Annotated in this window: 36 protein-coding genes and 3 pseudogenes (1 of these 39 cut by a window edge); 19 read left to right on the forward strand and 20 right to left on the reverse strand. The window is 70.8% G+C overall.

Features of this window, described 5'->3' with window-relative positions:
• Positions 1 to 1,174: the 3' portion of an ABC transporter ATP-binding protein gene (locus C8250_RS40825; RefSeq protein WP_138351951.1), read on the forward strand. The gene continues 695 nt to the left of window position 1, outside the view; 1,174 of the gene's 1,869 nt are visible here — the last part of the coding sequence; the start codon falls outside the window, past its left edge; the stop codon is at positions 1,172 to 1,174.
• A 41-nt stretch (positions 1,175 to 1,215) separates the two neighbouring features.
• Positions 1,216 to 24,063, forward strand: a complete 22,848-nt coding sequence (locus C8250_RS40830; protein WP_187145189.1) for a non-ribosomal peptide synthetase — start codon at positions 1,216 to 1,218, stop codon at positions 24,061 to 24,063.
• Positions 24,064 to 24,129: 66 nt separating this feature from the next.
• Here C8250_RS40830 and C8250_RS40835 read toward each other — a convergent pair whose 3' ends face one another.
• Complete coding sequence (locus tag C8250_RS40835) at positions 24,130 to 24,999, reverse strand: ABC transporter substrate-binding protein (protein ID WP_244809715.1); 870 nt, start codon at positions 24,997 to 24,999, stop codon at positions 24,130 to 24,132.
• Here C8250_RS40835 and C8250_RS44205 point away from each other — a divergent pair.
• From C8250_RS44205 to C8250_RS40845, 3 genes are all read left to right on the forward strand, one after another.
• A complete protein-coding gene (locus C8250_RS44205) occupies positions 24,992 to 25,189 on the forward strand; it encodes a hypothetical protein (RefSeq protein WP_232486086.1) in 198 nt (65 codons plus the stop codon). The two genes, C8250_RS40835 and C8250_RS44205, sit on opposite strands and share 8 nt — an antisense overlap.
• Before the next feature lie 126 nt (positions 25,190 to 25,315).
• Positions 25,316 to 25,738, forward strand: coding sequence for an aspartate 1-decarboxylase (gene panD, locus C8250_RS40840; protein ID WP_138351948.1), 423 nt, complete (start codon positions 25,316 to 25,318; stop codon positions 25,736 to 25,738).
• A gap of 32 nt (positions 25,739 to 25,770) precedes the next feature.
• Positions 25,771 to 26,559 carry a (2Fe-2S)-binding protein gene (locus C8250_RS40845; protein WP_138351947.1) on the forward strand — a complete coding sequence of 263 codons (789 nt, stop codon included), beginning with the start codon at positions 25,771 to 25,773 and terminating at the stop codon, positions 26,557 to 26,559.
• Positions 26,560 to 26,667: 108 nt separating this feature from the next.
• Here the strand turns inward: C8250_RS40845 and C8250_RS40850 are convergent, their stop codons facing one another.
• Complete coding sequence (locus tag C8250_RS40850) at positions 26,668 to 27,615, reverse strand: methionyl-tRNA formyltransferase (protein WP_138351946.1); 948 nt, start codon at positions 27,613 to 27,615, stop codon at positions 26,668 to 26,670.
• 246 nt (positions 27,616 to 27,861) lie between these two features.
• On the opposite strand from C8250_RS40850, the gene C8250_RS40855 reads away from it, so the two are divergent.
• Together C8250_RS40855 and C8250_RS40860 are read left to right on the forward strand one after the other, a co-directional pair.
• On the forward strand, positions 27,862 to 29,214 hold the full coding sequence (locus C8250_RS40855; protein ID WP_138351945.1) for a lysine N(6)-hydroxylase/L-ornithine N(5)-oxygenase family protein: 1,353 nt from the start codon (positions 27,862 to 27,864) through the stop codon (positions 29,212 to 29,214).
• Positions 29,215 to 29,492: 278 nt separating this feature from the next.
• The gene (locus tag C8250_RS40860; protein WP_138351944.1) at positions 29,493 to 29,951 is read left to right on the forward strand and encodes a GNAT family N-acetyltransferase; all 459 of its coding nucleotides are present in this window, start codon (positions 29,493 to 29,495) and stop codon (positions 29,949 to 29,951) included.
• A 204-nt stretch (positions 29,952 to 30,155) separates the two neighbouring features.
• Here the strand turns inward: C8250_RS40860 and C8250_RS40865 are convergent, their stop codons facing one another.
• From C8250_RS40865 to C8250_RS40890, 6 genes and pseudogenes are all read right to left on the reverse strand, one after another.
• The gene (locus tag C8250_RS40865) at positions 30,156 to 30,362 is read right to left on the reverse strand and encodes a hypothetical protein (RefSeq protein WP_187145190.1); all 207 of its coding nucleotides are present in this window, start codon (positions 30,360 to 30,362) and stop codon (positions 30,156 to 30,158) included.
• On the reverse strand, positions 30,359 to 31,270 hold the full coding sequence (argB, locus tag C8250_RS40870; protein ID WP_138351943.1) for an acetylglutamate kinase: 912 nt from the start codon (positions 31,268 to 31,270) through the stop codon (positions 30,359 to 30,361). The genes C8250_RS40865 and argB overlap by 4 nt, the downstream gene beginning before the upstream one ends.
• Before the next feature lie 17 nt (positions 31,271 to 31,287).
• The gene (gene argJ / locus C8250_RS40875) at positions 31,288 to 32,439 is read right to left on the reverse strand and encodes a bifunctional glutamate N-acetyltransferase/amino-acid acetyltransferase ArgJ (protein WP_138351942.1); all 1,152 of its coding nucleotides are present in this window, start codon (positions 32,437 to 32,439) and stop codon (positions 31,288 to 31,290) included.
• Positions 32,436 to 33,476, reverse strand: coding sequence for an N-acetyl-gamma-glutamyl-phosphate reductase (gene argC / locus C8250_RS40880; RefSeq protein WP_138351941.1), 1,041 nt, complete (start codon positions 33,474 to 33,476; stop codon positions 32,436 to 32,438). The genes argJ and argC overlap by 4 nt, the downstream gene beginning before the upstream one ends.
• Before the next feature lie 42 nt (positions 33,477 to 33,518).
• A pseudogene (locus C8250_RS40885) lies at positions 33,519 to 33,802 on the reverse strand (isochorismatase family protein); the annotation flags it as partial.
• 128 nt (positions 33,803 to 33,930) lie between these two features.
• Positions 33,931 to 34,053: pseudogene (locus C8250_RS40890) on the reverse strand (tRNA (adenosine(37)-N6)-threonylcarbamoyltransferase complex transferase subunit TsaD); the annotation flags it as partial.
• Between the two features lie 181 nt (positions 34,054 to 34,234).
• On the opposite strand from C8250_RS40890, the gene C8250_RS40895 reads away from it, so the two are divergent.
• Positions 34,235 to 34,585 (forward strand): hypothetical protein, encoded by a 351-nt coding sequence (locus C8250_RS40895; RefSeq protein ID WP_138351940.1) that lies wholly within the window; start codon positions 34,235 to 34,237, stop codon positions 34,583 to 34,585.
• 134 nt (positions 34,586 to 34,719) lie between these two features.
• Here the strand turns inward: C8250_RS40895 and C8250_RS40900 are convergent, their stop codons facing one another.
• The 3 genes and pseudogenes from C8250_RS40900 to C8250_RS40905 form a co-directional block, all read right to left on the reverse strand.
• Positions 34,720 to 35,409: a M24 family metallopeptidase gene (locus C8250_RS40900; RefSeq protein WP_138351939.1), complete on the reverse strand. Its 690-nt coding sequence runs from the start codon at positions 35,407 to 35,409 to the stop codon at positions 34,720 to 34,722.
• Between the two features lie 162 nt (positions 35,410 to 35,571).
• A pseudogene (locus C8250_RS44990) lies at positions 35,572 to 35,736 on the reverse strand (3-(3-hydroxyphenyl)propionate hydroxylase); the annotation flags it as partial.
• Between the two features lie 438 nt (positions 35,737 to 36,174).
• Positions 36,175 to 36,546, reverse strand: a complete 372-nt coding sequence (locus C8250_RS40905) for a helix-turn-helix domain-containing protein (protein ID WP_138351938.1) — start codon at positions 36,544 to 36,546, stop codon at positions 36,175 to 36,177.
• 92 nt (positions 36,547 to 36,638) lie between these two features.
• Between C8250_RS40905 and C8250_RS40910 the strand changes: the two genes are divergently transcribed.
• The 5 genes from C8250_RS40910 (at position 36,639) to C8250_RS40930 (ending at position 44,269) form a co-directional block, all read left to right on the forward strand.
• The gene (locus C8250_RS40910) at positions 36,639 to 37,478 is read left to right on the forward strand and encodes an NAD(P)H-binding protein (RefSeq protein WP_138351937.1); all 840 of its coding nucleotides are present in this window, start codon (positions 36,639 to 36,641) and stop codon (positions 37,476 to 37,478) included.
• 678 nt (positions 37,479 to 38,156) lie between these two features.
• Positions 38,157 to 40,097: a family 20 glycosylhydrolase gene (locus tag C8250_RS40915; RefSeq protein WP_138351936.1), complete on the forward strand. Its 1,941-nt coding sequence runs from the start codon at positions 38,157 to 38,159 to the stop codon at positions 40,095 to 40,097.
• A gap of 271 nt (positions 40,098 to 40,368) precedes the next feature.
• Complete coding sequence (locus C8250_RS40920) at positions 40,369 to 42,231, forward strand: serine/threonine-protein kinase (protein WP_138351935.1); 1,863 nt, start codon at positions 40,369 to 40,371, stop codon at positions 42,229 to 42,231.
• A 324-nt stretch (positions 42,232 to 42,555) separates the two neighbouring features.
• On the forward strand, positions 42,556 to 43,131 hold the full coding sequence (locus C8250_RS40925; RefSeq protein ID WP_138351934.1) for an XRE family transcriptional regulator: 576 nt from the start codon (positions 42,556 to 42,558) through the stop codon (positions 43,129 to 43,131).
• A gap of 76 nt (positions 43,132 to 43,207) precedes the next feature.
• On the forward strand, positions 43,208 to 44,269 hold the full coding sequence (locus tag C8250_RS40930) for a low specificity L-threonine aldolase (protein WP_138351933.1): 1,062 nt from the start codon (positions 43,208 to 43,210) through the stop codon (positions 44,267 to 44,269).
• 44 nt (positions 44,270 to 44,313) lie between these two features.
• Here the strand turns inward: C8250_RS40930 and C8250_RS44210 are convergent, their stop codons facing one another.
• Entirely contained in the window at positions 44,314 to 44,550 is a 237-nt protein-coding gene (locus tag C8250_RS44210; protein ID WP_232486077.1) for a hypothetical protein, read from the reverse strand.
• On the opposite strand from C8250_RS44210, the gene C8250_RS40940 reads away from it, so the two are divergent.
• Positions 44,540 to 45,034 (forward strand): TetR/AcrR family transcriptional regulator, encoded by a 495-nt coding sequence (locus tag C8250_RS40940; protein WP_232486078.1) that lies wholly within the window; start codon positions 44,540 to 44,542, stop codon positions 45,032 to 45,034. The two genes, C8250_RS44210 and C8250_RS40940, sit on opposite strands and share 11 nt — an antisense overlap.
• A 233-nt stretch (positions 45,035 to 45,267) precedes the next feature.
• On the opposite strand, the gene C8250_RS40945 is transcribed toward C8250_RS40940, so the two are convergent.
• Positions 45,268 to 45,972 (reverse strand): GntR family transcriptional regulator, encoded by a 705-nt coding sequence (locus C8250_RS40945; RefSeq protein WP_138351932.1) that lies wholly within the window; start codon positions 45,970 to 45,972, stop codon positions 45,268 to 45,270.
• 165 nt (positions 45,973 to 46,137) lie between these two features.
• Between C8250_RS40945 and C8250_RS40950 the strand changes: the two genes are divergently transcribed.
• The 4 genes from C8250_RS40950 (at position 46,138) to C8250_RS40965 (ending at position 49,240) form a co-directional block, all read left to right on the forward strand.
• Positions 46,138 to 46,674 (forward strand): YbhB/YbcL family Raf kinase inhibitor-like protein, encoded by a 537-nt coding sequence (locus C8250_RS40950; protein WP_138351931.1) that lies wholly within the window; start codon positions 46,138 to 46,140, stop codon positions 46,672 to 46,674.
• A gap of 8 nt (positions 46,675 to 46,682) precedes the next feature.
• Positions 46,683 to 47,375 carry a metal-dependent transcriptional regulator gene (locus C8250_RS40955; protein ID WP_138351930.1) on the forward strand — a complete coding sequence of 231 codons (693 nt, stop codon included), beginning with the start codon at positions 46,683 to 46,685 and terminating at the stop codon, positions 47,373 to 47,375.
• Between the two features lie 306 nt (positions 47,376 to 47,681).
• Positions 47,682 to 48,503 (forward strand): hypothetical protein, encoded by an 822-nt coding sequence (locus C8250_RS40960; protein ID WP_138351929.1) that lies wholly within the window; start codon positions 47,682 to 47,684, stop codon positions 48,501 to 48,503.
• Entirely contained in the window at positions 48,500 to 49,240 is a 741-nt protein-coding gene (locus C8250_RS40965; protein WP_244809716.1) for a class F sortase, read from the forward strand. The genes C8250_RS40960 and C8250_RS40965 overlap by 4 nt, the downstream gene beginning before the upstream one ends.
• Positions 49,241 to 49,445: 205 nt before the next feature.
• Here C8250_RS40965 and C8250_RS40970 read toward each other — a convergent pair whose 3' ends face one another.
• The 4 genes from C8250_RS40970 to C8250_RS40985 all read right to left on the reverse strand — a co-directional run bounded on the left by C8250_RS40970 (position 49,446) and on the right by C8250_RS40985 (position 52,762).
• Positions 49,446 to 49,604 (reverse strand): hypothetical protein, encoded by a 159-nt coding sequence (locus C8250_RS40970; protein ID WP_187145192.1) that lies wholly within the window; start codon positions 49,602 to 49,604, stop codon positions 49,446 to 49,448.
• The gene (locus tag C8250_RS40975; protein ID WP_203218454.1) at positions 49,601 to 51,178 is read right to left on the reverse strand and encodes an ISL3 family transposase; all 1,578 of its coding nucleotides are present in this window, start codon (positions 51,176 to 51,178) and stop codon (positions 49,601 to 49,603) included. Before C8250_RS40975 ends, C8250_RS40970 begins: the two co-directional genes overlap by 4 nt.
• Before the next feature lie 61 nt (positions 51,179 to 51,239).
• Positions 51,240 to 51,584: a hypothetical protein gene (locus C8250_RS40980; RefSeq protein WP_138351928.1), complete on the reverse strand. Its 345-nt coding sequence runs from the start codon at positions 51,582 to 51,584 to the stop codon at positions 51,240 to 51,242.
• 125 nt (positions 51,585 to 51,709) lie between these two features.
• Entirely contained in the window at positions 51,710 to 52,762 is a 1,053-nt protein-coding gene (locus tag C8250_RS40985; RefSeq protein WP_232486314.1) for a winged helix-turn-helix domain-containing protein, read from the reverse strand.
• A 355-nt stretch (positions 52,763 to 53,117) separates the two neighbouring features.
• On the opposite strand from C8250_RS40985, the gene C8250_RS40990 reads away from it, so the two are divergent.
• Positions 53,118 to 54,230 carry an ABC transporter substrate-binding protein gene (locus C8250_RS40990; protein ID WP_138351927.1) on the forward strand — a complete coding sequence of 371 codons (1,113 nt, stop codon included), beginning with the start codon at positions 53,118 to 53,120 and terminating at the stop codon, positions 54,228 to 54,230.
• Positions 54,231 to 54,369: 139 nt separating this feature from the next.
• Here the strand turns inward: C8250_RS40990 and C8250_RS40995 are convergent, their stop codons facing one another.
• The 3 genes from C8250_RS40995 to C8250_RS41005 all read right to left on the reverse strand — a co-directional run bounded on the left by C8250_RS40995 (position 54,370) and on the right by C8250_RS41005 (position 57,541).
• A complete protein-coding gene (locus C8250_RS40995) occupies positions 54,370 to 55,770 on the reverse strand; it encodes a glucose-6-phosphate dehydrogenase (protein ID WP_198359571.1) in 1,401 nt (466 codons plus the stop codon).
• 266 nt (positions 55,771 to 56,036) lie between these two features.
• A complete protein-coding gene (locus C8250_RS41000) occupies positions 56,037 to 56,843 on the reverse strand; it encodes a hypothetical protein (RefSeq protein ID WP_138351925.1) in 807 nt (268 codons plus the stop codon).
• Complete coding sequence (locus C8250_RS41005; RefSeq protein ID WP_244809717.1) at positions 56,840 to 57,541, reverse strand: GntR family transcriptional regulator; 702 nt, start codon at positions 57,539 to 57,541, stop codon at positions 56,840 to 56,842. The genes C8250_RS41000 and C8250_RS41005 overlap by 4 nt, the downstream gene beginning before the upstream one ends.
• Between the last annotated feature and the right edge of the window lie 130 nt (positions 57,542 to 57,671).

Consider the following 57,671-nt stretch of genomic DNA (forward strand, 5'->3'; position numbering starts at 1 on the left):
GCGTACGGTGCACGCCTATGGGTTGCAGGATCGCCATCTGGAGAACATCGACATGGCGTCCCGGAGTTCACGGGATGTGTCGGTCTGGGTGTTCGACCTGTTCACCCGCTTCGTGGGCCGGGTCAACCGCGCCGAGTTCGGTGGTCTGTCCGTCATTCTCGTCACCGGGTTCCTGCTGGTCCGCGAGGGCACCGTGACGGTCGGTCAGGCCGCGGCCGCAGCGGTGCTGTTCCACCGGCTGTTCGAACCGATCGGCATGCTGCTCTTCGTCTTCGACGAGGTACTGGCCGCGGGGGCGAGCCTCGCCCGGCTGGTGGGTGTGGTCAAGATGCCCCCGGAGCAGGAGCGGGAGCAGGAACAGGAACAGGGACCGGGGCAAGTGTCCGGGGCCCCCGGACAGGTTCCCGCGGACGCCTCGCTCGACCTGACCGATGTGCACTTCGCCTACGCCGGCGGGGCCGATGTACTGCGGGGGATCAGCATGCGGGTACCCGCAGGGTCCCGGGTGGCGTTGGTCGGCTCGACCGGCGCGGGCAAGTCCACGCTGGCCGCCATCGTCGCCGGATCGCTGCGTCCGCGGCGCGGCACCGTGCAGTTGGGCGGAGTGTCGCCCGCCGCGCTCGGAACCGACGGGTTCCGCGGCCGGGTCGCCCTGATCACCCAGGAGATCCATGTCTTCGCCGGACCGCTCATCGAGGACCTGAGGCTGGCCAGCCCCGGCGCCACAGTTCAGCGGGCCACGGAGGCGCTGACCACGGTGGGCGCTCTGGAGTGGGCCGAGGCGCTGCCCGAGGGACTGGACACCGTGGTCGGCGAGGGCGGGCACGAGCTGACCGCCGCCCAGGCCCAGCAACTCGCACTGGCCCGGCTCGTACTGGCCGACCCGGCGGTGGCGGTGCTCGACGAGGCCACGGCCGAGGCGGGCAGCCTCGGCGCCCGGTTGCTCGAGGAGTCCGCCGCCGCGGCGACGCGCGGGCGGACCACGCTGATAGTGGCGCACCGTCTGACCCAGGCGGCGTCGGCCGGCCGGGTCGTCGTGCTCGAACACGGCCGCATCGTCGAAGAGGGGTCGCACGAGACGCTGGTCGGGGCCGGAGGCCGTTATACCCAGTTGTGGTCGGCATGGGAGTCCCGGACCCCGACTTCCCCTGATAATAAGGTTAGGCTAGCCTAAGTATTCGGCTGACCCTCACCTGATAGGCGGAACAAGAGAACATGACGGCGCCCACCACCATCACCACCGTCGCGGACCTGTTCATCGCCCAGGTGAGCCGCACACCGGAAGCCGTCGCCCTGGTGGCCGGGGACGTGCGCCTGACCTACCGGGAGCTCGGAGACCGCGTCCACCAGCTCGCGCACCGGCTGGGGGAGTTGGGCCTGCGGTCCGAGGAGGTCGTGGCGATCTCGACGCCGCGTTCGCCGGAGATGGTGGTCGGTGTGCTGGCGGTGATGGTCGCGGGCGGCGCCTTCGTCCCGGTCGATCCGGCCTGGCCGCAGGAGCGCCGCCGTCAGGTCCGCGCCGACGCGCAGGCCCGGTTGGTCATCGCCGCCCCCGGCGGGGAGTTGGACATCGAGGCGAACGCCCTGGTCGAGGTGGACCTCGGGGACTGGAGCCACGGCCACCACAGCACCGACGCGCCGCATCCGCCGATCCAGGGCCCCCAGCTCGCATACGTGATCTTCACCTCCGGTTCCACCGGGAAGCCGAAGGGCGCGATGATCCGCCATGAGGCGATCTGCGAACGGCTGTTGTGGCAGGTGGAGCACATCCTGGGCTTCGGCCCCGGTGACGCCTCTCTCTTCAAGGCGCCGCTGTCGTTCGACATCTCCGTCAACGAGATCCTGCTGCCGCTGGTCTGCGGCGGCTACGTCGTCGTGGCCGAGCCCGGCGGCGAACGCGACCCGCAGTACCTGCTCGACCTGATCGCCCGCGAGGGGGTCACCTTCGTCTACCTCGTCTCGTCCATGCTCGACGTTCTGCTGGAGATGGCACGCGGCACCTCGCTGCTCTCCGGCCTCAAGCACGTGTGGTGCGGTGGCGAGGTCCTCACTCCGGAACTGTTCGAACGGTTCCGCAGCCGGCTGGGCACTACGCTGTACCACGGGTACGGTCCGGCCGAGGCGACCATCGGTGTCTCGCACGTGATCTACCGGGACACCGCCGAGCGGATCGCCACCTCGATCGGCAGGCCCAACCCGCACACCCGCCTGTATGTCCTGGACGAGCAGTTGGAACAGCTGCCCGCCGGGGAGACCGGCGAACTGTACGCGGCCGGGTTCCTGCTCGGCCGCGGCTATGTGAACGCGCCGTCGCTGACCGGGTCGCGGTTCGTCGCAGACCCGTTCGAGGGCGACGGCAGCCGGATGTACCGCACCGGCGACCTGGCCCGCTGGAACACCGACGGCACCCTGGAGTTCGTCGGCCGGGCCGACAACCAGGTGAAGATCCGCGGCATGCGTCTGGAACTGGAGGAGGTCGAGGCCGCCCTCGCCGCGCACCCGTCCGTCCGGCAGGCCGCCGTCGTCGTCTTCACCAACGCCGCCGGGGCCAAGCAACTGGCGGGCTACGTCACCGTCGACGAACCCCTTGAGGCCGACGGCGGCAGCGCTGACGACAGGCTGCGCGTGTGGTGCGCCGGGCGGCTCCCCGAGTACATGGTGCCCGGCGTCCTGACCGTACTGGACAGGCTCCCGGTGACGGCCAACGGCAAGGTGGACCGGCAGGCTCTCCCAGCGCCCGCGGTGACCACCGCGCCCCGGACCAGGCCCGCGCGCACCCCCCTGGAAAGCACGCTCTGCTCCATCTTCGCCTCGGTTCTCGGCCTCGACCGGGTCGACGCGGAAGACGACTTCTTCGCCCTCGGCGGTGACAGCATCATCGCCATCTCCGCGGTGCGCCAGGCCCAGCGCGCCGGGCTCGTGCTGCGTGCCCGCGACCTCTTCACCGGGCGTACCCCGGCAGCGCTCGCCATGGTGGTGCGCCCCCTGGACACCGCCGCCGCGCCCACGGTGGCCGCCACCGGTCCAGTGCCGTCCACCCCGATCATCTGCTGGCTGCAGGAGGCCGGTCCGAGCCTGGACGGTTTCTTCCAGTCCATGACCGTGCGCACACCCGCCGCGCTCACCACCGGGCGGCTCGACGAGATCGTCACCGCGGTGCTGGACGTGCACGACGTGCTGCGCGCCCGCACCGAGGGCACCTCGCCTTGGACGCTGACCATCGCCCCAGCCGGGGCGCGGCCGGCCGCCGACGTGATCACCAGGGTGGACGCGGCCGGCCTGGACCAGGCGGCGTTGGCCTCGGCCGTCGAAGACGCCACCACCGCGGCCGCCGCCCGGCTCGACACCGCGGCCGGCCGGATGATCGAGCTGGTCTGGCTGGACGCGGGCCCGGACCGCCAGGGCCGTCTCGTCCTGGTGATCCACCATGTGGTCGTCGACGGCGTATCGCTGCGGGTGCTCCTCGAGGACCTGGCAGCGGCCTGGGACGCCGCGGTAGCGGGCCACGACGTGGCACTCCCGCCCGCCCCCACCTCGCTGCGGAAGTGGGCGACCCAGCTGACCGAGGCGACCCGGACGGGCGTCTTCGCCGCCGACGAGGACTACTGGCACCGTGTCGCCGCTGCGGCCGATCCGCTGCTGGGCGTACGCCCCCTCGACCCGCAGTGCGACGTGGTCGCGAACGAGGAGTCGCTGACCGTCGAGCTGTCCGCCGCAGTGACGGCCAGGCTGCTCGGCCCGGTCCCCGCCGCGATCCATGGCGGCGTCAACGACGCCCTGGTCGCCGCGGCGGCGCTCGCGCTGGGTCACTGGCGGGCGGCGGACTCCGCCGTACTCCTGGAGCTGGAGGGCCACGGCCGCGAGGAGGATGCCCCTGGGGACGCCGACCTGTCGCGCACCTTCGGCTGGTTCACCACGCTCTTCCCCGCCGTCCTCGACCCCGGATCCGCCCCCTGGGAACGGCTGCTGGCCGGCGGCGCGGAGCTCGGCGCGGCGGTGAAGGCCGTCAAGGAACAACTCCGCGAGGTGCCCCGGCGAGGGCTCAGCTACGGCGCGCTGCGCTACCTGGGCACCGCGCCCCGACCTGATCTGGCCGTGTCGCCCCAGGTGCTCTTCCACTACCTGGGCCGGTTCGAGGCCGACACCGACCGGCCGTGGACGGCCGTCGGCGGCAAGGAGGTCGTCGTCGAACGGCGCGACCCGAAGATGCCCCTGCCGCGGGCGCTCGAGATCAACGCGGTGGCGGTGGAGACGGCAGGCGGACCGGTACTGCAGACCCGGTTCAGCTGGCCGAACGGGATCCTGGACGCCGCCGAGGTGGGGCGGCTGGCCCGGCTGTGGACCGAACTGCTCGATGCCGTGGCGGGCAGCGACGCCGTCACCGGGCATACCCCGTCGGACTTTCCGCTGCTGGCCCTGGACGCCGCCGACGTCACCGCGCTCGAGGCCGCGGCGGGACCGGACGGCCTGCGCGAGGTGCTGCCGCTCAGCCCGCTGCAGACCGGCCTTTACTTCCACGCCACGTTCGCCCGCGACTCCGATCCGTACGTCGTCCAGCAGATCATCGAACTGGACGGGCCGCTCGACGCCGACCGGCTCAGGCTGGCCGCCGAACGCGTCCTCGACCGGCACCCGCACCTGGGTTCGGCGTTCCGGACGATCGGCGACGGCGAGGTGGTCGCCGTGACCGCCGGACGCACCAGGGTGCCGTGGCGCTTCGACGACCTCGGCTCCGACAACGTCGAGGAACGTCTCGACGAACTGGCCCGCGCGCAGCGTGAGGTGCCGTTCGACCTGACGGAACCGCCCGCGATGCGCTACGCGCTGGTGCGGCTCGGCCCGGACCGGCACATACTGATCCACACCGTGCACCACATCCTCGCCGACGGCTGGTCGGTGCCGCTGATGCTGCGCGAACTCCTCGGGCTGCACGCCGGAACCGAACTTCCCGCACCGGTCCCCTACGCGGACTTCCTGCGGACGCTCGCCGGAACCGGTACGGAGGACGCGGTCGAGGCCTGGGCCCGCTCCCTCGACGGTGTCACCGCGCCGACCCGGCTGGCAGGGACGCTCGCCGCGCCGTCGCGGCCGGGCACGGGCTTCGGCCGGGTCGGCGGCGAACTGCCCGCGGAGCTGAGCCGACGGCTGCGCGAGTACGCCGCCGGCCACGGGCTCACGCTCAGCGCGGTGCTCACCGGGGCGTGGGGCATCCTGCTCGGACGGCTCACCGGCTCCGCCGATGTCACCTTCGGACTGACCGTCTCGGGGCGCGGCGGCGACCTGCCGGGCCTGGACCGGATCATCGGCCTGCTGATCAACACGGTGCCGGTCCGGGTGCGTTGCGCCCCCACCGAACGTGTCACGGACGTGCTGCGGCAGTTCGCCGACGTCCAGTCGGGGCTGCTGGAGTACGAGCAGGTGCCGCTGGCCGAGCTGCAACGGCGTATCGGCGTGCCCGAACTCTTCGACACCCTCGTGGTCATCGAGAACTACCCGGCGCCCGACACCTCGGTGGGCGGGCTCACCGTGACCGCGCTGCGCACCGTGGAGGCCCCGCACTACCCGGTGACGCTGATGGCCAAGCCCGGCGAGCGGACCGAGGTCGTACTGACCCACGACCGGACGCTGATCGGCGCGCAGGCCGCAGCGGACCTGCTGGCCAGGTACGAGACCGTGCTCGCCGCGATCACCGAAGCCCCCGACCGGGCCTGTGGCGCACTCGAAACGGTCACCGGCGGGCAGCGGGAACTGGTCCTCGCGGCGGGCACCGGCGCGGTCCGGACGACCGTCGCGAGCGTGCCGGCGATGTTCGCCGACCGTGTCGCCGAGCACCCCACCCGTACGGCGGTGAGCTGCGGCGACTCCTTCCTGACCTACGGCGAGCTGGACGCCCGCGTGGACCGGGTGGCCCGCGCGCTGGTGGCCACCGGGGTACGGCGCGGCGACATCGTCGCGGTGTCGACCACACGCTCCACGGACCTGGCGGTGGCCCTGCTCGCGGTCATCCGCAGCGGCGCGGCCTATCTGCCGGTCGATCCCGGTTATCCGGCGTCCCGCGTCGAGTTCATGCTGGCCGACGCGCGGCCGGTCGCCGTCCTCACCGACGACGCCACCGCCCGTTCGCTGCCCCCGCACAGCCTGCCGACGCTCACCGTCCGGGCCGCCGCCGCAACCATCGCCACCACTGTTGAACTGCCCGTTCCTGACGGTTCCGAAGCGGTGTCCGTCGTCTACACCTCCGGCTCCACCGGGCGGCCCAAAGCCGTCGTCGGTACCCACGACGGGCTGGCCGGCCGGCTGGCCTGGGCACGGGAGCAGTGGTCGAACACCGGCCGTGACGTCCGGGTGGCCAAGAGTTCGCTGAGTTTCATCGACGGCACCACCGAACTGCTCGGCGGGCTGGTCGCCGGAGCCACCACGGTCATCGCCGACGACACCGTCGCCGCCGACGGCGCGGCGCTGGCCCGCCTCGTCGACCGGTGCGGCGCCACCCAACTGCTGGCCGTGCCGAGCCTGGCCTCGGCGCTGGCCGAGACCGCGCCGCAGCACCTGGCCGGGATCGGCCGCTGGATCCTCAGCGGCGAGGCCCTGGACGAGGTCTGCCTGCGGGCTCTGGCGCAGGCATCGCCCGACGCGGTGGTCGTCAACTCCTACGGTTCCGCCGAGGTCGCCGGGGACGTGCTGACCACCGAAGTGTCGCTGGACCGTCCGGTGGCCCTGGGCGCACCGGTGCCCGGCGTCCGCGTATACCTGCTCGACTCCGCGCTCGGCCTGGCCACTCCCGGCACGGTCGGCGAGATCTATGTCGGCGGCGCCCAGTTGGCCCGGGGCTACCTGGGCCAGGGCGCCGCCACCGCGGCCCGCTTCGTGGCCGATCCCTTCGGCTCGGGTGCCCGGCTCTACCGGACCGGCGACCTGGGGCGCTGGACGGTGGACGGAAAGGTGGAGTTCCTGGGCCGCGCCGACGACCAGGTGAAGATCAACGGCCACCGGGTCGAACCGGCCGAGGTCGAGGCCGCGTTGCGTCGCAGGTCCGGCGTGGCCGAGGCGGTCGCGGCCGTACGGCCCACCGCGGCGGGCGTTCCCACCCTGCACGGTTACGTGGTCGCCGTCGACGGCGAGCGGATCGAGGCGGGCGCGGTGCTGGCCGCGCTGCGCACCGAACTCCCGCCCTACCTGGTCCCGGCGACGGTGACCGTCCTCGACGAGTTGCCACTGCTGCCCAACGGCAAGCGCGACCGCGCCGCGCTGCCCGACCCCGCGCGGGCCCCCCGGCGCGCCGTCAGGACCGCGCCGCTCACCGCCCGGGCGGCGCTGCTGCGCGACCGGTTCGCCGAACTCCTCGGCATCGCCGAGTTCGACGTCGAGGACGACTTCTTCGCCCTGGGCGGCGACAGCATCACCGCGATCCGGGCGGTGAACCGGCTGTCCCGCGAGGGTGTCGACCTGACCACCGAGGAGCTGTTCCGGCTCCGCACCCCGGCCGCGATCGACGCGCGGCTGGGTGCCGCGCACGACGTGGGCCCGGTGGTGCCGACGACCGTACGGCCTGCCGCGCTGACGCCCGACCAACTGGTCACCGTAACGCTCGACCAGGAGGAGATCGACCGGATCTGTGCCGCGGGACCGGTGCCCGTCGAAGACATCTGGGCGCTGTCCCCGCTGCAGGCCGGTGTCTACTACCAGGCGGTCTACTCCGACGGGGTCACCACCTACATCGCCCAGAACTCCTTCGACCTCGACCGCAGGATCGACGTCCCGGCGATGACCACGGCGTTCGAGGCGCTGCTCCAGCGGCATCCGACGCTCCGGGTCTCGTTCGCCGAGGTGTCGTCCGGCGTCGTGCAGGTCATCGGCTCCCGGGTGCCCGCGGAGGTGACCGTGGCCGACCTGTCGGCGGGCACGCTCGCCGGCCGGCAGGCCGAGCTGGACGAACTGATGCGGGCCGACCGGGAGTTGCCGTTCGACCTGGGCCGCCCGCCGCTCATGCGGCTGACGGTGGTGCGGCTGCCCGATGGGTGCGACCGGCTGCTGCTGACCTCTCACTTCCTGCTGTGGGACGGCTGGTCCCGCGAGCTGGTGCTGCGTGAGCTGTTCGCCCTGTACGGCTCCGGGGGCGCCCGTGGCGCGCTGGAGCCGCCGCGCTCGACGTTCCCCGACTATCTGGCGTGGGTCGCCGACCGCGACCGTACGGCCGCGGCCGACGCCTGGACGCGTGCGCTGTCCGGGCTGGCGGAGCCCACCATCCTGGTGCCGCAGGCGGCGGGACTCGAACCGATCCCGTCCGAGCGGGTCTTCGCGGTGCTGCCCGCCGAGCTGACCGCCCGGCTGGACGAGCACGCCCGCCGCGGCGGCGTCACCCTCAACTCGCTGCTCACCGCCGCGCTGGGCGTCCTGATCGGCTATGAGACCGGACGTACCGACGTCGTACTCGGCACCACCGTGGCAGGACGGCCCACCGCGCTGCCCGGTATCGAGGACGTCATCGGCCTCTTCCTGAACACCGTCCCGGCCCGGATCACGCCGACGCCGTCGCAGACCGTCCTCGACCTGGCAGGGAGGGTCCAGGAGGACCGGCTGGAGCTGGCACCGCACGAGTACCTCGGGCTCGGCGACATCCAGCGCGCGGCCGGCCGCGACCAGCTCTTCGACTCCCTGTTCGTGCTGCAGAACTTCCTCGGCGACGCCACTTTCACCGAGCTGGAGCGGGAGCAGGGCATCACCGGGGTCGAGTACATCGACACCACGCACTACCCGTACACCTGGGTACTCACCCCCGGCGCCAATCTTCGGATCAAGCTGGAGTACCGGCCCGATGTGATCGCCGAGGCCGACGCGGACCGGCTGGTGCGCCGGCTGGTCCAGGTGCTCCGGCAGTTCGGCGACGGGCTGTCCACGCCGCTCGCCGCGCTGGACCTGTCGCTCGACGAGGAGCGGACCGCGCGGTCCGGGCAATGGGCGGCCGTCGCACAGCCGATCGGCGAGGAGAGCATCGCCGACCTGCTCGCCCAGCGCGCCACCGCCTGCCCGGACGAGACCGCCCTGGTCTTCGGGCCCACCCGGCTGACGTACGCCGAACTCGACGCCCAGGTCAACCGCTGCGCGCGGCTGCTGCTTTCGCGGGGCGCGGGACCCGGCGAGATCGTCGCGCTGGGCCTGCCGCGTTCCACCGACACCGTCGTGGCGCTGTTCGCGGTGCTGCGCACCGGCGCCGCCTACCTCCCGCTGGACCTCGACCACCCGGTGGACCGGCTCGCCACCATGCTGGACGACGCCGCGCCGCGGCTGCTGCTGGCGTCCACCTCCGGCGTCGCACTCGCCGATCACCAGCGCGGGCTCGGCGGCGGCTGCCTGCTGCTCGACGACCCGGCGCTCCGCGCCGAACTGGACGGCCTGTCCGGCGCGCCCCTTGCCGACGTCGAACTGGGCGCCTTCGCACCGGGCGTCCCGGGCCGACTGGAGCACCCGGCCTATGTCATCTACACCTCGGGCTCGACCGGCCGCCCGAAGGGCGTTGTCACCCCGTACCGGGGCCTGACCAACATGCAGATCAACCACCGGGCCGAGATCTTCGAACCGGCGGTGGCCCGCGCCGCCGGGCAGGGCCGGTCGCGGCTGCGCATCGCGCACACCGTGTCGTTCGCCTTCGACATGTCCTGGGAGGAGTTGCTGTGGCTGGTCGAGGGCCACGAGGTGCACGTCTGTGACGAGGAGCTGCGCCGCGACGCCACCGCCCTGGTCGGCTACTGCCGTGACAACGGCATCGACGTGATCAATGTGACGCCGACCTACGCCCACCACCTCTTCGAGGAAGGCCTGCTCGACCCCGCAGGACATCCGCCGTGCCTGGTGCTGCTCGGCGGCGAGGCGGTCAGCGATGCCGTCTGGTCGCGGCTGAGCGAGCCCGGCGGAGCCGTCGGCTACAACCTCTACGGGCCGACCGAGTACACCATCAACACGCTCGGTGCGGGCACCCCCGACAGCGCGACTCCGACGGTGGGACGCCCCATCCTCAACACCCGCGCGCACATCCTCGACCCCTGGCTGCGGCCGGTCCCCGACGGCGTCGTGGGCGAGCTGTACATCGCGGGTGCCGGGCTGGCCCAGGGTTATCTGCACGCGACCGGGCTGACCGCGTCCCGGTTCACGGCCGACCCGTTCACGCCGGGCGGGCGCATGTACCGTACCGGCGACCTGGTGCGCCGCCGTAGGGACGGCAACATCGACTACCTGGGGCGGGCCGACGACCAGCTCAAGATCCGGGGCTACCGGGTCGAACCGGGCGAGATCGAGTCGGCGCTGACCGCACTTCCGCAGGTCCGGCAGGCGGCGGTCGTCGCCCGCACCGAGTCGACGGTGACCGGCCTGAAGCGGCTGATCGCGTATGTCATCCCGGCCGATCCGCAGGCCGACACCGGGCAGCTGATCTCCGGGCTGCGCGAGGCGCTGGCCGAGCGGCTCCCGGACTACATGGTCCCCGCGCTGTACGGCGTCGTCGGTGGACTCTCGCTGACCGTCAACGGCAAGCTGGACGTCGCCGCGCTGCCCGAGCCCGTCACGGCCGGCGGCGGCAGCCACCGCGCGCCCCGTGACGAGCGCGAACGCATACTGGCCGGGATCTTCGCGGACGTACTGGCGCTGCCGGCGATCGGCATCGACGACGACTTCTTCGCCCTGGGCGGCGACAGCATCTCCTCCATCGCGGTATCGGGCCGGGCCCGCAAGGCCGGGCTGCATCTGACGCCGCGTGACATCTTCCGCCGCCGCAACGTGCAGGCGCTGGCCGCCGCGCTGCCGCAGGACCTCCGGCGGGTGAGCGCCGTCCGGGACATCGGGGTGGGGCCGGTCGCGCCGACCCCGATGCTCGCCGAGACGGTCGCGGCGGACACCCCGCTGAGCCACTTCTACCAGTCGATGCTGCTGCGCACCCCGGCCGGTCTGGACGCCGCGGGCCTGGTTCGGGTGCTGCGGGTGCTGCTCGACCGGCACGATCTGCTGCGGGCGCGGACCGAACACGGCGGCGGCAGCTGGTCGTTGGTTGTCCCGCCGGAACCGGTGGACGCAGCGGCTCTGCTGTCGGTGGCCGACACGGACGGCCCCGGTGACGACGCGGACGACGCCGCTGCAGCCGCCGCGGCCCGGCTGCGGCCCGACGACGGTGTCATGGTGCAGGCCGTCTGGTACCCCGCCGCCGATCCGGCAGGGCAGGGGCGGCTGCTGCTGGTCGTCCACCACCTCGTCGTGGACGGTGTCTCGTGGAGGATCATCGGTGACGACCTGGCCCGGGCCTGGACCGAGGTACGCGCCGGGCGTGAACCCGTCCTGGACGAGGTGCCAACCTCGTTCCGTACCTGGTCGCAGCTGATCTCGGACGCCGCGGCGCAGGGCGTCTTCGCAGCGGAGGCCGGGCACTGGCAGGAGGTCCTCGCCGTGTCCGACCCGGTACTCGGCAGCCGCCCGGTGGACCCCGTGACCGACACCGCGGCCACCGTGCGGTCGCTGACCGTGTCGCTCCCCGCCGACGTCAGTACGGCCCTGCTGTCACGGGTGCCCGCCGCGATGCACGGCGGCGTCAACGATGTGCTGCTCACCGGGTTCGCCGCCGCGCTGGGCCGCTGGCGCGGGGCGGGTTCAGCGGTGCTGCTGAGCCTGGAGGGCCACGGCCGGGACGGCGATGTCGTCGAGTCCGAGGCCGATCTGTCCCGTACGGTCGGCTGGTTCACCGCCATCCACCCGGTCGCCGTCGACCCCGGTCCGCTGGACTGGGACGAGGTCGTCGCGGGCGGACCCGCCCTGGCCCGTGCCGCCAAGGCGGTCAAGGAACAGCTGCGTGCGGTGCCCCGCCGCGGCCTGGGCTACGGCGTACTCCGCTATCTCACGGACCGGGCGGCCACCTCCTGGCCCGCGCCGCCGCAGATTCTCTTCAACTACCTGGGCCGGTTCGGCGCGGGTACCGACGCGGACTGGTCGGCGGCCGGGCCGCTGCGCGAAGGCGTCGCCCCGACCAACCCGGCGATGACCCTCGAGGTGAACGCCCTGGCGGAGGACGGGCCGGACGGGACCGTGCTCAGTGCCACGCTGTCCTGGCCGTCGGGCGTGTTCGACCGGACGGACCTGGCGGAGCTGGCCGACCTGTGGACGGCCGCTCTGACCGGCCTCACCCGCTGCGACCTGGCCGGGCACACCCCGTCGGACTTCCCGCTGGTCGAGCTGGCCCAGGACGACGTGGACCGGCTGGCCCCGGACGTCCGGGACGTCCTGCCGCTGCTGCCGCTGCAGGAAGGCATGTACTTCCACGCCAGGGTCGCCGACGCCGACGACGGCGCGGACACCTATCTGGTGCAGCAGATCGCCGAGCTGACCGGGCCGGTCGACCCGGCGGCGCTGCGGCAGGCGGTCACCGCGACGGTGCATCGCCATGACGCGCTGCGCGCCTGTTTCGCCGAGACGGGTGACGGCCGGGTCGTCCAGGTCCTCGCCGGGACCGTCGAGGTGCCTTGGCGCGAGCTGGACCTCGGCGGACTCGACCGGGACACCGCGCTGGACCGGCTTGCTGAGTTCAGCGCCGCCGAGCTGGCCGAACCCTTCGACCTCGAACGGCCGCCGCTGCTGCGCTACGCGCTCGTATCGCTGAGCGCGGACGAGCACCGGCTGGTCGAGACGATGCACCACATCCTCGCCGACGGCTGGTCCTACCCGCTGGTCTTCGGCGACATGATCGACTCCTACCGCGGCGGCCTCGCCGGCGGCGGGTTCGAGCTGCCCGCACCCGCGGTGACCTTCCGCGACCACGTCGAGGCGGTGGCGGGCCGCGACCGGTTCGCCACCCGCGAGGTGTGGCGGGCGGCGCTTTCCGGGGTCGGGGACACGACCCGGCTGATCGACGTCGAACCGGGACAGCGGGTGTCGCACCACGAGAACGTGGTGCGTCGGCTGTCGCCCGGGTCCACCTCCGCACTGGCGACCGCCGCCCGCGACCTGGGCGTGACACTGTCCACGGCGGTGCACGCCGCCTGGGGCCTCCTGCTCGGGCAGCTGCTCGGCCGCGAGAACGTCGTGTTCGGCTCGACCGTGTCGGGCCGGGGCGGAGAGCTGCCCGGCGTCGAGACCATCGTGGGCCTGCTCATCAACACCGTCCCGGTGCCGATGTCCTGGCACCCGGGGCAGTCGCTGGGCGAGGTCCTGACCGCGCTGCAGGAGCAGCAGACCGACCTGCTCGACGCGCAGCACATCGGCCTGGGCGAGCTGGCCAGGATGGCCGGGGTCCGGGAGTTCTTCGACACCATGGTGGTGGTCGAGAACTTCCCGTCGATGCCCGGCGGCGACACCCCCGGCACCCTCCAGGTCCGCGGTTTCACCGGCACCGACTCGCCGCACTACCCGGTGTCGCTGGTCGCGTTCCTCGGGGAGCAGTTGGCGCTGGAGCTCAAGTACGACGTGGAACTGGTCGGCCACGAACAGGCGGCAGCCCTCCTGGAGCGGGTCGAACTGTTGCTGGCCGCCTTCACCGCCGACCCGGCACGGCCGGTGTCCGCACTGGACCTGCTCACCCAACGGGAGCGGGCCGTGGTCCAGGCCGTCCCGGCCGCCGACCCGGAACGGGTCGACGACACCGCCACGCTGGCACGGGCCTACGAGGACGCGCCATCACGTCCCGGGGCGACCGCCGTCGCCTTCGGTGAGGACCGGCTCAGCTACGCCGAGTTGGACGAGCGCGCCAACCGGCTGGCCCGCGAGCTGATCGCCCGGGGCATCGCACCTGGATCGCGGGTGGCCGTGGCGCTGCCCCGCTCCACCGACCTGATCGTCGCGCTGCTCGCCGTCGTCAAGGCGGGCGGCTGCTACGTACCGCTGGACACCGACGCTCCGCCGAGCAGGCTCGGCTACATCCTGGACGACTCCGCGCCGCTGTGCGTGCTGGCCGACCGCGCCACCTCGCCCGCCTTCTCCGGCAGCGCCGCGCCGGTACTGGCCCTGGACGAACCGGAGTTCGCCGCGTCGGTATCGCGGCGGCGCACGGACCCGCCGACCGACACCGACCGGGCCGCGCCGCTGCTTGCCGACCACGCCGCGTACGTCATCTACACCTCGGGCTCGACCGGCCGCCCCAAGGGAGTGGTGGTCCCGCACCGCAGCGTGCTGTCACTGTTCGCCGGGTCACGCAAGGTGTTCGACTTCAATGAGGCCGACGTGTGGACGATGTTCCACTCGTCCGCCTTCGACTTCTCGGTGTGGGAGCTGTGGGGCGCGCTGCTGCACGGCGGCCGGCTGGTCGTCGTCGCGGGCGATGTCGCCCGCGACCCGCAGCGCTTCCACGAGCTGCTGCGGCGCGAGCGGGTGACCGTCCTCAACCAGACCCCGTCGGCCTTCTACCCGCTCACCGAGACCGACCGGACGGCACCCGACGGCCTGGCGCTGCGCTACGTCGTCTTCGGGGGCGAGGCACTGGACCCGCTCCGCCTGACGGACTGGCACCGCCGCCACCCGGGCGGCGCACCGCTCCTGGTGAACATGTACGGCATCACCGAGACCTGCGTGCATGTGTCGTTCCGGCCGCTCGGGCCCGGCGACGCCGCCAGCGTCATCGGCGGGCCGCTGCCGGGGCTGCGCGTGCACGTCCTGGACCACGCGCTGCGGTCGGTACCGCCCGGCGTCGCCGGTGAGATGTACGTCGCCGGCGACCAGCTCGCCGCCGGCTACCTGGACCGGCCGGGCCTGTCCGCGAGCCGGTTCGTGGCCGACCCGTTCTCCGGTACGCCAGGGGGCCGGATGTACCGCAGCGGCGACCTGGCCCGCTGGACGCCCGAAGGCGACCTGGTCTACCTGGGCAGGTCCGACAGGCAGGTGAAGATCCGGGGCTACCGGATCGAGCTGGGCGAGATCGAGTCGGCACTGCTCGCCGTCGAGGGCGTCGCCAATGCGGCGGTGACGGTCCGCGAGGACGAGCCGGGACGACGGCGCCTGGTGGCGTATCTGGTCGCCAGGTCCGGTTCCCAGATGGACGCCGACGAGGTCCGGGCCCGGCTGGGCGAGCAGCTGCCCGGCTATCTGGTCCCGCAGTCCTTCGTGACGCTCGACGCGCTGCCGCTGACCGTCAACGGCAAGCTCGACCGTGACGCACTGCCCGCACCCGCCGCCCGATCCTCGGCCGCGGCGCCGTCGGTGGCCGTCGCGCCCGCCGTCATCGCGCCGTCGGCCGTCGGCGCCCTCCAGGAGCTGTTCGCCGAGGTGCTGCGGCTCGACGAGGTCGGCCCCGGCGAGGACTTCTTCACCCTCGGCGGTGACAGCATCATCGCCATCCAGCTGGTCAACCTGGCGCGCCGCCGGTCGCTGCGGCTGTCGCCGCGCGAGGTGTTCGTACACCGGACCCCGGCGGCTCTCGCCGAGGTGATCGCACCGACCGCGCCGGCCCCGGCCGCCGCAATCGAAGAAGCCCCGTCCGATGGCATTGGCGAGGTCATGCTCATGCCGATCGTGCAGCGACTGGCCGAACTGGGCGGGACGATCCAGCGGCTCAACCAGGCCGAACTGCTCCGCACCCCGCCGTCCCTGACACTGGATCAGCTGACTGCCATGGTCACCGCCCTGGTCGGCAGGCACGACGCGCTCAGGCTCCGGCTGCACCGCCCGTCGCCGCTGCTCTGGTCGCTGGAGGCCGTCGCGGAGACACCGGCGGACCTGGTGGAGGTGGTGGACGCCACCGGTCTCGACGACGACGCGTTCGCCGAACTGATCGCCGTGACGTCCGACGCCACCGCCGACCGACTGGACCCCGGCACCGGGCAGATGCTGCGGGCCGTCCTGTTCGACCGGGGCGAGGAGCAGGGCAGACTGCTACTGGTGGCGCACCACCTGGTGACCGACGGGGTGTCCTGGCACATCGTCGTCGACGACCTGCGCCAGGCCTGGGAACAGCTGGCCGACGGGCGCACTCCGCGCCTTGAGGCGGTCGGTACTTCGCTGCGGACCTACGCCCGCACGCTGACCGAGAACGCCGGGCAGGCGAACCGCCTCGGTGAGTTCGGCCATTGGACCGAGGTGCTGGCCCCCGGGGCCGACCTCGATCCCACGGCGCTCACCTTCGGGCTGACCGTGGGCGCCACCCGCGACCACGTACTGCGCCTCCCGGCCGAGGTCACCGCACCGCTGCTCACCTCGGTGCCGGCCGCCGCCGATGCCGACGTCACCGAGACGCTGGTGGCGACGTTGCACCTGGCGGTGGCCCGGTGGCGTGCCGCCCGTGGCGGCGACGCGTCCGCGCCGCTCCTGCTCGACCTGGAACGGCACGGCCGTGAGCCGGTCGGTGACGACACCGATCTGTCGCGCACCGTCGGCTGGTTCACCGCCATCGCCCCGGTACGTCTGCCGGGCATCACCGGCGACCTGGCTCCGACGCTGCGGGACGTCCGCGACAGTCTGCGGGCGGCGCCCGACGGCGGGCTCGGCTACGGGCTGCTGCGCTACTGCAATCCGCGCACCGCGCCGGTGCTGGCCCGGCTCGGCACCCCCCAGCTCCTCTTCAACTACCTGGGCAGGTTCCCGGTGGACGCCGAGCACGACTGGGCGAGCGCACCTGAGGCGCTGCGGACGGCCCCCGATCCGGACCTCGGCACGCCGTACCTGGTGGAGATCAACGCGGCCTGCCACGACACCCCGGACGGACCGGAACTGCACGCGGTCCTCACCTTCGCCGATGGCGGGATCCCCGCCGACGAGGTGGCCGCGCTCGCCGACGCCTGGGCGGAAGCGCTGCGCGAGTTCGCCGACACCGGGGGAGACGCGGCAGTACTGCCCGTCCTCGGCGGGCTCGCGCTGAGCCCTGCTGAGGTCACCGCCCTGGCTGATGCGGCCCCGGTGTCCGTGGAGGCGATCTGGCCGCTGTCGCCGCTCCAGGAGGGCCTGTTCTTCCAGGCCCGGCTGGCCGGAGACGCCGACGTGTACGTGGCGCAGAACGCTTTCGACTTCGCCGAACGCCTGGACGCCGACGCCCTGCGCCGGGCCTGCGCCGCCGTGCTGGAGCGGCACGCCGCAATGCGTCTCGGCTTCACCTCCGACCAGGTGGACCGCCCGGTCGCCCTGGTCGGCACGGACCTGACCGGACAGGTCGACGTGGTCGACCTCTCCGGCCTGAACGAGAAGTCCGCGGCGCGGCAGCTGGCGGAGGTGACGGCCGCGGACCGGCGCAACCCCTTCGACCTGGCCCGGCCACCGCTGATGCGGCTGACCGTGGTGTCGCTCCCCGGCGGACGGGACCGGCTGCTGCTCACATACCACCTGCTGCTCTGGGACGGCTGGTCGCGCGAACTGGTCCTGCGCGAACTGTTCAGCGCTTATGCCCAGGCCCGTACCGGCGGGATCGCCGCCTACGAGACCCCGTCGGCGACCTTCGCCGACTACCTCAGCCATCTCTCGGAGCAGGACGCCGAGGGCTCGGCGCGGGCCTGGGGCGAACTGCTCGCCCCGCTGGAGGAACCGACCCTGCTCTTCCCTGCGGCGATGGGCACCGCGCCGGTCCTGGCCACGAGCCTGTCGTTCCAGCTGTCACCGGACGAGACGAACAGCGTTACCGGGTCGGCCCGGCGCAGCGGGGTGACGCTCAACGCGGTCCTCAGCACCGCGCTCGGCATCGTGCTGGCCCATGCCTGCGGCCGGAACCAGGCGGTCTTCGGCACGACCGTGGCCGGCCGCCCGACCGAACTCGACGGCATCGACACCGTCATCGGTGTCTTCCTCAACACGGTGCCCGCACTTGTCCGGCTGGACGCGAGCGAGCCCGCTCGCGATGTGATGCGCCGGGTCCAGGACGACCGGGTGGCGATGATGGCCCACGAGTACCTCGGCCTGGGCGACATCCAGCGCGCCGCGGGACGCGGGCAGCTCTTCGACAGCCTCTATGTGCTGCAGAACTTCCTCGACGACGACACCTTCACCGATCTGGAGGACGCCCACGGCATCGTCGGCGTGGACGCCGTCGACGCCACCCACTACCCGCTGACCTGGGTGGCGACACCCGGCAGGCAGTTGCGGATGCGGCTGGAGTTCCGCGACGACGTGGTACCCCGCGAGCAGGCGGAAGCGCTTCTTGCCCGGCTGAAGCAGGTCCTGCTGCGGCTGGCCGAGGACCCGTCGGCGGCCGTCGGTGACGTCCCGGTGATGACCGACGCCGAACTGCCCGCACTGACCCGGATGTGGGACGGCCCGCAGCGGTCCTTCGGCGAGGCGACCATCGCCGAGCTGATGGCCGGCCAGGCCGTCCGCACCCCGGACGTCCCGGCACTGACCTTCGGCGACGCCACCCTGACCTACGCCGAGTTGGATGCCCGCGTCAACCGGGTGGCCCGGTCGCTGCTGGCCCGCGGTGCCGGTCCCGAGCAGATCATCGCGCTGGCGGTACCCCGGTCCATCGACATGGTGGTGGCGCTGTTCGCCGTGCTGCGCACCGGTTCCGCGTATCTGCCGCTGGAGCTGGACAACCCTGACGAACGGCTGCTCGGGATGCTCGCCGACGCCACACCGGTTCTGCTGGTGACCACCGGACCGGTCGCGCCCCGGCTGGCCGCGCACCCGGTGCCGGTGCTGCTCCTGGACGCCCCGGGCGCACTGGCGGTGCGCGACGAGCCGCTCACCGACGAGGAGTTGGGGGCCTTCGCGCCCGGCGGTCCGGGACGGCTCGACCACCCGGCGTACGTGATCTACACCTCGGGTTCCACCGGCCGCCCCAAGGGCGTCGTGACGCCCTACCGCGGACTGACCAACATGCAGTTCAACCACCGCGAAGCGATCTTCGACCCGACGGTCACCGCCGCCGGAGAGCGGATCCTCACCATCGCGCACACCGTGTCGTTCTCCTTCGACATGTCCTGGGAGGAGCTGCTGTGGCTGGTCGAAGGGCACCATGTGCACATCTGCGACGAGCAGTTGCGCCGTGATGCCCGCGCCCTGGTGGCCTACTGCGACCGGCACCGCGTCGACGTGGTGAACGTGACCCCGACCTACGCCCAGCACCTCATCGACGAGGGCCTGCTCGACGGCGAGGAGTACGGCGGCCGGCCGGGTGCGCACCGTCCCGCCCTGGTGCTGCTCGGCGGCGAGGCGGTGCCGCAGACCCTGTGGTCGGCGCTGCGCGACACCGACGGCGTCCTCGGCTACAACCTGTACGGCCCGACCGAGTACACCATCAACACCCTGGGCGGCGGCACCACCGACAGCGACGCCACCACCGTGGGCAGCCCGATCTGGAACACCCGCGGCTACGTCCTGGACGGCTGGCTGCGGCCGGTGCCGCCGGGAGTGCCCGGCGAGCTGTACATCAGCGGCGCGGGCCTGGCCCGCGGCTACCTCGGCCGACCCGGACTCAGCGCGCAGCGGTTCGTCGCCGACCCGTATGTGCCCGGCGGGCGGATGTACCGCACCGGCGACCTGGTACGGGCCAGGTCCGACGGCAACCTGGACTTCCTCGGCCGCACCGACGACCAGGTGAAGATCCGCGGTTACCGGGTCGAGCTGGGCGAGGTCGAGAACGCGGTCGCGGGCCTGCCGGGTGTGCACCAGTGCGCCGTACTGGCGACCCCCGACGCCTCCGGCGGGCGGCGCCTCGCGGCCTTCCTCGTTCCCGACGCCGCCTTCGACCCCGACGCTCTCGCCGCCACCGTGCAGCGTGAACTGCGCACGCTGCTGCCCGGCTACATGGTGCCCACCGCGTACGCCGTGGTGGACGGCCTGCCGCTGACCGTCAACGGCAAACTCGACGTGGCAGCACTGCCCCGGCCGGTCCCGGTCACCACCGTGTCCCGCCCCCCGGCGAACGACGCCGAGCGGGTCCTGTGCGGGCTCTTCGCCGACGTGCTCGGCGTCGGGACGGTGGGCGTCGAGGACGACTTCTTCGACTCCGGCGGACACTCCCTGATCGCGATGCGGCTGCTCGGCGCGATCCGTGCCGAACTGGGTACCGACCTGTCGCTGCGGGACCTGTTCGACACCCGGACCCCGCTGCGGCTCGCCGAGCGGATCGCGGCCGCGCGGCCCGGCCGCGAACCGGCCGCCCTGGTGGCGGGGGTCCGGCCGGAACACCCGCCGCTGTCTGCCGCGCAGCAGCGGCTCTGGCTGCTGCAGCAGTTGGAGCCGGGCTCCACCGCGTACAACTACCCGCTGCTGGTACGGCTGCGCGGGGCGGTCGACGTCCCGGCGCTGCGCGCCGCGCTGGCCGACGTCGTCGCCCGCCACGAGATCCTGCGCACGCTGTACACGGTCGTCGACGACGAGCCGGTGCAGCGGATCACCGACCCGGCGCCCGTCCCGGTGACCGTGGTCGGCGGCCCGGCCGCACGGACGGCGGCCCTGGTCGCCGAAGCGGTGGCGCTGCCCTTCGACCTGTCGGCGGATCTTCCGCTGCGGGCACTCGTCCTGCAGGAGCACGACACCGGCGACACCGTACTGACCCTGGTGCTGCACCACATCGCGATGGACGAGTGGTCCGACCGGCCGCTCCTCGACGACCTGGACACCGCCTACACGGCCCGCGCCGCCGGCCACCCGCCGCACTGGGAGCCACTGCCGGTGCAGTACGCCGACTACGCCCGCTGGCAGGCCGACCTGCTCGGCGATCCCACCGACCCGGACAGCAGGCACGCCTCCGAACGGGCCTACTGGCAGCGGCAGTTGCACGGCCTGCCCGAGGAGATGGCACTGCCCGCCGACCGGCCGCTGCGCGGCTCGCGCGGCGAGGGCCTGGTCACCCTGGAGCTCCCGGCCCAGCTGATCGACCCGCTGCGGGACCTCGCCCGCTCCCGGTCGGCCAGCCTCTTCATGGCGCTGCACGCCGCGCTGGCCGCCCTGCTGTCGCGGCTGGGCGCCGGCGATGACGTGGTGATCGGCGCGCCGACCTCGGGCCGGGCCGACCCGGCGCTGCACGACCTGGTCGGATTCTTCGTCAACACCGTGGTGCTGCGCGCCGATCTGTCCGGATCGCCGACGTTCACCGAGCTGCTCGGCAGGGTCCGGGAGACCGACCTGGCCGCGTTCGAACAGGCAACCCTGCCGTTCCAGCAGGTCGTCGAGGCACTGAACCCGGCCCGGGTACCGGGCAGGAACCCGCTGTTCCAGGTGATGCTGGGCTTCCTGCACCAGCCGAACGGCGACGGCGGTGTCCGGAGGGTGCTCGGGCTGCCGACCGGCGACGCCCCGGACTTCCTGGCCGATCCCAAGGTGGACCTGAACTTCACCTTCGTCGACGCGGGCCCGTCCGCGCCGGTCGGGCTGACGCTGGAGTTCGACGCCGCCCGTTTCGACGCGCGCACCGCGGACCGCCTGGTCCGGCGTCTCTCGGTGCTGCTGGGCGACCTCGTCGCCCGGCCGGACCGGCGGGTGGACGCCGCCGAAGTCCGCTGCGCCGACGACCTGGCCGACCTCGCCGACTGGCAGCCCGGCGGCCCGCCGGCGGCCGACGGACCTCCCTGGCACGCACTGCTGGCAGAACACGCCCGGCTGACACCCGACGCCGACGCCTGTGTCTTCGACGGCCGGACGGCCTCCTACCGTTCACTCGACCGGGCCGCCGACGCCTTCGCCGCCATGTTCGCGGGGCACGCCTCGGCCGCCGACCGGGGCCAGGACCGTCTCATCGGGGTCGCGCTGCCGCGCTCACGACGCCTGCCGGCCGTCCTGGCGGGCGTGGCCCGCGCGGGAGCGGCATACGTGCCGCTGGACCCGGCCTTCCCGCAGGACCGGCTGCGCCACATGGTGGACGACGCCCGCCCCGCGCTGCTGGTGGTCGACGCCCGCACCCGGGCGCTGTTCCCTGACCCGCCCGAGGGCACGCACATCCTGGACCTGGACGCGGACGACTTCGGCCAGGCGGTCGACGCCCTCCTCGACGGCGGCACACCGTTCCGGACCGACCCCGCCCCGCACCGCCCGGCCGACCCGGACTCGGCGGCGTACGTCATCTACACCTCCGGTTCCACCGGACGTCCCAAGGGCGTGACCGTGACCCGGCGGAACGTGGACGTCTTCCTGTCCGCGATTCCCACCGCGGCACCCCTCACGGCCGGGGACCGGCTGCTCGCGGTGACGACCCTGTCGTTCGACATCGCCGTACTGGAACTGATGGCCCCGCTGCGCGCGGGGGCCTGCGTGGTCCTGGCCTCCGAGCAGGAGGTCCGTGACCCGCTGTTGCTGGCGGGGCTGCTCCGCGCCGAGCGGATCACCCATCTGCAGGCGACGCCGTCGCTGTGGGGAGCGCTCACCGAGACGGCCGAGGCCGACCTGACCGGCGTGCACGCGCTCGTCGGCGGTGAGGCGCTGCCGGTGCCGCTGGCACGTGAACTGGTCCGGCGGGCGCGTACGGTGACCAATCTCTACGGCCCCACCGAGGCGACCGTATGGGTCACCTCGGCACCGGTCGATGAGGCCTGGTGCGAGGGGCCGCACATCGGACGCCCGCTGCCCGGCACCACCGTCCGGGTCCTGGACGCGGCGCTGCGCCCGGTGCCGCCGGGCATCGTGGGGGAGCTGTACGTCGCCGGGCCGCAGGTCGTCCGCGGCTATCGGGGACGGCCCGCGCTCGCCGCGGAACGGTTCGTCGCCGACCCGTGGGGCGGTCCGGGCACCCGGATGTACCGCACCGGCGACCTGGCCCGCTGGAACTCCGGCGGCGGGCTGGAGTTCCTCGGCCGCGGCGACCACCAGGTCAAGGTCCGGGGCTTCCGGATCGAGTTGGGCGAGATCGAGTCCGTCATGGCGGCGCATCCGGGCGTGGCGCGCGCGGCGGCCGTGGCCCGTACCGACGGGCAGGGCAACGGGCGGGTCCTCGCCTACCTGACCACGGCCGACGGCACCCCTGACGTGCCCCGGACGCTCGCGGCACACCTCGCCACTCAGCTGCCCTCGTACATGATCCCCGCGGCGACGACCGTACTGGACGAGCTTCCGCTCACCCCCAACGGCAAGGTGGACCGGGCGGCACTGCCCGAGGTCGACTTCGCGGACCTGACGTCGCACACCGGACCGCGCTCGCGTACCGAGGCCGCCGTCTGCCAGGCCGCCGCCTCGGTGCTGGGTGTCGAGTCGGTCGGGGTGGACGACGACTTCTTCGTCCTCGGCGGCCATTCGCTGCTGCTGGTCCGGCTGGCCGCCGCGCTGCGCCGCGAGTTCGGGGTGGAGCTGCCGGTCGCGGAGCTGTTCGCGCTGCCGACTCCGGCGGCGCTGGCCCGCAGGCTCAGCGGCGCGGCCGCCCCGGTGGGCGACGCACTGGCGCCGCTTCTGCCGCTGCGCACCGGGGGCGACCGGGCGCCGCTGTTCTGCCTGCCCCCGGCCAGCGGTCTGAGCTGGCAGTTCGCCGGGCTGAAGCGTCACCTGCCGGACGGGATACCGCTGTACGGCCTGCAGTCGCCGCGGCTCAGCCGCACCGACGATCTGCCCACCACTTTCGGGGAGTTGGCGGCCGAGTACGCCGAGCTGATCGGTCGGACCGCCCCGGCCGGCCCCGTCCGGCTGCTGGGCTGGTCGTTCGGCGGAGCGGTGGCCCACGCGGTGGCGACGCTGCTGACCGCCGCGGGCCGGGAGGTGTCCTTCCTGGGCATGCTCGACTCGCGGGCCAGGGTCCCGGCATCGCAGGACGCGACGGAGGAGGACGGGACGCAGCGGTACGACGCGGCGTGGGACGGTCCGGCGGCCGTGGTCCGGCTGCTCACCGAGCTGGGGTACCCGGTCCCGGCGGAGCAGGCGGCCTCGATGTCCGTGGCGGACGCGGTGGTGCTGCTGCGCCACTCCGGTGGCGAGGTGTCGATGCTGGCGGACGGGCAGATCGCCCGGGTGGTCGAGAACTACCTGGAGAGCGACCACCTGGCCGAGCACGCGGAGTTCGGGGTCTTCCCCGGCGACGCGGTGTTCGTCGACGCCACCGTCGCGGAGCCCGGCTTCCACGGCACGGCGTCGGAGCAGTGGGCCGCGCACATCGGTGGGGCCCTGCGGGTGCACGCCGTCGCGTGCGGGCACTCGGAACTGCTCGACGCCCGGACGCTCGACATCCTCGGGCCGCTGGTCGAGGGCTACTTGGCCGAGTGAGCCTGGGAAACGCCCGAGGGCGGCACCGGCGGAATCCGCCGGTGCCGCCCTCGGGCGTCCACTGCGTCAGGACTGGTTGGACAGGTCGGCCACCTTGGTGTCGGTCTTGCCGTCGACCGCGTTGGCCAACTGCGGGACCAGTACGTCCAGCGCGTACAACAGGGCGTTGGGGCCGCTGTAGGACAGCGCGCCCGCCAGCGGGGTGTCGAAGCTGGTGTAGAGCGTACGGTCGCTCGTGACGACGTTCAGGCGGGCGAAGACCGGCGAGGCCAGCATCGCCGGCTTGGTCGCGCCGACAACGACCAGCACGTCCTTGTCGATCAGGTCGAGCCGCTCCTCGCTGAGGTCTTCCTTGACGGTCTGCGTGGCGAAACCGAGCTCGTCGAAGAGGACCCGGCGCGGGTCGTGGGCCGGAGCGATCCAGTGCTGGCCCTTGTCGGGGCCGTAGTCCATGGCGAGCACCTTGCCGGCGAACTCGGGATGGGCCTTCTTCGCGGCGGCGATCTTCGATTCGACCTTGTCGACCAGTGCCTGGGCCTCGGCGCTCTTGCCCAGCGCCTGGCCGGTCGTCAGCGTCTGCACGTTCCAGGGGGTCTTCTCGTCGAGGTATGCGCTGGACTGGACGACGGTCGGCGCGATCGCCGAGAGCTTCCGGTAGCTCTCCTTGGTGACCGTCTCGTTGATCGCGAGGATCACATCGGGACGTTGCTTGGCGATGGCCTCGAAGTTCAGCTCGGCGGAGAAGGTGGGCAGCTTCGTGCCGCCCAACTCCTTCTTGACCCAGGGGTAGGTCGGGTACTGCGTGAACCACTCGCGGGTACTGACCGGCACCACGCCCAGTGCCAGCGCGAAGTCCTGGTCGTCCCAGCCCACGGTGACCACCCGCTTCGGCTTGCTCGGGATGGCCGTGGAGCCGAACTTGTGCTTGATGGTCACGGGAAAGGCCGAGCCGGACGACGCCGCGGCGGCGGGTGCCGTGGTGTCCTCGGACGACGAGCACGCCGACAGCAAGGCGGCGCCGACCACGAAGGCCGTTATCGTCGCGGCGAACCGCGAACGCAACCGTGTTCTGGGAGAGATGCGGATCGAACTGGGGCGAGCCATCGTGCTCCTTTCCACCCGGTGACGTCTGGCACATTCACGCGGGCTCTGGCGGGGGTTCCAAAATTCAACTTAGGTTAGCATTACCTAAATCCGCTCGGGCTCCGGTCCGCGCGGCCGACTCGTCATTTCGTCATACGGAGGGCATGACATGCAGCGCACTCTGCTGGGCGGCAAGATCCACCGGGCCACCGTCACCCAGGCCGACCTGCACTACGTGGGTTCGATCACCATCGACAAGAACCTGTTGGAGGCCGCCGATCTCCTGGAGGGCGAACAGGTCCACGTCGTCGACATCACCAACGGAGCCCGGCTCACCACTTACGCCATCGAGGGACCCGCAGGTTCCGGCGTCATCGGCATCAATGGCGCTGCGGCTCATCTGGTCCAGCCGGGCGATCTGGTCATCATCATGTCGTTCCAGCAGGTGGAGGAGAGCGAAGCCCGCCGCCACCAGTCGCACGTCGTCCATGTCGACCAGGACAACCGCATCGTGGACCTCGGCACCGACCCGGCCGCCCCCGTCCCCGGCGCGGCCGACCAGCTCTCCGGCGCCCTTGTCGAGACACACTGACCCGCCCCTCCGGCAGGACAGGCAGTCCAGCGATGGAACCGATGGAACCGGCCCGGCTCGGCCAGATCATCGCCGAAGTCTCCGAACTCGGTGACCACTTCCACCTCTTCACCGCCCACGACGGCCCCGGCTGGCGGTCGCTGAGCGAACTGCTCAGCGACCGCGACGCCCTCGAAGCACGCATCCTCGCCACCGCAGATGCCTACCGGACCACCGAGCTGCGCGTCGCGGCGTCCAGCGTCTACCAGGACCTGGCAGCTCGCCTGTGGTTCCCTGTCCTCGGCGCGGCCGTCCTGCACCGCACCGTCCTGGACTGGACGCCGACCCGGCTGTCCTGGCGGGCCTCGGCCGCCGGCCCGCTCCCACTCCGCCTGTCCGAGCCCAGGGGCATGGAGACCAACTGCCCTGAGGCCACAGCCGAACCGCTCTACCGGGCGATGGCCCGAATCCTGCAGCCGCTGGCCGACCTCACCCGCGCAGTCGTCAAGGTCTCCCCGCGGCTGCTCTGGGGCAACGCCGCCTCGTCACTGACCGGCGTCGTCGGCGTCATCGCCCACGAACGGCCGTCCCACGCACGCGAAGCGATCGCCCTGGGCGACCGGCTCCTCGGCCTCGGCCACCTCCGGGGCACCGGCCACCAGGCGGAACCTGTGGCCGGGCACCCGTTCTTCACCAGAACCACCTGCTGCCTCAACTACCGCATCCCCGATGCGGGCAACTGTGACGACTGCGTCCTGCTCGCTCCCGGGAGCCGTCAGGAGCGATGGCTCGAAGCTGTGCGAGCCGAGCGTGCGGCCCCGGACGCTCACCTTCGGCTGTGACGCGGATGGGTTATACCGTTCCTCTGAGTCGGGTCGGCCCAGCCTCCTGCGCGTATGGCGGTGCCGAGGGCCCAGGATCGCCTGGGCCCTCGGTGCTCAGCCGACGGGTCAGGGACGGCTGGTGAGGTAGCCGCCCATGGAGGTGAAGTACTCGAGGGCCGGCATCTCCTGGCCGTCCTCGGTCCGTACGCGGCTGATGGCCAGGCCGTGGTTGCGGCCCCTGCGGGCGTCGGCCCCGGCGACGATCACCACGCCGTCACCTTCGCGGTAGAAGACGCGGCCCGGGGTGCCGCCGTACCGGCCCTGGGACACGACGGCGGAGACCACTTCGAGGCGCTTGCCGTTGTGGAAGGCGAAGGCGCTGGGGTAGGGGGCGGACTGGGCGCGGACCAGGCGCGCGAGGTCCTCGGCCGGCCAGCTCCAGTCGATGCGGATGTCCTCCTCGGACCGCTTGTGGAAGAAGGTGGCCTGGGAGCGGTCCTGCTGGGTGAACTCCGTCTGCCCGGAGGCGATCAGAGCGAGGGCGCCGGTCGTTACCGGGGCGATGAGGTCGACCGTCTTGTGGAACAGATCGGTGGCCGTGTCGGTCGGCTCGACGGGGACTGCACGCTGCTGGACGATGTCGCCCGCGTCGAGCTCGTCGTCCATCATGTGGGCCGTGACGCCGACCTCGGGCTCGCCGTTGATGAGGGCCCAGATCAGTGGCGAGAAGCCGGCGTACTTGGGCAGCAGCGAGTCGTGGACGTTCAGTGTTCCGTGCCGGGGGAGGTTGAAGATGCGCGGCGGGATCCACGTACGCCAGTTGTTGGCCACGATGATGTCCGGGTCGGCCTCCTTGAGACGGTCGAACAACTCCTCGTCGTCGGGCCGGTCGCGGATGACCACGGGGACTCCGTGCTTCTCGGCCAGCTCAGCCACCGAGTCGCTCCAGATCTTCTCGTAAGCGTGCTCGCTCTTGGGATGCGTCACGACCATCACCACGTCGTGCTCGGAGTCGAGGAGCGCTTGCAGGGTGCGGTGCCCCCAGGTCTGATAACCGAACATGACGACCCGCATGGGGTTCCTCCTCGAAAGAGCGAATGACCGGCGCTAAGTAAAGCAAGGCTTACCTAAGGGTACAACAGCCCGCGATTCTAGGGCGTTTGACGGCATGATTGACGTTTTGCCTGTTTTGTCCGGGTGACAGGTTGGCCAGATCAGGTTAGCTTTACCTAAGTTCCGCTCGGCCGCCGCTTCCGGTGTGCCCGACGCCTCGTCCTCACCCACACCTCACACGCGGCTGTCCCGCACGATGGGAGTGACATGTCTCAGGTTCTTCCTGGCGACGCACCTCTGGTCCACGACCTCATTGGCATCGGCTTCGGGCCGTCCAACGTGGCCATGGCGATAGCGCTCAGCGAGCACAACGCTCGCGTCGGCAGGCAGGAGGCGGTCACCGCTCACTTCTTCGAGCAGCAGCCGAAGTTCGGCTGGCACCGCGGCATGCTGATCGACGACGCGACCATGCAGGTGTCCTACCTCAAGGACCTGGTGTCGCTGCGGAATCCGGCCAGTGAGTACAGCTTCCTCTGCTACCTGCAGAGCAAGGGCCGCCTCATCGACTTCGTCAACGCCAAGAACCTGTTCCCGCTCCGCGTCGAGTTCCACGACTACTTCGAGTGGGCCGCGGCGAAGGTCGACGACATGGTCTCCTACGGCCACGAGGTCATCGCCGTCGAGCCCGTCGTACGCGACGGTGTGGTGGAGTACCTGGACGTGACAGCCCGTTCGGGATCCGAGGTCGTGGTCCACCGGGCCCGCAACCTCGTCATCAGCACCGGACTGCGTCCCGTCATGCCGGAGGGCGTCGACCGGACGGACCGCGTCTGGCACAACTCCGAGCTGCTGAAGAAGGTCGACGGGCTGGAGGGCACCAACCCCTCCCGCTTCGTTGTCGTCGGCGCCGGCCAGAGCGCCGCCGAGAACGTGGCCTACCTGCACCGCCGCTTCCCCGAGGCCGAGGTCTGCGCCGTCTTCTCCCGCTACGGCTACAGCCCCGCCGACGACAGCAGCTTCGCCAACCGCATCTTCGACCCGGCCGCGGTCGACGAGTACTTCACGGCCCCCGACGACATCAAGCAGAAGCTGATGGACTACCACGGGAACACCAACTACTCCGTGGTGGACATCGACCTGATCGACGACCTGTACCGGCAGGCGTATCAGGAGCGTGTCCTCGGTACCGAGCGGCTGCGCTTCATCAACGTCTCGCGGGTCACCGGCGTGGAGGAGACACAGGACAACGTCCGGGCCACCGTCAAGTCCCTCATCACCGGCGAGGAGACGACGCTGGACGCCGACGTCGTCGTCTACGCCACCGGCTACAGCCAGGCAGACCCCGTGGGCCTCCTCGGCGAGGTCGGGGACCGCTGCCACCGCGACGACCAGGGACGCATCCGGGTCGAGCGCGACTACCGTGTCGCGACCCACCCCGAACTGCGCTGCGGCATCTACCTCCAGGGCGGCACCGAGCACACCCACGGGATTACGTCGTCCCTGCTGTCCAACACGGCGATCAGAGTCGGCGAGATCCTGCAATCGATCATCGACCGCGACCTGAAGGCCGCCCCGGCCACGGCCCAGCCGCTCGCTGACGGCATCGGTACGGCCCGCTAGTCCAGCACTCGACGAGCACCCGCGCCGGGGGCTGTCCCTGTCGGTGGAACCCAGGCGCCGCTTGGAGGGATGCAGTCGGCCCCGGCCCCGACACACCCCAGGGACGGAATCATGCTCTGTACGAGGCTGACGAACGCGTACATCCGGTCCAGGATCGGGGACATCGAGGTCGTGGCGACGTTCGTGGACGGGCGGGACGTGGGGGAGGGGCACAAGCTGTGAGGCTGTCGTCCCGCGCGCACCAACCGCTTTGCCCACCCCACACCCCCACGTCGTCCGTGCGCTCGGCCGGTTCCCGGGACGCCGCCGCTCTCGCCGCTCTCTCACGTCCGTTCATCCGCGCGGGCGTACTGCGTGAGCGGCCGTTCCATGTCTACGCGTCGCAAGCGACCGACTTCCTGGTCGCCGAGGCGCCTGACGGCACCTTGGACGGCTGCCTCGCGCTGCGCGTCGACGACCCGGACCCGACGCGCGACGGCCGGGCCCTCGGGGTCCTGTACAACTTCTGCGTCGCGCAGCACATGCAGGGGAGTGGTGTGGGGGCACGGCTTCTGGGCGCCGCCCTGGCCCGTGGGCGGGCGCAGTCGCTGGACGCGCTGTTCACGGCGACGACCGGCAGTGGCCGCCTCTTCCTGCGGCACGGATTCGCTCCTACGTGCCCGAGCCTGGCCCCTCTGTCCTGGGCACGGTCTCTGGACCCCCGGCGGGGCGCCCGCGTACTCGCCCGGGTCCTGTGAGCGCCACCTGGTGAGCCGTCACGACGAGAGGGCGGAACCCGAGCCGTAACGGCTCGGTCCCGCCCTCTTTCGCACCGAGTGGACGTCACTCGCGCTGACGTCACGTGCCGAGGATGGCTGGCGACGCTCCCACCAACTGGGCGATCTCCGCCTCCGTGACCGTCAGAGCGGGAGCCAACCGCACGGTCCGGTCGCCGGCGGCGTTCACCAGGAACCCGGCCCCCTGCGCCGCCCGCTGAATCCGGGCCGCCACCGGGCGATCCCGCCAGTGAAGTCCGTGTAGGCGCGGCCCGATTTGTCCCACACGGTGCGGCCGTCTTCGCGGACCAGAGCCAGCGGGGGAGTGCCATAGGTGTCCATCATCACCGCTCGCCAGCGGTCCGTCAGCGGTGCGGCGCCGGCGGCGGTCATGAGCTCGTTCCTCCCCTGTCGGGTGTGCTGTCGGGTACGACCGTGGTGCCGGGGCTCCTCCCGGTGAAGACGCCGCGCAACACCGCGTGCGGTACCCGTCCGTCGAGCACGTGCGCCCGGCCGACTCCTGAGCGGACCGCTCGCAGACAGCCCTCCATCTTCGGGAGCATCCCGCCGGCGAGGCCCGGCAGCAGCACGTCCAGCTCACCGGCAGTCAGATGCTCGATCACCTCGGTGCTGTGCGGCCAGTCCGCGTACAGCCCCTCCACGTCCGTCAGCATCACCAGGCGCTCCGCGCCGAGCGCGACGGCCAGCGCGGACGCCGCGAGATCGGCGTTGATGTTGTAGACCCGCCCGTCCGTGCCGCGCGCGACCGGCGAGATCACCGGGATGCGGCCCTGCTCCAGCAGCACCTGTACGGTACCGGGGTCCACCGCCACGACGTCGCCGACCAGGCCGATGTCCACCGGCCGGCCGTCCACCAGGGCGCCGCGTCGTACCGCGGTCATCGTGTGCGCGTCCTCGCCCGACATGCCCACGGCGAACGGCCCGTGGGCGTTGATGGCACCGACGAGCTCACGCTGGACCTGACCCGTCAGCACCATACGGACCACGTCCATGGTCTCCGGAGTCGTCACTCTCAGGCCCGCCTCGAAGCGGACCTCCAGGTCGAGCCGGGCAAGCATCGCGCTGATCTGCGGTCCGCCGCCGTGCACGACGACGGGACGCAGCCCCGCGTGCCACAGCTCCACGACGTCCTGAGCGAACGTCCGGTGAAGCGCGGGATCCACCATGGCGTTGCCGCCGAACTTGATGACGACCGTCCGGCCCTGGAGTTCTTCCTGCCAGGGAAGGTCCCCCGGTGGCAGGTCCGCCGCGGCCACGTGCTGTTCGACGGGAGCCTTCATCCCTGTCCCCGTCCCGTTCATGAGCTGTAGGCGCTGTTCTCGTGGACGTACTCGGCGGTGAGGTCGTTGGTCCAGATGGCCGCCGAGGCGTTGCCGGAGCGCAGATCGACGGTGACGGTGACCTGGCGCCCCGACAGATCGACCTTGTCGCGGGCCTCCCCGGCCGCGCCGTCCCGGCAGACCCAGACGCCGTTGATCGCCACGTCCAGGCGGTCCGGGTCGAAGGCGGCGCCCGTTGTGCCGATAGCCGACAGCACCCGGCCCCAGTTCGGATCCTCCCCGTGCAGCGCGCACTTGAGGAGGTTGTTCCGGGCCACCGACCGGCCCACCGTCACGGCGTCCTCCTCGGACGCCGCGCCGACGACGGCCACTTCGATCTCCTTCGACGCGCCCTCGGCGTCCGCCACCAACTGACGCGCCAGGTCGAGGCACACCGCGTGCACGGCGTCGGTGAACTCCCCGTCGTCCGGGGTCACGCCGGAGGCGCCCGACGAGAGCAGGAGCACGCTGTCATTGGTGGACATACAGCCGTCCGAGTCCACCCGGTCGAAGGTGGTGCGTACGGCGGCGCGCAGCGCGGAGTCGAGAGCCGGGCCGTCGATCTCGGCGTCCGTGGTGAGGACCACCAGCATGGTGGCCAGCCCGGGCGCGAGCATCCCCGCACCCTTCGCCATACCGCCGACGGTCCACCCGGACCGGGGCGCCACCGCGGTCTTGTGCACCGAGTCCGTCGTCTTGATCGCCACGGCCGCGTCCTCGCCGCCGACGGCCGACAGCCGGTCGGCCGCGGTGTCGATGCCCGCCGTGACCCGGTCCATCGGCAGTGGTACGCCGATGAGCCCGGTCGAGCACACCGCCACGTCGTTCACTTCCGCGCCGACCGCCATGGCCGTGCGCTCGGCCATCAGACGCGCGTCCTCGGTTCCGGCCGGGCCGGTACACGCATTGGCGCCCCCGGAATTGAGGACCACTGCGGAGAGCCGATGGTTCGCCAGCATCCGGCGGGACCAGCGCACCGGCGCGGCCTGTATCCGGTTCGAGGTGAAGACCCCGGCGGCGGAACGCGACGGCCCCTGGTTCACGACCAGGGCCAGGTCGGGATCGCCGGATTCCTTGATGCCGGCGGCCACACCGCTCGCAAGGAACCCGCGGGCAGCGGTCACGGTCACGGAGCCACTCCATTCGTGGGCAGGCCCAGCCACTCCGGCAGGCCGAGGGCGACATTCATGCTCTGCACCGCGCCACCCGCGGTGCCCTTCACCAGGTTGTCGATCGCGCTCACGCAGACCAGACGACCGGCGGCCGCATCCACAGCCACCTGCACGTGCACGGTATTGGAACCCAGGACCGATCCGGTGGAGGGCCATTGGCCGGGCGGCAACAGCCGGACGAACGGCTCGTCGGCGTACGCGGCTTCGAAGACCGCGCGCACCTCGTCCGTGCCGCTGTCGACCCCCATGCCGGGGCGCAGACGGGCCGAGCAGGTGGCCAGAATGCCGCGTGGCATGGGTGCCAGCATCGGGGTGAAGGACACGGTGACCTGCTCGCCTGCCACCCGCGACAGGTTCTGCGCCAGCTCCGGGGTGTGCCGGTGGACGCCACCGACGCCGTACGGGGTCATCGAGCCCATCACCTCGGAGCCCAGAAGGTGCGCTCTGGCCGCCCGGCCCGCGCCCGAGGTTCCGCTGGCCGCCACGATCACGGTTTCGGGCTCCACGAGCCCGGCCGCGTAGGCCGGGAACAGCGCCAGGCTGACGGCGGTCGGGAAGCATCCCGGTACGGCGATCCGGTTCGCGCCCTTCAGTTCGACTCGGGCGCCCGGTAGTTCGGGCAGTCCGTACGGCCACGTCCCGGCGTGCTCGGAGTGGTAGAAGCGTTCCCAGTCGCCGGCGTCGTGCAGACGGAAGTCCGCGCCGCAGTCCACGATCAGGGTGTCTTCCCCCAGCAGACGGGCCAGGGGCGCCGACTCGCCGTGCGGGAGGGCGAGGAACACCACGTCGTGCCCGCGCAAGGTGTCCGCCGAAGTCTCCTTGAGCATTCGGTCGGCGAGAGCGGACAAGTGCGGCTGCACCTCACCGAGCACCTGGCCGGCTCGGCTGTGTGCCGTCACGGAACCGATCTCCACGCCGGGATGTGAGTCGAGCAGGCGCAGGATCTCGCCGCCGGCGTAGCCACTGGCCCCGGCCACCGCGACCCGTACGGTCATGTTCTTCCGTCTTTTCTGTCAGTGGGGGCATGCGAAGACGCGTCAGGCGTCCCGAGGGGTCCTGCGGAGCAGCAGGTCTCGCAGCAGGGCGTTGGTGGTGCGGACCTTGCCGTTGTGCGCGGCCCACCGCAGGGCCATGGCGTGCTCCTCGGCGGAGAAGTCGGCCACGGCGTCCGCGACGACGAAAGGCTGAATGTCGTTCATGAAGGCGTCTGCGGCCGTCAGGAGGACGCTGAGGTGCGCATACACCCCACAGACGCCACGAGACCGCGGCTGCCAGGCTGTTGGGCAGCCGGCTCGGCGCTGAAGACCACCGGCATCCCCATGGCTGTTCCTCCCCTTGACGGCCCGGCACACACTGCGATGTGACTTAGCTTAGCCTAACCTAATGTCGAATGATCTCGTCCAAGCATCCTCGATGAGCCCGACCGGATGCGGAGGGTGCGGGCAGTCGTCAGGAGGCTCGCGCGGTGCGCGCGACCGGGTGAAGCGCCGCGAAGTCCAGCGGTGCGTACGGGTCGATCGACACCTCCAGCGGGGCCGGCTGTGCGCCGGCCCGCACCAGTAGTTCGCCGACGGGGTGGGGGTCGCCCGATCCGGTGGACTTTGGGCATACGGGACACCTGAGCGCGGGTACGCCGCTACCGTCCAGAGCCATGAATCGGACTTCTTGGGGCCTGGCCACCGTGGTCCTGCGGGACGGTGAACGCCGTTCAGCCATAACGGTCCAGCCGCCTGACGCGGTCAGGTACGCCGATTTGGCGGTACGGCTGAAGGCCGCGGGAATGCGTCGGCCGACCCGCCGCGAGTGGGACGGCGGGCTGTGGCCGATGACGCACTGCACGGTGACCGTCGAAGCAGACCGGATCACGCAACTGGACACCGGCCGCCTGAAGCTGGCCTGCACCTCCTCCCTGGCACTCAGTCCGGGATGGCACGCCGCGGCGGTCCATGGGCATGTGCTCGTCTCATTGGTCGAACCCGGGACATGGGCTCAGTCACATGCGGCAGACGAAGGCATCGAGGACGCTGTCCTCGTCGCGGCAGTAGATGCCGGTCGCCTGTTCTGCGGGCTGGCCGACATCCGCACCGTCACCGCCCCACGATGAATGCGCTGGTAACCAGCGCCGACCGCCCCGGTGCACCGCTGCCCCGGAAGCGTCCGGGTGAGACCGCATCATGGCCGGGCGACCAGGGCACCCGTCGGGCCGATGTGATCCGCCCAGTGCAGCCACGGCCACGATCAGCCGAGGTCGAGCAGCTGATCGTGGAAACCACCGAACCCGCGATCCCGATCGACGAGGTGCACCTCCAGCACCCAGTGGCAGGGACGCCCGGCCTTGTCCTCGCGCCGCAGTTGCTGCGTATTGCCAGGTGCGATGAAGGACATGACCTCGTCCTGGGCGACCGTCTCCGGGGGGACCTCGCCCACCAGATGCCCAGCGTGCGGGCTGCCGAACTCCCACCCCGCCTCGGTTGTCAGCTCAGCGATGACCGTGAAGAGCTCTTCGCCGGTTATGCCAGGATCGCTCTCGAACGCGCGCCTGCCCGCTTCGAAGATCAGTTGCAGATCGTCCCGAAGCCGCAGCTTGACAGGAGACCCGCCGAGAACCGCAGTACGTCGGAAGTGGGCTTCCCTCTGTTCAAAGACACCACCCAGGTCACAGACAACGACCTCGTCGGCGTCGACGAGCCGATTCTCCGGGCGCACCTGATACGGCTGAAGGGTGTTCGTGCCCGACCGGACGATCCGCTCGTCCTCACCGCGCCGCACGCCGAACAACTCCTGCGCGAGATCGCGAATCCGCTCACTGATCCCCTGCTCACTCTCGCCCGCGGTGACCAGCCGCCGACTCTGCACCTCGGAGAAGAGGGCAACAGCCTTGGCCTGGGCGTCTAACAGGCTCTCCACGCGTTCGGATTCATCATGCATGCGGCCGAGCCTACGGATCCGCCCGCATCGCGACCAGACGACGTATCCACAGCTGCGATCGCTACGAACGATTGGCTGGTGGACCTCGTACGAGGCCAGGTCCGCCGGGTCCTCCGTCGCGAGTGCCACACACCCGTCGGGCCGTACGAGAAAGAGCCCCCGGTCCCCGTACGCCTTGTGTGCGTGCCCGTCCACGTCGATGACGTCGCCCTGCTCGCCGGGCCGGCCGACCCGGACCGGCTTGTAGCGTTCCGAGGCTGGGGCATCGGTCCCGCCGAAGGCGAGGAGAGTGGCGTGCGGGCCGCGGACGAGGTCGAAGAGACGGATGGGCCCACAGGGGGCGTCGGGGGCGCGTCTCCGGCGCGCAGCGCGTCGTCGCCCAGGCCCTCTCGGTACTCGCGGGTCAGGGGGCTCTCGCGGTAGCCGAGGCCCAGTTGGAAGGTCTCGCCGCCGCGCTGGGAGAAGCCGCGGTCCTTGTCCACGCGGTCCTGCTCGAAGACTAGGGTGGTGAGGGCGAGCACATGCCGCGCGACCGGCCGCCGCTCGGCCTCGTAGGTGTCGAGGAGCGCGTCGGGCGCGCCGTGAGCTGACGTATCATCACGTTTCCTTCGGCGCCCCGCCCCCTTCACCGGTCGGCAGCGGGGCGCCGCGATTCTTCCGTCGAGGGTGGGGTCGGCCCATGTCTTCGCCGTAGCCGCAGACGTTGAATCGGAGTGGTTCCGTAGGGGCGCACGGCAGTGCCATCGCCACAACCGCGGCGGCGAATTATCCCGCGCTGTGCGGCGACAGCCGCAGCGTGATCCGGTCGAACAGCTCCGTCAGCGGCTCGCCGACGTCCCGGCCGAACTCGGTCAGCCCGTAGGTCACCTGAGGCGGCGTCGTCGGTTCGACCTCCCGCCAGATCAGGCCGTCCTGGACCAGCCCGCGCAGGGTCTGCGCGAGCATCTTCTCGCTGATGCCCCGGATGCTGTCGCGCAGTTCGTAGAACCGGAGGCTGTTGCTCCGCAAGGAGATCAGCACCCACACGCCCCACCTGCTGGTCACGTGGTCGACCACATCGCGCGCGGGGCAGTCGGTGTGAAACACGTCATACCGCTTCCCCGCCTCGGCCTGTCTGTCCTGCACGCCTTCCTTCATGTCAGGAGCTTACCTCGGGGTATGTCCTTACCAAAAGTAAGCCCGTGCTCCTAGCGTGCAGACCACTGAGGACATCCGACAAGGAGCTGATCATGATCGTGGTAACCGGGGCTACCGGCAATATCGGCCGGCCGTTGACGCAGGCACTGGCCGAGGCGGGCCATCAGGTGACGGCGGTGTCACGACACAGGGCGGCGGTGCCCAACGGCGTCCGCCACATGGTGGCCGACCTGGCCGAGCCCGCCACGCTCAAGCCCGCGCTGGCCGGGGCGAAGGCACTGTTCCTTCTGCTGTCCGGCGACCTGCACGCCACTGGAGCCAACCCCGCCGACATCATCGGCGAAGCTGCGGCCGGCGGGGTCCGCCGGGTCGTCCTGCTCTCCACGCAGGGCGTGGCGACCAGGCCCTCCGGCCAAACGCGGATCGCGATGCGCGCACTGGAGGACACGCTGCGGGAGTCCGGTCTGGAGTGGGCCATCCTGCGGCCGGGCGGCTTCGCCTCCAACGCCCTGTGGTGGGCCGATTCCGTCCGCACGCAACAGCTCGTCGCCGCGCCCTTCGGCGACGTCGGGCTGCCGATCATCGACCCGGCGGACATCGCCGCGGTCTCGGCGGCCTGCCTGGTGGAGGACCGGCACACCGGCGGTGTGTACGAGCTCACCGGTCCGGAGGTGATCACTCCGCGCCGGCAGGCGGAGGCCCTCGCCGCCGCGCTGGGCTCGCCGGTGAGGTTCCACGAACTCACCCGCGACGAGGCCAAGGCCGCCATGACCCAGAGCATGCCGGCGGAGCTCGCCGACGACACGCTGGACATCCTCGGTTCGCCGAGCCCGGCCGAGCTGCGCGTCAGCCCGGACGTCCAGCGGGTCCTCGGCCGCGCCCCGCGTCGGTTCGCCGACTGGGCCGCCCGCAATGTTGCAGCCTTCCGCTGAGACCGGTCAGCGCCGCTGGAACTGACACCTTCGGGGGGCCGTACCCCTCCTCGTGCCGGCGTTCGGTGCGCTGCCCCTGAGGGCGGCCCTGTCGGCCGGATCCGAGGCCGCTAAGGCTCGTTCTCCTTGCAGTTGGCCGGGAGCCGATCGGCTGTGTCGTCGTCCCAGGACCAGGACCGAGTGTCCTTCGGACGGTGCGCGGCATGGGGTCGAAGGGTCGCAGGTTCACATCCTGTCGTCCCGATAGTGCGACCAGCGGGTTTGTCGGCAACGACAAGCCCGCTGGATGCGTTGGGAGTACCTGCGATGGTCCGGTGAGGGCAACCCGGCACCAAAGATCGTCCTTCGTAGCGGTACCCCTGGTCAGGAGTACGCCCGCGAAAGTCGTCCGGGAGGCCCAGGGCTCGCAGAGCGGTCAGACGGCCTGCTCACCCGACGGGCCGTCAGAGGGCAGGGCGTGTTCGCGGGCGGCGCGTTCGAGTTGTGGTGCCGATGGATCGGCCGCCCCATGCGGCAGCGGGCAGCAATTACCCGCTATCAGACCCTTGCCACGCCCCGGATTTCTGTCCAATACTGCGCACTACAAGCTCCACGTGGTCTATACCGCGCAGATCGAGCAGCGAATCGCGCACAACCCCGCACCGTGCCGCACCGTCCCTCCGACAGACCGGACACCCGATGCGACCCCTCAGAACCCTGGCCGCGGCCGCCCTCGCCGCCAGCCTCGTCCCCGTCTACCTGCTCGCCGCGGCGCCGGCGACCCACGCCGCCACTGGCACCCCGACGACAGTCCCGTCCCTGCGCTCCTGGACCGCCGGCACCGGCTCGTTCAGCTTCACCTCCGCCAGCCGCGTCGTCGTCGACCCCGCCTATGCCGCACAGCTCACCGCAGACGCGAACACCTTCGCCGCCGACCTTTCCGCCCTCGAAGGCCGTACGGTCGCCGTCGTGCAGGGTGCCGCGGGCGTCGGCGACATCGCCCTCACGCTCGGCGGCAACGGGCTTCCCGCCGAGGGCTACACCATGACCGTCGGCAGCAGCATCAGCATCCAGGGCGGCACCACGACCGGCGAGTTCTGGGGCACCCGGACCGTGCTGCAGATGCTGCACCAAGGCTCGACGATCACCGCCGGCACGGCGACCGACTCGCCGACCAAGGCCGAACGCGGCCTGATGATCGACACCGGGCGCCGGTTCTTCGACGTGCCGTTCGTCGAGAACCAGATCCGCGACATGGCCTACCTGAAGATGAACTACCTCCACCTGCACCTGTCGGACACGTTCGGGTTCCGGCTGGAGAGCAGTACACACCCCGAGGTCACGTCGACCCAGCACTACTCCAAGCAGGACATCGCCGACATCATCGCGGTCGGCAACAAGTACCACGTCACGATCGTCCCGGAGATCGACATGCCGGGGCACATGGACGCGATCCTCACCGGCGAGCTCAACATCGGGCACGACTACCGGCTCAAGGACAGCTCGGGAGGCGTCAGCAGCGCCTTCATCGACCTGTCCATCCCCGGCGCGCGGACCCTGATCAGTGATCTGATCAACGAGTACCTGCCGTTGTTCGCCTCCTCGCGCTATTGGCACATCGGCGCGGACGAGTACGTGACCAACTACAGTGCCTACCCACAACTGCTCACCTACGCCCGCGCCAACTACGGTGCCAGTGCCACGGCCAAGGACACCTACTACGGCTTCATCAACTGGGCCGACAGCCTGGTCAAGACCGGAGCCAAGACCACCCGCATGTGGAACGACGGCATCAAGGCCGGCGACGGGACCATCTCCCCGAACGCCGACATCGTCGTCGAGTATTGGTACAACTACGGCCTCACACCGCAGCAGTTGATCAACGCCGGGCACACCGTCGCCAACGAGTCCTGGGACCCGACCTACTACGTCTACGGCGGCTCGAAGCCGAACACGACGTGGATGTACGAGACCTGGAACCCGGACCTGTTCCAGGGCGGCAACACCATCAACAGCGCTTCGAAGAACCTGGGCTCCCTGCTCCACGTCTGGTGCGACAACCCCAGCGCCGAGACGCAGGACCAGACCGCGGCCGGGATCAAGTACCCCATGCGGGATCTGGCGCAGATGACCTGGGGCACCCCCGAACTCGCCGCCACCTACGCCGCCTTCGTTCCGATCATGGACGCCGTCGGCCGCAACCCGCTCTGGCCCGGCTCCGGCACCGGCAACCTCAACGGCGTGCACACGCTCACCACGGGCGGCAAGGCGCTCGACGACCCGGGCGGCTCGACCACCACCGGCACGCAGCTCATCACCTGGGCCCTGCACGGCGGCGCGAACCAGCAGTGGACGTTCACGCAGCAGTCCGACGGCTCCTACACCCTCGTCAACGGCACCTCGGGACTCTGCGCCGACGTGAACGGCGGCTCGACGGCCGCCGGAGCCAAGATCATCCAGTGGACCTGCTCCGGCACCACGAACCAGGAGTGGACCGTGACCCCACTGGCGGGCGGCGGCTACACCGTCAAGTCGGTCAAGAGCGGACTGCTGCTGACCACGGCCTCCACAGCCGACGGCGCGCTGCTGACACAACAAGCCGACACCAACTCCGCGCTCCAGCACTGGACCATCGGGTAGTCCGCCGGGACCGGGTCCGAGCACACGCTCGACCCGGCATCTGCTCCGGCACGAGGGGGGCCGCCGCAGCGTGCGGCGGTCCCCCTCGGACGTCTTCGGCTCCGCCGGTGCTTCGACCGGGTGACCGAGGCGACCGCCACCCCGGCGGGCACCGACCTGAAGGTCCTGGCCGGCCTTGGGGTGCAGGCGCTGCGGGCGGGTTCTTGTTCGGGCCGGTAGTGTCGCCGCTGCGCGGAGCGGGTTGACGTACACGGGGGAGAGTGGGGCACGGATGCACGTCCTGGAGCCGGGGGATCCGCGGCGGATAGGGGAGTTCACGCTGGTCGGCAGGCTGGGTTCCGGCGGTATGGGCCAGGTGTTCCTGGGGCGTTCCGCGGGCGGTCGGGCCGTGGCGGTGAAGGTGGTCAAGGCGGCGCTGGCGGAGGTTCCGGAGTTCCGGGCCAGGTTCCGTCAGGAGGTTGCCGCGCTGCACCGGGTGGGCGGTGAGGGGACGGCTCCGGTTCTGGGCGCCGATACCGAGGCCGCGGCCCCGTGGGTGGCCACCGAGTACGTGCCGGGGCCGGCACTGGACCAGGTCGTCGGGTCGGGCTACGGGCCGTTGCCCGAGGCGACACTGCATGCTTTGGCGGGGCGGCTGGCCCGTGCGCTGTGCGCGATCCACGGCGCGGGTCTGGTGCACCGCGATCTCAAACCGTCGAACATCCTGCTGACGGTCGACGGCCCGCGCATCATCGATTTCGGTATCGCCCGGGCGCTCGACACCGCGGCAGGCAGCGTGCGGACCTCGACCGGGGTCGTGCTCGGCTCGCCGGGTTTCATGTCGCCGGAGCAGGTGCGCGGACAGCCGGTGACGGCTGCCGCGGACGTGTTCAGCCTCGGCTCCGTGCTGGTGTACGCGGCGACGGGGCGGCTGCCGTTCGGCTCGGCCGAGTTGGGGCCGCACGCGCTGATGTTCCGTGCCGCCGAGGAGGAACCGGACCTCACCGGGGTGCCGCAGGCGCTGACCGGTCTGGTGACGGCCTGCCTCGACAAGGACCCGCAGCGGCGGCCCACAGCCGAACAGCTCGCCGCGGGCACCCACACCGACGCGGACGGGCCGTGGCTGCCCGCGGAGCTGCTGACTGAGCTCGGCCGGCTCGCCGCCCGGATCCTCACCGCGGAGACACCACCGCAGATACCCCCTGTGGAGGCATCGCCGCAGGTAATCGCCGCGGACGCACCGCCGCTGGTACTCGCCGCTCAGACACCGTCGCAGGGCTCGACGGCGCCGACGCGGTTCACGCGGCGGTGGCGGCCGGTGCTGGCCGCAGTGGTGACGCTCGCCGCGGTGGCCGCGGGCGTGGCGCTGATCCTGCGTGACGGTGGTGACAAGGGCCCCGCGGCGGGCAGCACACACTCGGCGACCGCGCCGGCGTCGAATTCGGCATCACCGAGCGCCGGGCCGGGAGTTCCGAATGAGTTCGTCGGCGCCTGGGAAGGCGTGGTCGAGGGCAATTCCGATCTGCCGAAGCGGGTACTGCGGCTGGAGATCGCACCGGGCCGGCCGGGCGACAAGGTCGCCGCGTACATCGACACCGACCGGAATGTGCAGTGCACAGGGCGCAGCAAGCTGGTGTCGACCGATGCCGACACCGTGGTCGTCGCCGCGGGCCAGGTGACCGCGGGAGTTCCGCAGGGACGCTGCAAGCCGCTGTCCCAGCAGACCCTCAAGGTGCGGTCGCGAGACGTGCTGGTGTGGACGTCCGGCGGCCTGACGGCCGATTTCTACCGGTCGGCCGGCGGAGGGACCGCGGTGCCGGACCAGTACGTCGGCGTCTGGGTGCCGGCCAACCCGGCCTATCGGGAGAAGGAGTTGATCTCGATCACGCAGGGCCCGGTCGGTGGCCGACTGGTGCGGATCTCGGGCATGGCGGGCATGGAGGACGGCACGGAGCAGTTCTGCGACAGCACTCTCGCCATCGGCGCGGTGTCCCCGGTGCTGGCGCTGAGCCCGCCGACCTACGCGGCGAAGTCGGGCAAGGGCTGCCGTGAGCCTTCCGCGATCTTCTTCATGGTCGGTCGCGACGGCCATCTGCTGCTGTACAGCATGGACGCGGATGCCGAACCGGGAGAGTACGTGCGGAAGTCCTCGTAGCGGGGGGCCGTCGGCGCCTGGCCGGAGGCGCACCACCGCTTCGACAACCTTTATCGTGACGTCGCGCCGGCCACCGGCTGCGCCCGCCGGCCTCGCCGCTGGTACCGCGGCGCGCGGCGTTCGCCATTCGTCGGACCGGACGATCGGCTCCCCGCAGTAAGGGTCGTTCACTAAAACGAACGATGGGTTCAATACTGCGTCGAGTGTTCGGTATAGTGAACGCATGGTTCATTCAATCGAGGCCATTCGGGTCGGCGCACAGGTCCGCGCCCACCTCGATGGCACCGTCCGCGTGTCCTGCACCGCACCGCAACGGAGCCGCTGATGACACCCCCGCCGTCCGGCCGCCAGCCGGTGAGCAGTACCGCAGCCGCAGTCGGCGCGAAGATCCGCCTGCGCCGCCAGCAGCGTGGGATGAGCGCCGCGGAGATGGCCCGGCGCGCCGGGCTGAGCAAGGCCACGCTGTCGCAGCTGGAGTCCGGCAACGGCAATCCGACGATCGACACCCTGGACGCGATCGCGATCGCCCTGCGTATCCCGATCGCCGACCTGCTGGCACGTGACGCCGACACCGGGCCGGTCTTCCGGCCGGGCACGGACACCGAGCCCGGCGAGGTCTCCCGGGAACTGCTGCGCCGCATCAGCAGTGGCAACAGCCTGGAGATCTGGCGGCTGCGCATTCCACCCGAGAGGGAGCTGCCCGGTGTCCCGCACGCCACCGGCACGATCGAGCACCTGCTCGTTGCCACCGGGCACGTGACCGCCGGCCCTGTCGACGCCCCGCAGGATCTGGGTCCCGGCGACATGCTCGCCTTCGCCGGGGACGCACCGCACTTCTACCGCACGGGCGCCGAGGAAGTGGACATCACCGTCGTCTTCGCCTCGCCCATCAGCACCTGATGCCAGACACACCCCCATCAGCGCCTGATGCCAAGACGCACCTCCCATCAGGGCCTGAGACCAAGGAACACCCCTCATGAGCACCACCATCGCCATCACCCCCTCCAGCCGTGCGTTCATCAGCGACAACATGGCCGGGGCATCCGAGCAGATAGTCCGGGCCGTCGCCGGCGCGGCCGTCGGGCAGGTCCTGCCGTACGGCAACGACCCCTTCACCGACAACGCCCGCCGCAGGCTCGGCGAGATCTTCGAGCGGGACGTCGATGTCTTCCCGGTCTCCACCGGGTCCGCCGCCAACGGCCTGAGCCTGGCCGCCCTCACGCCACCGTGGGGCAGCGTGCTCTCCCATCCCGGCAGCCACATCAACACCGACGAATGCGGCGCTGCGGAGTTCTTCACCAACGGCGCCAAGCTCGTCGGTGTCCCAGGCATTGACAGCAAGATCGACCCGGAAGCGCTGCGGGCGGCGGTGGGCCGGCGGGCCGGTGACGTGCACAGCGTGCAGCCGTCCGTGGTGAGCATCAGTCAGGCCACCGAGAGCGGCAGCGTCTATACCGTGGAGGAGATCCGCCGCCTGTCCGCCATCGCCAAGGACGCGGGACTGCGCGTCCACATGGACGGCGCGCGCTTCGCCAACGCCCTGGACCATCTCGGCGTCGGCCCGGCCGAGATGACGTGGAAGGCCGGCATCGACGTCCTGTCGTTCGGCGCCACGAAGAACGGTGCGATGACGGCCGATGCCATCGTCTGCTTCGACCCCGCGCTCGCCGCCGAGCTCGCCTTCCGCGCCAAGCGGGCCGGCCAGCTCGCCTCCAAGATGCGCTTCCATGCGGCCCAGATCGACGCCTACCTCACCGATGGCCTATGGCTGCACAACGCCCGCCAGGCCAACGCGATGGCCACCCGGCTCGGCGACGGCCTCAAAGCCATTCCCGGCACCGGCCTGCTGGCCACGCCGCAGGCCAACATCCTCTTCTGCCGTCTGCCCCAGCAGGTCACCGAAGGACTCCTCGCCGAGGGCTACGCCTTCTATCACGACCGCTGGGAACCGGGAATCGTCCGGTTCGTCACCGCTTTCTCCCACAGCGCCGACGACGTCGACCAACTCCTCGACGCAGTCCGCCGCCACACCCGCTGACCGACGGCTCAGGTGCTGCGCACAAGGCCGACGGTGCGTATCTGTCAGAGGGCGTCGTGGGCCAGAAGGCAGCGGGCACAGTCCAGTACGGTCTCCTGGGCGGGCCGGGGCTGCCAGCCCATCATCCGGTGGGCCTTGTCGGTGTTGTGGCGGTTGCGGCGGCCCCGTGAACCCAACGCCACCCCGAGCCACTCGTACGGACGCGTCACCAACCGGGCGCGGATCCTCGCTGCCGCGGGCGAGGCGTTCGCCGCGTCGTCCAGCGCTTCGATGACCGCCATCGCCAAGCAAGCCGGCGTCGGCGTCGGCACGCTCTACCGGCACTTCCCCACCCGGGAGGCGCTCATCGTCGAGCTCTACCACCAGGAGATCCAGAAGGTCATCGACCTGGCGCACACCCTTGCGGCCTCGCTCCCACCGCTGGAGGCCCTGCGTCACTGGTTCGACGAAGTCGCCCGCTACGGACAACTCAAATACGGCGTGGCCGAAGTGATCCACGCCGCGGCCAACGGCGGCCTCGACGACGAGAACTACGAGTCCTTCCTCGGTGCCATCGCCGTCCTGCTGGCCGCCGGCGTCGCCGAAGGCACCCTGAAACCCGGGACCGATCCTGAGGACGTGCTCCTGCAACTCAGCGTGCTGTGGCGCATCCCTCCCGGGGCCGGAGAGCCAGGCACGCGCCGCACGCATCCTCGATCTCGTCATCGACGGCCTGCGCACCCGTCCTTCCTCGGCATGACGACCCAGGCCGGCCCTGCCATATGAACGGGCTCAGGGCCAACGGCCGCGCGGGCGAGTACCGCTGCCTGGTCCGTAGATGACAGCTGGGGACATGACGGAGAGTGTGTCCCACGCGGCTGTGATCTACGTGTGACGGTGCGGTTGTCCCGTCCCGCTAGACGTTCCCCCTGGCACGACGAACTGGCCGGAGTCGAAATGTTCGAGCCTCTTCCAGCAGCGCTCGTAGGCTGCGAGCGTCCGGCGGGTGGGCGAGTCCATCAGGCGTCAACCGAGGGTTCGTGGTGGGGGCGGTCGGTCAGTGCGACCGCCGTCATGGTGAGGTGCTGGGTCAGTACCTCGGCTGCGGCGTCGGCGTCGCGGGCCAGCGCGGTCTCCTCCAACCGGCGATGCTCGGGAGCTCCGTCACGCTCGGGTCGACGGTGCGCCGACCAGCGGCGTGCCAGCTCGCTCGCAATCCACATCCGGTCGAAGGTCTCCAGCAGGACCGGGTTGCCGCATCCCTCCAGGAGGGTGCGGTGGAAGTCGCGGTGGGCCGCGGCCCATGCGTCGCTGTAGTACTCGCCTTCTCCCGGCACGTATGCCGGGGTGCGGGCCAGGCGGTGGTGGGCCGCTCGTACGCGAGCCTCCCAGTCGACATCGCCGCGCTCGATGGACATGCGCAACATGACCGGTTCGATGGTCCGGCGGGCTTCCGCGATCTCCTGCCAGCGGCGGTCGGAGAAGGCCGGGACGGCGAAGCCGCGGTTCGGCAGCCGGTCGGCGAGGCCCTCGCCGACCACCCTCACCAGTGACTCGCGTACGACGGCCAGGCTCACGCCCTGTTCCTTGGCGAGGCTCTGCGGTTTGAGGGCGTCACCCGGGGCGTAATCCCCGCGCATGATCGCGTCCCGCAGGTGTGTGTAGACCTGCTCGGAGAGCATCTGCCTGCCCGGCGAAGTCGAGGTGTGGGCCGTCTGCGTCATGGCCTCATCATAGACGATCCCTTCAATAATCGATTATTAGTGTTATCGTCGATTCATCGGCGATGAGAGCCGACGGCAGTGCTCCTGCGCGGCACCGCGGTCCCTCCGTCGACACCGCATCGCCGCCACTCCGCAGCACGGCCCGAACGGCCCGAAAGGAACGACGTGACAACCGCCAACAACCCCTTCGCCCGCCTCCCTGAGGCGGCCTCCTTCACTGTTGCCAGCACCGCCGTCACCGACGGCGGCGCCTGGTCGCCCGAGCAGTTCTCCGCCGGCGTCCCCGGTGGGAAGGATGTCTCCCCGCAGCTGTCCTGGAACGGCGCCCCGAACGGCACCAAGAGCTACGCCGTAACCGTCTACGACCCCGACGCCCCCACCGGGTCCGGGTTCTGGCACTGGGCGGTCGCCGACATCCCCGCAACCGTCACCGAACTGCCCGAGGGCGTCGGCAGCGACACCGGCTCGGGCCTGCCCGAAGGCGCCTTCCAACTGCCCAACGACGCCCGCGCAGCACGCTTCATCGGCGCCGCACCGCCGGCCGGACACGGCCCGCACCGCTACTTCGTCGTGGTGCACGCCCTCGACGTCGAGTCCATCGGCGTCGCGGCCGACGCCACCCCGGCCGTCCTCGGCTTCACCATGGCCGGCCACATCCTCGGCCGCGCGGTGCTGACCGCCACCGCCGAAACCCCCGCCTGACCAACGGCATGACCCACCTCATCGACACCACCGAGAAGTATCTCCGCACCATCCTGGAGCTCGAGGAGGACGGCCTGGTCCCCCTGCGCGCCCGTATCGCCGAGCGGCTGCACCAGAGCGGCCCCACCGTCAGCCAGACCGTGGCCCGCATGGAGCGCAACGACCTGCTGCATGTCGCCGCCGACCGACACCTGGAACTGACCGAGCACGGCCGGCGGCTGGCGATGCGCGTGGTGCGTAAGCACCGCCTCGCGGAGTGCCTTCTCGTCGACGTGATCGGGCTGGAATGGGAGCAGGTCCACGCCGAAGCCTGCCGTTGGGAACACGTGATGAGCGAAGCCGCCGAGCGCCGCATCCTGGAACTGCTCCAGTACCCGACGAAATCGCCCTATGGCATCCCGATCCCGGGCCTGGAGGAACTCGGCCGGACGAGCACCATGGATCCCTTCCCCGACGAGAGAATGGTCAGCATCAGCGACCTTGAGCCCGGGCCGAACGGAACGAGCGCCGTCGTACGGCGCATCGGGGAGACGATCCAGACCGACCCCCACCTGATGCACACCCTGCGGCACGCCGGGATCCGGCCCGGCGCCGTCGTGAACGTGATGTCCTCGCCCGGCAGCGTGACGGTCAGCGGCGGCGCGGAGGCGGTCGAACTCTCCGTGCAGACGGCCGCCTACGTCCTGGTGGCCGAGCGCTGAGCTCAACTGAGGCACGCGCGCCCGCTGTCGTGGCCGGCGCAGACCGTCGGGGGGCCTCGACCACGATCGTGGTCGAGGCACCCCGACGGTCTCCTGGCACGTCACGGCAGGTGGCTGCGGGACCCCGCAGTGGGATCACCGGGCAGGTTGCGCCCTGCCCGACGGCCCGTTCAGAAGTTTTTCAAAGAACCACCAATCCAACGGCGTTGGGGCTCCGAAGAAGCAGAGAGACCACTCCCCGGGATCTCGCGTCACCCCCGTACGATCTGCGGTTCCTCCCTCGGGGGCCGCGGAACAGGAGCGAATGTGATAGCCAAGCGCACCGGTCGCCTCGTGGTACTCGCCGCCCTGCCTGCCGCCATGTTCCTGACCGTGGGACTCTCCTCGCCAGCTCTCGCGGAGGGCGGCAATGCCTATCAGATCGACCTGGCGCAGCTGAACAACTCCGGTTCCCGGGGTACCGCCATGCTCAGCATCAAGGGCAACAAACTCACTGTGCAGATCGAGTCCGAGGGCATGGTGCCCGGACAGCCCTCGGCCCAGCATCTGCACGGCTCGACCAATGGCCATGACTTCCACTGCCCGGACGCCAGCGACGACACCAACGCCGACGGGGTCCTCAGCAACACCGAGGCCACCGTGGACTACGGCAACATCAACATCTCGCTCACCACGTCCGGGGACACCCTGGCGACCAGCGGTCTCGCCGTGGACCGCATGCCCGTCGCCGACAAGCAGGGCAAGCTCTCCTACAAGCGGACGCTCACCGTCTCCAAGGAAGTGGTCGACCACATCAAGGACCTGCACATCGTGCAGCACGGCATCGACCGCAACAAGAACGACAAGTACGACTTCGAAGGGGCCGGGGTGAGCGAGCTCGACCCGAAGCTCCCTCAGGAGGCCACGGCTCCGACCAACTGCGGAATGGTCATGGGCGCGTCCGTGGGGTCCATTCCGGTGGGCGGTATCGAAACCGGGGGCGGTGACCCGCAGAGCGCGATGGTGCCGACGGCGTTGGCCGGCAGCGCGGCAGCCGTGTCCGTGGCGGCGGTCGGCGCGGCGGTCGTCGTGAGGCGTCGGCGTGCGCTCGCCGGCGTCCGGACGGAGTCCTCGAGGAGCGCCGCGTGAAGCCCGCTCACCTCTCCGCTCACCTCTCCGTACCGACCGCGCCTCCTGCGCCCGACGCCGCTACCGCGCGACCCCGCGGCCGCGGAGTCACCGGCCTGGCCGCCGTCCTCACCCTCGCCGCACTGACGCTGACCGGGTGCGGGGGCCAGGACGCCGCTGCGCCCCCGGCGCGCCAGGCTCAGAAAGCCGTACAGGGCCAGGCGCCCGCCGGCGGCTCCCAGAGCGCGTCGCCGGAGGCCGGAGCGCAGGGCGGATCGAATGCGGGAAACGCCGCGCCCGCCCTGGCCCGATCGGCGCCGCAGACGATCACCATCCCGTCCCTCGGCGTCTCCAGCAACCTGGAGACGCTGCGCCAGGACAAGGACGGAGTCATGAAGGCCCCCAAGGACCCCGATCTCGCGGGCTGGTACGAACCCGGTCCGACACCCGGCTCCGTGGGACCGGCCGTCATCGCCGGCCATGTCACCTGGAACGGTGCGGCGGCGGTGTTCGCGAAACTGAAGACCATGAAGGCCGGCGACACCATCGAGGTGACCCGGCAGGACGGCAGAAAGGCCACGTTCACGGTCGACCGGGTCGCCGAGTATCCGAAGGCCAAGTTCCCCACGCTCGAGGTCTACAAGAATCTCGACTACGCGGGACTCCGCCTGGTCACCTGCGGCGGTGAGTTCGACCCGAAGAAGAGGTACTACGACAGCAATGTCGTGGTATTCGCCCGCATGACGGCTGCCGCGTAGCGAAGAGGGCGAAGCAGCGTGCTGCGAGCTGAGCTTCCGCGCGTCCCGTGTTGTGCCGCCCGGCCGGCGGCACAACACGGGACAGCACGTTGGAGCCGGAGCCTGAGGCGGCATCAGCATGACCGCGTCCCAGCCTGCTCACCGAGGCAGCAGATCCCGGCATGGGGTTGTTGCGACGACGTCACCGTCCGACCGGTCGGACGGGTCAGGGCCGCCTGTAGGGGTGGCAGAGCAGGTCCTTGTAATTGCCGTCATCGAGGCAGACCCGCACGAGCCCGGCTCCGCCGACGACATTGGCCGGCACGGTGAAGGTGAAGTTCTTGGTTCTGTCGACGATCTTGTGATGTGAGTGGTCAAAGCTCATCGCGCGAGCAGGACTCGTTTGCGAAGGAGATCGAGGCCGGCCCGGCCGTACATCTGGCGCTTCAGCATTTTCAGCCGGTTAACGTTGCCCTCGACGGCGCCGGAACTGTAGTGCAGGGACAGGCCGTTGCGGACGGCGTCAAGGTCCCGGCGGAGGTTTCGGGCGAAAGACGCGAGCGGGGCCAGTGTGTCCTGCTCGGTGCCCGCGATCCAGCTCTCGAGACGGTCGCCGTGGCGTCCGGTCATCATCACGGCGAACTTCCTGACGTGGAGAGTCAGCCGGTCCAGCTCAGGATCGCGCTCTCGAAGCCGGTGCAGGTTGCTCGCGTCCTCATCCCGCAGGTGTTCGGGGTGGGTCATGATCCAGGAGGTGACCTTGCGGACCGACGGAGGCTTGGGCCCCGCGGCGGGCGCATGTCCGCGCCCGGTCCGATAGCGCCGCAGGTGACGCTGGACCGCCAACTCGCCTCCGGGGTAGCCGAGGTCCTGGATCTCCCGGTAGAGCTGGGCGGCGTTTCTGACACCTTCGTTCCAGCGCCGGTGCAGGTGGCCGACGTAAGGGTCGACGGTGTGTGCCCGCTGCAGGCTCTTGGCGACGACATCATCGGCGGAGTGGGCGTCGACAAGCTTGCGGACAGTGGCCTGGTGCAGCCCAAGCTTCCGCCCGATCGCCGCTTTCGACATCCCCTGTTCCCACAGCTCGTGGGCGGCGGCGTGCTGTTCACGCAGCCGGGTCACGATCCTCAGCTCCACCGGCGGCTGGACCACCTCAGGCTGTTCCTCCCGCGCGTCGCGTGTGTCAGCAGGTTCGGAAGGCGGTTGGGCCAGGCGGGAGCGGTGGGCGTTCACGCTCTTCTCGACGGCCTGGCCGAGGTTGGCCCACAGGTGATAGCGGTCGGCGACTTGCTCGGCCTGCGGTGCCCCGATCCGCGCGCCCTCGCCGTATCCACTGGAGCGGTCTCTGCAGATGACCTTCACCTCGGGATGGCCGCGGAGCCAGGCTGCCAGGTCCTCGCCATCACGACCGTCGTAGAGATGAAGCGGCCGGTGGGTGGCCATGTCGATCAGCAACGTGCCGTACTGGCGGCCCTTACGGAAGGCGAAATCGGCAACACCCAGCACCTCCACGTCGCCGGCATGCGGCTCTGGCAGGGCCCTGACCAGACGCAGCAGCGTGTCCTTGCCCACGGTGATGCCGATCAGCGTCGCCAGACGGACTCCCGCCCGGCCCGCCAGGGCCAGGCCGACTTGAGCCAACACCCCGCGCAGCAAAGGGGTGTAACGGCTGTGCGGAGTCGTCAGCCCCGTGATCTGCTCGGCGAACGTCACGGCCGGACAGGCAGCGTTCTCGCAGCGGAAGCGGCGTATGGATAACTCAATCACGACACCGAGACCACCCGCCGCCACGTCACGCAACCTACGGACGTACCGACCATGCACCCGCGCCGAACTCTCACCGCACCGGCAGACCGCGGTCATCGCCCGCACACGCGCCCTGAGCATGATCTTGTCCGGCTGTCTCTCGACCTCCTCGATCAACAATGCGGATAGGTACGGGAACAGCTCCAAGAGCACATCACGAGAGCACGCGATGCATGATCGCGAACGACCGACACGACCCGCTGAAGCGTCCGCATCACAAGATCGTCGACAGAACCAAGTTCTTGGACGTACCGCACGCCGTATCGACGGGCTTGGAGTCGTTCGAGCCCAGCTGCACGGTGTCGGCGGCGTTGTAGGTGTACGCCCAGGTGAGCCGGCAGTACGCCAGGCCGGCCGAGCTCACCGACTTGTGTGTCCCCGTCACCACGACCGACCGGTTCAGCCACGTCACAGTCCCCTTCGTCCATGTGTTCCCGACAGTGACTTCGAAATCGGTGGAGGGGTAGGCGGCGGTGTGAGCGCCGGCGGCGGGAGCGCCCAGCAAGGTGCCCGCGGTCAGCACGACGGTGCCGAGGGCAGCTGCGAGATGAGTGCGCATGCGATCTCCAGGATGTGAGCCGGTTGCGGCCTCACATCCTGCGCGAGCCATCCATCTGCGGACCAGCTCTTAAGTCACGGCTTAAAAGGGGGACGCGACGGCCGATACCTCGGCGACCCCGTGGCTCACGACTCCGTCATGGTGCCGGTCCTCAACAGGGCGAGCCCCAGCGGGGTGATGAGGTGCAGCACGGAACCGCCTCGGCGGCTGGTGGTGATGAGATCGGTGTCCCGCAGCACCGTCGCGTGCTGACTGGCGGCTGCAGCGGAGACGTTGAGGCGGCGTGCCAGTTCGGTCGTCGTGCAGCCTTCCGCTGTCACCTGCAAGGCAGCGGCTCGCGTCCGGCCGAGGAGAGACTCCAGGTTCCGCACGGGCGAGTTGTCCGGTTCGGCCGGTCCAGCACCGGTCAGCGGCCGACGGAGGGCCGGTACCGTCAGCCGGGGTGGCTGGGCGGTGTCGAGCGGGTCCCACAGAAAGCTCACAGGCCGTGTCGAGAAGACCGTGGGCGTGATGATCAGCCCCCTGCCCTGGAGGCGCACCTCGACCCGGCGGGGGTAGGGAGCTTCGAGAACGGGAGGACGCCAGCGGACCAGTGGTGCGCAGATCGAGCGCAGCAGCAGATCGATGCCTCCCTCGAGCACCAGGTTCGCGGAGCGGGTGGACAGCGCGACCAGTTCCGACCGCCCTCGTTGCCAGTACGGCTCTACCGTCAGCCGATGGCAGGCGCGCACGGCGTCGGCGAGCTCCCTGCGCGCTTCGCGGTCCCCTTCGGACACCCGCCTGGCCCATGACAAGTGTCCGGGATGGAAGTTGAGCCCCTCGAACTCGCGTCGCAGCCGCGACACGGGGGCGTGCAGCAGGTTGTCCAAGGAGTGTTCCAGGGACGGCGTATCACCCATCAGGGCCAGCAGGTCGAGCCCGGGACCGCGCACCGGAATCAAGGACGTCAGCGGGCGCGTGTCCGCGCCCAGCCGGCCCGCGACCGCCGAACGCCACGAGCGGAAGTGAGGAAGGTCCCGGTTCTCCCTCAGCAATTCCAGGCTGTAGTAGATCTCCGCTGCGACTCCGATCGTCGCGGCCACACGTGTCCGCGCGAGGTCTTCCGCCGTGAAGTGAATGCGTAACACCCGACCAGCCCCCTGCCACCGCAATAGAGCGCGTGTGCGCAGCCCCAGCATGCCCCAACCCGGAACGTCACACAGGACGGCCCACTGCCCTCGCACCTGCGCCGGAGAGCCGCCATCCGAGTGAAGGCAGGTTCGTCTATACTCGACGGTCGGTCAGTGTGTGTCGCTGGGCGTCCCTTCAGGGCGGGGATGACGTCAATAGCGGCCCGGCAGCGCGGGCAACGGCCCGCAGTGAACGGGACGGATAATCGGTTGCCCGCTGGCGATGATGGTGGATGCAATGGCCGACATGGTCACCAAGGTGCTTCCGCCACGGCGAGATGAGCTGCATGCGTAACTGCCAAGCCGTGCCCCTGTACGTACCGGGCCAACTGCCACCGACGCTCCGCACGGGAGAGGGCAAGGCATGAATACGCCACCATCGCCATCTGGAGGGGAGCGGACCGACGGATCGTCCGTCCGGATCGGCGCTCTCGTTCCGCTGACGCGGCCTGGCTGGGTCGAGGCGGGCAGGCACTTGCTCGCTGGACTCGAGTTGGCCGTTCGCGAAGTCAATGACGCCGGCGGGATCGTGGGACGACCACTCGAGTTGGTGGTCCGGGACACCGCGGCTGATCCAGAGCGGGCGGCGGCGGCCGTAGATGAGTTGGCTGGTCTGGGCGTGGCTGCCGTGGTGGGGGAGTACCACAGCGTCGTTGCTCGCGCCGCTGCCGCCAGGGCCGACGCCCTCGGCCTGCCGTTCCTCTGCTCGTCAGCGGTTCTCGACGCGCTCACCGACAAGCCGACGCAGTGGGTCGCGCGCCTCGCCCCGGCACAGTCCCATGGCTGGCAGATCTATGCAGACTTCCTCCTCGGCGCGGGCCACAGCCGAATCGCCGTAGCAGCGCAGCCGAGTGTCTACTGGGCATCCGGGGCCCGCATTCTGCGGGACCATCTCGCTCCACGTGGCGGCACCGTCATCGAACTCGACATGGGCGCGCTCACCCCCACGGCCGTGTGCGACGAACTCGTCCACCATCGCGCGACCGCCCTCCTTCTTCTGGTCGGCCACCCGGAGCCGGCAGTGCCGATCGTGAGGTCCGTCCGCCGCGACCAGCGCCTGGCAGAGATCATGATGGGTGCTCCGGCCGGGCAACCGGAGTTCGCCGAATGGGTGGCGTTGCTGGGTGACCAGGGAGCCGGGATCCCGTTCCTGCGCTACCTGCCCGAACGCCTCGGCCCACTCGGTGCACGAGTCGAGACGGCTCTCCGCGAGCGGCTTGGCGAAGCACCCTCCTTCGTCGCCTTCGAGGGCTACGACACGGTCGCCGTCCTCGCCGATGTGCTGCGTTCGAGCGGTGGGGACCGGGCGCGCACGAGTGCATCGTGGTCGCGCGTTGCGGTCGAAGGCACCCGGGGGCAGATCCGGTTCTCCCGCGTGCCCGGCATCAACGTCTGGCAGTGGGCTTGGCCGCCGGTCCAAGTCGTTGATCGGGATCCGGCGGAACCCGCTCGCTTTCGGATCCTTCATGCCGGCTGAGGCAGTGGCCTCCCTCCTCTCCAGCGCTGCCCAGTCTGAGGCTCGCGTCGGACACCACGCAGCTGTGGCCGTCGCGCATCAGGCGGCGGGCGATGTCGGCGCCCATCCGGCCGGGCGCATCACGCCGAGCTGCCGGGGGTTACGTGTCGGCGTGGTCCGTTCGCCTCGGGTCGGGGCCTGGGAGCCAGGGCAACTGCCAGGGCGTGTTGCCCGGGTGCTGCGTGGGTCCCCAGGAACCCCGTGCGTAGGGCACCGGCGCGGGTGGGTGATCCACCAGCGGTTGGATGACGCGCCAGGTCTCCTCCACGACGTCCTGCCTGGTGAAGAGCGAACGGTCGCCGGTCAGCGCGTCGTTGAGGAGCCGCTCGTAGGGCTCGGGGGGCTTGCCGAGTTCGGCGGCGAAGGACAGGTCCAGGTGGACGTCTCTGGTCGAGTGACCGGATGCCTCCTTGGAGAGCATGTTGAGCCGCAGTCCGGGGTCCGGGTCGATCCGCAGCACCAGCTCGTTGGGGTCGGGATGCTCGGGCTGGTCGAGGAAGGCCAGCCGCGGCGGGCGTTTGAAGACCACGCGCACCTCGGTGGCCCTGGCGGCCAGTGCCTTGCCCGCCCTGATGGAGAACGGCACGCCGCTCCAGCGCCAGTTGTCCACTTCCAGGGCGAGTTCGACGTAGGTCTCGGTCACCGAGCCCGGCTTGACTCCGGGGACGTCCAGGTAGCCCTCGTACTGACCGCGCAGGCAGCGGGCCGGATCGACGTCGGCCATGGCCCGGAAGACATCGACCCGCCGGTCCCACAGCGCGTCGGGTCCGGGGCCGACCGGCGCTTCCATGGCGATCAGGGCGAGCACCTGGAGGAGGTGGTTCTGGACCACGTCGCGCAGCGCGCCCACCGGGTCGTAGAACGACCCTCGGTCCTCGACTCCGAAGTCCTCGGCCATGGTGATCTGTACGGCCGCCACATGATCGCGGTTCCAGACCGGTTCCAGGAGCGCGTTGGCGAACCGCAGGAACTGGATGTCCAGTACGGGCTGCTTGCCGAGGAAGTGGTCGATGCGCAGGATCTGGTCCTCGGCGAGCACCTGGTGCAGCCGTGCGTTGAGCGCCCGGGCGGAGGCCAGGTCGTGGCCGAAGGGCTTCTCGAGCATCACCGTGGCATGCGCGGTGAGGTTCGCCGCACCCAGTGCCTCCACGACCGGGGCGAACAGCGACGGCGGGATCTCCAGGTAGAACAGCGGTTTCCCGGCGTCCTTCAGCCGGCCGGCCAGCGCCTGGTAGGTCGCCGGGTCGGCGAAGTCGCCCTGCAGGTAGGTCAGCCGCCGGGCCAGCCGCTCGAAGGCACCGGCCTCCACCGGCTCGCCGACCGTGTGCAGGGCCTCGCGCAAGGAGGAGATGAGGTGGTCGTGCGACCAGTCCTCGCGCGCGACCCCGATGATCGGGCAGTCCAGGAGCCCGGACGCCTCCAGGCGGTAGAGCGACCGGAAGGTCATTTTGCGCGCCAGGTCGCCGGTGATACCGAAGATCACCAGGGCGTCGGCGGTCACTGCTCCGCCCTCCACGCCGGGGCATGCGCCATCGCCGTTCCGGTGAGGGCACCGTCGAGGCCGAACAGACATGCCCGAACCCGCTCAGGCGGACCATGAGTCATAAATGGGACCATATAGCCCATGTTTTGAATCTGCTGGCAACGGCACGGTCGGACATCGACGCTGCTGCGGGGCCCCACGGCGGCCAGGCGTGTGCACTGCCGCGGTCAGGGCGATCGAGCCGGGCGAACGAGACCGCGGACGCCCGGCGGGAGCAACCACGATCAGGAGTGGTTGACGTAGGTGACAATTCCACCGACGGTCAGACCCAGTGCGCAGCCGATCTCGAACCCCTGGCGGCGCATCGCCGGGGTGTACGCCGCGGCGGTCATGTCAATGGGTCCGATGAGGCCCAGGAACAGGCCGCACAGGCAGACGACGTAGCCGTGCTCCAGGGCGGCGGCCTGCCACGCGGGGTCGGGCGAGACCCAGGCACGGGAGTAGAGCTCACCGTCGGGCGTCCGCAGTTCGAGCCGGGAACGGCTCATGACGTCCGGTCTCCATCGCCCCGCATCGCAGTCCGGTATCTCGTGCAGCTCCCAGCCCGGGGCCGAGCGCAGGTCGGCGTATCCGGGCGGCCTCCGCCGCATGCCGAAGTAGACCTCGTTCTCGTCGCGTCGCGGCGGTTCGCGCATGCGCAGCTTTTCGAACACGGTGGGCGGGATCCTGTCCAGGCGGACCCCGTCCTCGTCGGAGCTGGGCGGATCGGGCAGGCGCAGCTGCGAGAATTCCGGCGGCAGGCGCTGCATCCCGAACAGGATGGCCCCCTCGATCTGCGGTTCCCTGGGCACCTCCTCGATCGACGCCGCTGACGTCACGGCATGTTGGACGTGGTTGGTATGCAGTCGTAGGACCTGCCGGAACTCGAAAAGCGCCGCCGGGGTGTGACCCGTCAGGTCGGGGTCGAGGGTGACCGTGCCCTGCGGGGTCTGCAGGCCCAGCAGGATGCCATCGAGCTGCAGCCCGGGGTCGCCGCAGAACAGGATCTGTCCGTGGTCGTCGACCTCCTCGAACGGCGGGACCCTGCTCATCTCGCGTCCTCGAAGGCGCGTACCAGTTGTCGTTCCGCGTCGGCGAGGTAGACCGACAGCAGCAGCTCCGCCTGCTGGGTGTCCCTGGACTCCAGGGCGCCCAGGAGTTCGCGGTTGCGGGTGAGGTAGGGCTCATGGAAGCGCTGCGGGTTGTCCATGACGTGGAAGGACAGGCGTAGTTCGGCGTGGATGCGGAGCATGAACTCCTCCAGCCGCGCGGATCCGGCCAGTTGCACGATCCCGCGGTGGAAGTGCAGGTCGGCGGTGGCGACATCGGGCCAGCGCTGGTCGGCCGCGGCGCGCTCGCCCGCCTCGACGGCTGCCCGGATCGCCCCGATCACCCGCTCGGGGGCGCCGACCAGTTCCCGTACGGCCGCACCCTCCACGAGTCGGCGCAGCCGGTACAGCTCCACGACGTCGTCCCGGTCCAGGGTCCGCACGAACACGCCGCGGTTGAGCTCGTGCACCAGCAGGCGTTCCTGGGCCAGCAGTCGGAAGGCCTCACGCAGGGTGTTGCGGGAGACCCCGAGGGCCGCGCCGATGGCCTCCTCCGACAGCCGGGTTCCGGGTGGGATCCGCCCTTCGGTCACCCGGTCCCGCAGTACGCCGGCCACGCGCTCGGCGGTGCTGCCGCGGCCGAGCGGGTCCTGGTCTCGCGCCAGTTCGTCGATCCATGACCTCGGAGCGTTGGTGCTCACCTGCGTCCCTCTCATCCTGCGGACAGATCGTTGAACAAAAGATACTCCGTGTGTACAGCGAAATGGAAGCGGTGAGAGCCACTCTTGAATGCCCTCTTGCTGGATTGTTGAACAATCCTTACCTTGTTGA

The organism is Streptomyces sp. So13.3, from assembly GCF_005860785.2.
In the GTDB taxonomy this organism is placed as follows: Bacteria; Actinomycetota; Actinomycetes; order Streptomycetales; family Streptomycetaceae; genus Actinacidiphila; species Actinacidiphila fildesensis.

Excerpts from the sequence above, each read along its gene's own strand:
- C8250_RS40830 (WP_187145189.1), top strand. The coding sequence starts at position 1,216 with ATGACGGCGCCCACCACCATCACCACCGTCGCGGACCTGTTCATCGCC.
- C8250_RS44205 (WP_232486086.1), top strand. The coding sequence starts at position 24,992 with ATGGTCACGGGAAAGGCCGAGCCGGACGACGCCGCGGCGGCGGGTGCC.
- panD (WP_138351948.1), top strand. The coding sequence starts at position 25,316 with ATGCAGCGCACTCTGCTGGGCGGCAAGATCCACCGGGCCACCGTCACC.
- C8250_RS40845 (WP_138351947.1), top strand. The coding sequence starts at position 25,771 with ATGGAACCGATGGAACCGGCCCGGCTCGGCCAGATCATCGCCGAAGTC.
- C8250_RS40850 (WP_138351946.1), bottom strand. The coding sequence starts at position 27,615 with ATGCGGGTCGTCATGTTCGGTTATCAGACCTGGGGGCACCGCACCCTG.
- C8250_RS40855 (WP_138351945.1), top strand. The coding sequence starts at position 27,862 with ATGTCTCAGGTTCTTCCTGGCGACGCACCTCTGGTCCACGACCTCATT.
- C8250_RS40865 (WP_187145190.1), bottom strand. The coding sequence starts at position 30,362 with ATGACCGCCGCCGGCGCCGCACCGCTGACGGACCGCTGGCGAGCGGTG.
- argB (WP_138351943.1), bottom strand. The coding sequence starts at position 31,270 with ATGAAGGCTCCCGTCGAACAGCACGTGGCCGCGGCGGACCTGCCACCG.
- argC (WP_138351941.1), bottom strand. The coding sequence starts at position 33,476 with ATGACCGTACGGGTCGCGGTGGCCGGGGCCAGTGGCTACGCCGGCGGC.
- C8250_RS40900 (WP_138351939.1), bottom strand. The coding sequence starts at position 35,409 with ATGCATGATGAATCCGAACGCGTGGAGAGCCTGTTAGACGCCCAGGCC.
- C8250_RS40905 (WP_138351938.1), bottom strand. The coding sequence starts at position 36,546 with ATGAAGGAAGGCGTGCAGGACAGACAGGCCGAGGCGGGGAAGCGGTAT.
- C8250_RS40910 (WP_138351937.1), top strand. The coding sequence starts at position 36,639 with ATGATCGTGGTAACCGGGGCTACCGGCAATATCGGCCGGCCGTTGACG.
- C8250_RS40915 (WP_138351936.1), top strand. The coding sequence starts at position 38,157 with ATGCGACCCCTCAGAACCCTGGCCGCGGCCGCCCTCGCCGCCAGCCTC.
- C8250_RS40920 (WP_138351935.1), top strand. The coding sequence starts at position 40,369 with ATGCACGTCCTGGAGCCGGGGGATCCGCGGCGGATAGGGGAGTTCACG.
- C8250_RS40925 (WP_138351934.1), top strand. The coding sequence starts at position 42,556 with ATGACACCCCCGCCGTCCGGCCGCCAGCCGGTGAGCAGTACCGCAGCC.
- C8250_RS40930 (WP_138351933.1), top strand. The coding sequence starts at position 43,208 with ATGAGCACCACCATCGCCATCACCCCCTCCAGCCGTGCGTTCATCAGC.
- C8250_RS40940 (WP_232486078.1), top strand. The coding sequence starts at position 44,540 with ATGACCGCCATCGCCAAGCAAGCCGGCGTCGGCGTCGGCACGCTCTAC.
- C8250_RS44210 (WP_232486077.1), bottom strand. The coding sequence starts at position 44,550 with ATGGCGGTCATCGAAGCGCTGGACGACGCGGCGAACGCCTCGCCCGCG.
- C8250_RS40945 (WP_138351932.1), bottom strand. The coding sequence starts at position 45,972 with ATGACGCAGACGGCCCACACCTCGACTTCGCCGGGCAGGCAGATGCTC.
- C8250_RS40955 (WP_138351930.1), top strand. The coding sequence starts at position 46,683 with ATGACCCACCTCATCGACACCACCGAGAAGTATCTCCGCACCATCCTG.
- C8250_RS40970 (WP_187145192.1), bottom strand. The coding sequence starts at position 49,604 with ATGAGCTTTGACCACTCACATCACAAGATCGTCGACAGAACCAAGAAC.
- C8250_RS40980 (WP_138351928.1), bottom strand. The coding sequence starts at position 51,584 with ATGCGCACTCATCTCGCAGCTGCCCTCGGCACCGTCGTGCTGACCGCG.
- C8250_RS40985 (WP_232486314.1), bottom strand. The coding sequence starts at position 52,762 with ATGCTGGGGCTGCGCACACGCGCTCTATTGCGGTGGCAGGGGGCTGGT.
- C8250_RS40990 (WP_138351927.1), top strand. The coding sequence starts at position 53,118 with ATGAATACGCCACCATCGCCATCTGGAGGGGAGCGGACCGACGGATCG.
- C8250_RS41000 (WP_138351925.1), bottom strand. The coding sequence starts at position 56,843 with ATGAGCAGGGTCCCGCCGTTCGAGGAGGTCGACGACCACGGACAGATC.